This window comes from Streptomyces sp. NPDC001941 (assembly GCF_040296945.1).
Classification (GTDB): domain Bacteria; phylum Actinomycetota; class Actinomycetes; order Streptomycetales; family Streptomycetaceae; genus Streptomyces.
Window position 1 is genome coordinate 1 of record NZ_JBEOYE010000040.1, and the last position, 55,981, is coordinate 55,981.

The following is a 55,981-nucleotide window of genomic DNA, read 5'->3' on the forward strand; positions in this document are numbered from 1 at the left end:
CCGGGGCCCGGGGCCAGCCCCGCCCGGGGTGCAGGGGCGGAGCCCCGCAGGGGGTGCAGGGGCGGAGCCCCGCCCGGGGTTCGGGGGCGGAGCCCCCGGAATACCCGTCCCCCTTTACCGCCGGAGGCTTTCGGGAAGGGGTGGGTAGGGGACTTCCCAGGCCCGCACCCCGGATGCGCTCGGGTTCTCGTGGGCGAGGCCCAAGGGGCGTACCCCACCCCGCCCCTTCCCGAAAGCCTCCGGCGGGTACCGCGACCCCGGTTGGCGCGGGGCCGACGGGCCCGGGTCCCTGGGGCTCCGCCCCAGACCCCGCTCCTCAAACGCCGGAGGGGCTGGATTCTGCTACCGGAGCCGAATGACCGCTCCCAGACCCACCGGGCTCACACGCGTACCCCGCACCTCAACTGCCGGGTGTGGTCGCGCTCCAAGGCGAGCCCGACAGCAAGATGGTCGCCGCGTTCCGCAGGAGCAGGGGATGCACGAACCGCCCCGGGCACTTCGGCGGCACCCGCCACCACAGGGGCCAGGTCGCCCCGCTCAGCGCCGGGATCGGTACGTAGCTGACGTGCCCCGGAGACGTACTGAACCTCACCGCCCCCGCAGGCCACCGCCGGTACGCCGTCGACCCCGGCGGCACCAGGAAGTACGCCCCACGCCTCCCGTTCTCCGCCATCACGATCGGGCCCGGGTCACCCCCCGTCAGCTCCTCCAGGACGTCGGCCAGCTTCCGCCCGTCCTCGTCGTCGATCCGTACCGCGTCGAATTGCACCCCGGCCCTGCGGAGTTGAAATCCGGAAACCGGTACCCATTCCAGGTTTACGTCCTGATTCACCGCATCCACAGGGACAACTCTGGGGCGCGCCGCTAGCGTTTTCCACGGCTGCGCGGAACTGGTCCCACTACGGTTGACCTGCGAAAACGCCGGTTGAGCGCGGTTGAATTGGCCGACATCTGGTTGAGACCGGTTGAGTTCGGTTGAGACCGATCGAGAAGAATCGGTGGTCGAAAATGGCGCGTTCGGAGAACAAGGAGATCGCGGGTCCGGCGACGAGGATGGTGGCCGCGCTGGTGCGCGAGCTGCGGAAGAAGAGGGGCCTGACCCAGGAGCAGTTGGGGGTGGAGCTGGGGTTCAGCGCGGCGGCGGTCAGCGCACTGGAGACGCTGGCGCAACCACCGAGCGACCAGATGCTCGTGAAGCTGGAGCGGGTGCTCGGCAACGAGATGGAGATCTTCGAGACGGCACGGCGGTTCGTACGGGAGGAGAAGTACCCGGTTCAGTTCCAGGGGTACGCCTCGCTGGAGCAGGAGGCGGTTGCGCTGCACCTGTACGAAACCCTGGTGATCCACGGGCTGTTCCAGACCGAGGACTACGCGAGGGCTCTGATCGGCGGGGGATATCCACCGCTCTCCGAAGAGCGCGTGGAGACGCTGGTACAGGCTCGAATGGAGCGGAAGGCGCTCTTTGACAGGGAGCCACCTGTCCTGATTGAGCTAGTCATCGAAGAAGGCGCCCTGCGGCGCCCGATCGGCAGCCGAGAGATCATGCGGGGGCAGTTGCTACATCTGGCGGAGTGCGCTCGAAGGCGCAACGTCACAGCACAAGTGCTGCCCCTAGAGGCCGGGCTGAGCGGAGAGTACGCAGGAGACCGAGGCAGCATGAACCTGCTGGAGACACCGGATCACGTGCACCTGGTGTTCCTCGAAATCCAGGGCGAGAGCCTGCTGATCTCCGACCCTGCAAAGGTGAGTACATACACGCAGCGCTATGCGAAGATCCGAGCACAGGCCCTGGATCCTCGTGAATCGCTGGGCCTCATCGAGAGGTTGGCGGGAGAGAGCAGATGAGCAACACCCTCCGGTGGTTCAAGTCCAGCTACAGCGACAGCGGCGGTGGCAACTGCGTGGAAATCGCCTACGACTGGCGCAAGTCCTCCTACAGCAGTAGCAGCGGCGGCGAATGCATCGAGGTCTCCGCCCCCTGGCGCAAGTCCACCCACAGCGACAGCGGTGGCGGCGAATGCGTAGAAGTCGCCCCCTGCCCCCACTCCATCCACGTCCGCGACTCCAAGCTCCCCCGCAGCCCCGTCTTCTCGGTCACCCCCCGGGCCTGGTCCGCTTTCGTGGCCTGGCAGGGCTGACCGGGGAGACGGGGCGCGCGAGCCGCAGGCTCAGCAGGACAGGTTCGCCCCCGGTGCGACACCCAGGATCTGGGTGAAGCGCTGGTAGCTGTTCACGCGGCTCTGCACCTGCGCCGGGTTGCGGCCGTCGCACTCCAGCGAGCCGTTGATCGAACGGATCGTCTGCCCGAACCCGGCACCGTTGACCATCGCGTTGTGCGGGGTCATGGTGCCGGGGCCGTTCTGCGTGTTCCAGTACCAGAGGCCCGTGCGCCACGCGATGTCCGGCTCGCGCTCCACACGGTAGGGGTTGTTCAGCAGGTCGATGCCGAGCGAGTCGCCCGCCGCCTTGTAGTTGAAGTTCCAGCTGAGCTGGATCGGGCCGCGGCCGTAGTACGCCGCCTGGCCGGCCGGGCAGCCGTAGGGCTGGCTCGTGTCGCAGTAGTGCGGGTAGTTCGCCTGGTTCTGCTCGACCACGTACACCAGGCCGCCGGTCTCGTGGTTCACGTTCGCCAGGAAGGCAGCCGCCTCCTGCTTCTTGACCGTGTCGCTGCCCGTCTTCGCGAAGCCCGGGTACGAGCTGAGCGCCGCCGTCAGGCCGCTGTACGTGTAGAACGAGTTCCGGCTCGGGAACATCTGGTTGAACTGCGCCTCGCTGACCACGAATCCGGACGGGTCCGGGTTGCCCGGGTCCGTGCCGCCGCCGCAGGTGCCCTGGTCGGCCCAGACGTCGGTGTTGCCCGGGCGCTCGTTCTGGGTCCACCACTTGGCGCGCCAGTTGTGGCCGTTGTAGGAGGCGGTCATGCCGCCGGTGTAGACGGACGAGGAGTTCCACGCGGCCACGCAGCTCGCGGCGGTCGCGCTGCTGGCCGGGAGCAGGACGGTGAGTCCGATGGCCGTACAGAGCGCGGCCAGCAGCGTGGCGAGGCGTCTGGTGAGGGGCGGACGGGTCATGGGGGTGCGTCCTTCCGTCGGTGTGGGGTTCCGTCCACCACGGAAGCGGATTGGTCTGGACCTGTCAAGGTCTAGACCAAGTTCCGTACGGGACGGACGACTTGGGTGTACCGTCCGCCCGCCCCGCGAAGGCCCTCCCGGAGCGAGACCGGGCGGTGACCAAGCTCTGGCATGCTCTGTTCAGTGGACCCGCTGACCTCCGAAGACCCCACCCACATCGGCCCCTTCCGCCTCGTCGGACGCCTCGGTTCGGGCGGCATGGGCCGGGTCTACCTCGCCCGGTCCGGGGGCGGGCGCGCGGTCGCCGTGAAGGTCGTCCACCCCCAGCTCGCCCAGCAGCCCGAGTTCCGGCACCGGTTCGGGCGCGAGGTGGCCGCCCTGCGGCGGCTCGGCGGGGTCGCCGGGATCACCGAGCTCCTCGGCGCCGACACCGACTGCGAGGCCCCCTGGGTCGCCATCGCCTACGTCGCCGGGCCGTCCCTCAGCGATGTCGTCGGGCAGGAGGGCGCCCTGCCCGTCGCGTCCGTGAACTCGCTCGGCGCCGGGCTCGCCACCGCGCTCGCCCACATCCACGCCCACGGGCTCGTCCACCGCGACCTCAAGCCCGCCAACGTCCTGCTCACCGTCGACGGCCCCCGCCTGATCGACTTCGGGATCGTGCGCGCCGACGACACCGTCGCCGACCTCACCACCACCGGCTCGGTCATCGGCTCCCCCGCCTTCATGTCCCCCGAGCAGGTGCGCGGGGAGCGGGTCGGCCCGGCCTCGGACGTCTTCAGCCTGGGCGCGGTCCTCGCGTACGCGGCGACCGGCCGGCAGCCGTTCGGCGAGTCCGGCAGCGGCGCGCACTCCATGATGTTCAAGATCGTGGGCGACGAGCCGGACCTCACCGCCCTGCCGGCCGAACTCGACGGTCTCGTACGCGCCTGCCTGCGCAAGGACCCCGGCGCGCGCCCGCCCGCCGACCAGCTCGCCCAGCACCTGGAGACCACCGACCCCTGGCTGCCCGCACCGGTGCTCGCCCGGCTGGGGCGGCAGGCGGAGCAGGTCCTTGAGGTGGATGGGGAGGAGTCCGGGGGCGGGGGCGGGGCCGTTGCGGAAACGGGGTCCGTGGCCGCGTCCGAGTCCGGGGTCACCGCGCCCGCGTCCCGGGCCGGTCGGCGGCGCGGGCGCGTCGCGCTGGCCGTCGTCGTGGCGCTCGCCGTGCTGGGCGGTGGCGGGGCGCTCGCCTCCGCGTACTGGCCCGAGGGCGGTGGCGGCGGGAAGGAGCGCGCCACCGGGGTCGTGCCGGAACGGTTCCTCGGGGCGTGGGAAGGCGTGACGGAGGGCGTCGCCGACCGCCCGTACGCCACCGCCCGGATCGAGATCTCGCAGGGCGCGCTGGGCGAGAAGGCCGGGGTGTACGTCCAGGTCGACGGCGAGAAGCTGTGCATGGGGCGCGCGGCCCTGGTGTCGGCGAGCGCGGAGAAGGTGGCGTTCGGGCCGGGGACCGTGGAGAGCGGGAACCGGGACCGGTGCCGGGGGACCTCGGCGCAGACGCTGACGGTGCGCTCGGAGGACCTGCTGGAGTGGCGGTCCGGGAAGCTGACGGCCACCTTCAAGCGGGCGGCGAAGGGGTCGGCGGCGGTGCCGGCGCAGTTCGTGGGCGACTGGACCCTACCGCCGGTGGGGGCGGTGCCCGAGGGGCAGCGGCAGCTGTGGGACACCCGGCTGCACATCGCCCAGGGGCCGGTGGGGTCGAGCCTGGTGCGGGTCGAGGTGACCCGTCCGCAGTGGGACGAGCTGACCGGCAAGAGCGTGGACGGCGAACTGCTGCACTGCACCGAGACGTCGGTGGTGGGCGCCGTGGGCGGGCTGCTGGTGCTCGGGCCGCCGGACGTGGACCGCAACAGCTCGGACGACGAGTGCCAGGTGCTCGACGGGGCCCGCTACTACCGCTTCTCGCGCGAGGGCGGCAAGGACCGGCTGCTGCTGTACGCGATGGACCTGGACGGGGGGCCCTGGCAGTTTTTCCGCAGCACGTAGGCGTGCGGAGCCGGGCTCACCCGCCCCGCGCGTCCTTGTGCGCGCGCCAGCGGTCCATCAGGCCCAGCAGCTCCGCCTGGAGGAACTCGAAGAACTCCGCCGTCTCCGCCGCCCGCACCCCCGCCCGGCTGTCCTCGCCCAGCGCCCGCGCGCCGTCCTTGAGGACCTTCTCCCAGCGGACCAGGACCTGGTCCCGGCTGGTGAACGTCTCGTACCAGAGCTCGTCGTGCAGGACGTACCGCTCGCGCCGGGTCCCCGGGTCCCGCTCGCGGCTGACCATGCTGACCTGCGTGAGGTAGCGGATCGCGCCGGACACGGCCGCCGGGCTGACCTGGAGCTGCCCGGAGAGTTCGGCCGAGGTCATCGACGCGGTCTCGGAGGCGAAGAGCGCCGCGAAGACGCGCGCGGCCATGCGCTGCATCCCGGCCTCGGTCAGCTCCCCGGCGAAGCGCTCCACGAAGCGGGAGCGGTCCTCCGGGTCCGGTGCCGCCGCACTCGCGGCCCTCGGAATGTCGGCCATGTCGGTCATCGTGTCCCTTTCCCCTCGCGCCCCGCGCCCGTGATCCGACTTTATACGCTTCCTTAACTTCACAAGTTTGTGAAAACACAGTACGTTCGGAACCATGACGAAGGCAATGACGGGTCCGGCCGAAGCCATCTCGGTCTCCGGACTGCACAAGTCGTTCGGCCGCACCCACGCCCTGGACGGGCTCGACCTCACCGTCCGCACCGGCGAGGTGCACGGCTTCCTCGGCCCCAACGGCGCCGGGAAGTCCACCACCATCCGCGTCCTGCTCGGCCTGCTGCGCGCCGACTCCGGCAGCGCCCGGCTGCTCGGCGGCGACCCCTGGCGCGACGCCGTCGCCCTGCACCGGCGGATCGCCTACGTCCCCGGCGACGTCACCCTGTGGCGCAACCTCTCCGGCGGCGAGGTCATCGACCTGTACGGCAGGCTGCGCGGCGGCCTCGACCGCGCCCGCCGCGCCGAGCTCCTCGAACGCTTCGAGCTCGACCCGGCCAAGAAGGGCCGTACGTACTCCAAGGGCAACCGGCAGAAGGTCGCCCTCGTCGCCGCCTTCGCCTCCGACGTCGACCTGCTCGTCCTCGACGAGCCCACCAGCGGCCTGGACCCGCTGATGGAGGAGGTCTTCCAGGAGTGCGTGCGCGAGGAGCGCGGGCGCGGGCGCACCGTCCTGCTGTCCTCACACATCCTCAGCGAGGTGGAGAGCCTCTGCGACCGGGTGTCGATCATCCGCAACGGCCGCACGGTGGAGACCGGTTCACTGGCCGACCTGCGCCACCTCACCCGTACCAGCGTCACCGCCGAACTGGCCGGCGCCCCCGGCGACCTGGCCGCGCTCCCCGGCGTCCACGACCTCGACGTCCAAGGCCACCGGGTGCGGCTCCAGGTCGACTCGGACAAGCTCGACCCGGTCCTGCGCTCGCTCACCGGGTCGGGGGTGCGCTCCCTGACCAGCACCCCGCCCACCCTGGAGGAGCTCTTCCTGCGCCACTACGCGAACGAGGGCGAGGGCGCGGCGGCCCGTGCCACCGACGAGGTGGCCGCGCGATGACCGCCACCCTCGCCGGGCCCGTCCCCCGCACCGCCCGCTCCCGGCAACTCGCCGGTACCGGCGCACTCTTCCGGCTCGCCCTGCGCCGCGACCGCGTGATGCTCCCGCTCTGGGTGCTCTTCGTCGGCGGCACCACCGCGAGCGCCGCCGGCACCCTCGGCAAGCTCTACGCGACCCCCGCCGAACGCGCCGGAGTCGTACGCTCCATGGCCGCCAACAGCTCCCTGCGCTCGCTCTACGGCCCCATCTTCGACGACTCCCTCGGCGCCCTCGTCGCCTGGCGCTACCTCGCCTTCATGGCCGCCTTCGCCGGGGTGATGAGCCTGCTCATCGTCGTACGGCACACCCGCGAGGAGGAGGAGACGGGCCGTCAGGAGATGCTCTCCGCCGCCGTGGTCGGCCGCCGCGCGCCCCTGACGGCGGCGCTCCTGCTCGCCGCCGCCGCCAACGCGGCGATCGCCCTCCTCACCACGGCCGGGCTCGCCGCCCAGGGAGCGGCGGGCGCGCTGGCGCTCGGCCTGGGCATCGGCGCCACCGGCATGCTGTTCGCCTCCGCCGCGGCCCTGGTCGCCCAGCTCACCGAGACCGCACGGCTGGCGCGCGGGCTGACCGCGGCGGTGCTCGGGCTCGCCTGGGTCCTGAAGCAGGCGGGCGACGCGGCGGCCGTCGACGGGTCGCACCCGCTGACCTGGGTCTCCCCCATCGGCTGGGCCGAGAACCTGCGGGCCTTCGCCGCCGAGCGGTGGTGGGTGCTGCTGCTCTTCGCGGCGGCCGTCACCGCGCAGACCACCCTCGCCTACGCGCTGGCCGGGCGCCGCGACATCGGGATGAGCTTCCTGCCCGCCCGCCCCGGACCCGCCACCGGCCGCCTGGGCACGGCCGGGGCGCTGGCCTGGCGGCTCCAGCGCGGCAGCCTGCTCGGCTGGGGCGTCGCCTTCCTGCTCGCCGGGCTGATGTTCGGCGCGATGACGCAGGGGGCGGCGGACCTGGTGGGCGACAGCGCCCGCACCCGGGAGATGCTGGAGCGCCTCGGCGGGCAGCAGGGCCTCACCGACGCGTTCCTGGCGGCGATGACCGGGATGCTCGGGATGGTGGCCGCGCTGTACGTCGTCCAGTCCGTGCTGCGCCTGCACGGCGAGGAGACCTCCGGCCGCGCGGAACCCGTCCTCGCGGGCGCGGTGGGCCGGGTGCGCTGGGCGGCCGGACACCTGGCGGTCGCCTTCGGCGGGGCCGCGCTGGTGATGCTGCTGGGCGGCGCGGGCCTGGCGGTCGGGTACGGCCACCGGGCGGGTGCGGTGCTCGGGGCGGCCCTGGTGCAGGTGGTGGGGGTGTGGGTGATCGGGGCGGTGGCGGTGCTGCTGTACGGGGTGTCGCCGCGGCTCGCGCCGCTGGGGTGGGGGTACGCGGGGGTGTGCCTGGGGGTGGGGTGGCTGGGCGCGGCCTTCGACCTCCCGTCATGGGGATTGGGGGTCTCCCCCTTCGCCCACCTCCCGAAGCTGCCGGGGGGCGAGGTGGGGTGGGGGGCGGTGGGGGTCCTGGTGGCGGTGTCGGTGGGGTTGGTGACCCTGGGCCTGACGGCCCTTCGCCACAGGGACATGGAGTCGACCTGACCGGCCCGGTGGGTCGCCGGTCTCCCCGGAGGCCCGGGCCCTGAGCTCGGGCCCGGCGGGGCGGGGGCCAGGAGGCCCAGCTCACGCCGGGACCAGCAGGCTCCAGGCTTCTCGGCGGACCGTCCAGGTGCGGCGCCTCACCGGCCCCGTCACCATCGTGTCCGCCCGGTAGCGGAAGTCCGGCCCCGACACCGTCACCGTCCCCGCCTCCACCCGCAGGGGGCTCCCCGTCAGGGGGCGGACCAGGACTTCCGCGTAGCCGGTGCCGTCGCCCGCGCGCACCGCCACCGCCGACACCGGCGCGTCCACGTCCGCCAGGACCACCCCGTCCGCCTCCACCCGCAAGCGGTGGGGCGCCGGGGGTGCCGGGCGCACCAGGGTGCGGACCAGCGAGCGGCACTGGTGCCAGACCGAGGGCGCGGGGGCCGCGGCCAGCGGGAGCGCCGGGATGCGCAGGGCCCCGAGCACCACCCCGTCGCTGTCGTCCACCAGCAGGTCGAGGCGCTTCTCCGTGCCCTCGAGGACCGCCCGCGCCGCCGCCACCGCACCCTGCGGGACGCCGAGGGACGCGGAGAGTTCCAGGGACGCGGCGCTGCCGACCGGGACCAGGGCGAGGGCGCTGTCGGACAGGCCGCGGGAGCGGTGCAGCAGGGACACCGCCCGCAGCAGCGCCCGGTCGTCGCCGATGACGACGGGACGGCGCGAACCCCTGCGGGACAGGGCCTTCGCGAACTCCTCCGCGTCGTCGGGGAGGCAGATCTTCGCGGCCGATCCGGCGCACAGGACGTCCTTGGCGATCCTCACGGATTCACCGTCCCCACGCCGTGCGACCGGGTCGATCACCACAAGGAGCTGGTCGGGAGCCGACACCTCGGTCCTTCCTCGGGTAGCATCTTTGTGCAAGAGCCCCTTGCGCTATTGCGCCAGGGGCTTCGTCTATTCCGGGGCAACCGGTTCGACGGATCAGGCTGTGTCGTACACCGTCGTACGACGTTTGTACTGCCCCCTGACCTTGGACATGCCCCGCCCGGAAGGGGTGTACGCCTGTGCCCGCACTTGTGCTGCTCGGTGCTCAGTGGGGTGACGAAGGCAAGGGAAAGGCCACCGACCTGCTCGGTGGGTCCGTTGACTATGTAGTGCGATACCAGGGCGGCAACAACGCCGGCCACACGGTCGTCGTGGGCGACCAGAAGTACGCGCTGCACCTTCTTCCTTCCGGAATCCTGTCGCCGGGGTGTACCCCCGTCATCGGAAACGGCGTCGTCGTCGACCCGGCGGTCCTGCTCTCCGAGCTGAGCGGACTCAACGAGCGCGGCGTCGACACCTCCAAGCTCCTGATCAGCGGCAACGCGCACCTGATCACGCCGTACAACGTCACGCTCGACAAGGTCACCGAGCGCTTCCTCGGCAAGCGCAAGATCGGTACCACCGGCCGCGGCATCGGCCCGACCTACGCGGACAAGATCAACCGCGTCGGCATCCGCGTGCAGGACCTGTACGACGAGTCGATCCTGAGCCAGAAGGTCGAGGCGGCGCTGGAGCAGAAGAACCAGCTCCTGGCCAAGGTCTTCAACCGCCGCGCCATCGAGTCGACGAAGATCGTCGAGGAGATGCTGCAGTACGCGGAGCAGATCAAGCCCTTCGTCGCCGACACGACGCTGATCCTCAACGACGCCATCGACGAGGGCAAGGTCGTCCTCTTCGAGGGCGGCCAGGGCACGCTGCTCGACGTGGACCACGGCACGTACCCCTTCGTCACCTCCTCGAACCCGACCTCCGGCGGTGCCTGCACCGGCGCGGGCGTGGGCCCGACGAAGATCACGCGCGTCATCGGCATCCTCAAGGCCTACACCACCCGGGTGGGCGCGGGTCCGTTCCCGACGGAGCTGTTCGACGAGGACGGCGAGGCGCTGCGCCGCATCGGCGGCGAGCGCGGCGTGACCACCGGTCGCGACCGCCGCTGCGGCTGGTTCGACGCGGTCATCGCCCGGTACGCGACGCGCGTGAACGGCCTCACCGACTTCTTCCTGACCAAGCTCGACGTGCTCACCGGCTGGGAGCAGATCCCGGTCTGCGTCGCGTACGAGATCGACGGCAAGCGGGTCGAGGAGCTGCCCTACTCGCAGACCGACTTCCACCACGCGAAGCCGATCTACGAGTACCTGCCGGGCTGGTCGGAGGACATCACCAAGGCGAAGACCTTCGCCGACCTGCCGAAGAACGCGCAGGCGTACGTGAAGGCGCTGGAGGAGATGTCCGGCGCCCCGATCTCGGCGATCGGCGTCGGCCCCGGCCGCACCGAGACCATCGAGATCAACTCGTTCCTGTCGTAGGGGACGGACCGGGTACGGGAGTGAGGGCCTGTGCCCACCGGGTGACCGGTGAGCACAGGCCCTTCTCACACCGTGACCCGCAGCCCCTCCAGGCCCCTGATCACGAAGCCCTTGCGGACCGGTTCCTCCGCCAGGTCCAGGCCCGGGGCCCGGTCGAGCAGCGCCCCCAGCGAGGCCGCCAGCTCCAGGCGCGCCAGCGGGGCGCCCAAGCAGTAGTGGATGCCGGCCGAGAACGAGATGTGCGGGTTGTCGGCGCGCGCCAGGTCCAGCCGGTCCGGGTCCGCGAAGACCTCGCCGTCCCGGTTGGCCGAGCCGAACAGCAGCGCCACCTCCGCGCCGCGCGGCACCACCACTCCCCCGATCTCGACGTCCTCCAGGACCCAGCGCTCGAAGAGCTGGAGCGGGGTGTCGAAGCGCATCAGCTCCTCCACAGCTGTGGACAACAGTCCCCGGTCCGCCCGCAGCGCCGCCAGTTGCTCAGGGTGGCGGAAGAGCGCCCACCAGCCGTTGACCGTGGCGTTCACGGTCGCCTCGTGGCCCGCGTTCAGCAGCAGCACGCAGGTGGAGACCATCTCCTGCTCGGTCAGCCGCTCCTCGCCGTCGTGCGCCGCGATCAGGCCCGAGACCAGGTCGTCGCCGGGGTCCGCGCGGCGCTCGGCGATCAGCCCCCGCAGGTAGGCCGAGAACTCCAGGGACGCCGTGACCGCGCGGCGCGCCGTCTCCGGCGGCGGGTTCAGCTCGTACATCCCGCAGATGTCCGCCGACCACGGCCGCAGCAGCGGCCGGTCCGCCTCCGGGATGCCCAGCATCTGCGCGATCACCGCCACCGGCAGCGGCTCCGCCACCTCGGTGAGCAGGTCGCCGCCGCCGCGCTCCACCAGGCCGTCCGCCAGCTCGCCCGCCAGCCGCTCCACGTACGGCCGCAGGCCCTCCACCGTGCGCGGCGTGAACGCCTTCGACACCAGGCGGCGGATCCGCGTGTGGTCCGGCGGCTCCAGGTCCAGCATCCCGTGGTCGTTCAGCACGTGGAACGGCTCGTGCTCCGGCGGCGGCGCCACCCGCCCGAAGTCCTCGTGCCGGAAGCGGTGCTGGTAGCTGCGGCCAAGACGGCGGTCCCGCAGCAGCGCCGAGACGTCCGCGTGCCGGGGCACCAGCCACTGGTTCGTCGGCTCGTAGAAGTGCACCGCGCCCCGCGCCCGCAGCTCCGCGTACCCCGGATAGGGGTCGGCCACGAAGTCCGGGTCGCCCGGGGCGAACACCCGGGCCGCCGCGCCGCCCGTCCGCGCATCCACATCGTCCATGTGCGGACGCTACGCCGGGGCCCCGGCGAGTGTGAAGACACCCCCTGACGCCCCCCGAAGCCCCTTGGGACCCGTCCTAGCCCGGCGTCACCAGCCTCGTCTCGTACGCGAACACCGCCGCCTGCGTCCGGTCCCGCAGGCCCAGCTTCACCAGGATCCGGCTCACGTGCGTCTTGATCGTCGACTCCGCGACCACCAGGTGCGAGGCGATCTCCGCGTTCGACAGGCCCTGGGCGATCAGCACCAGCACCTCCGTCTCCCGCTCGGTCAGGTCCCCCACCTGCGCCAGCGGCGCCACCCGGGGCGACTGCGCCGCCTTGGCGAACTCCGTGATCAGCCGCCGGGTGACCGTCGGCGCCAGCAGCGCCTCGCCGGCCGCCACCACCCGCACCCCGTCCGCCAGCTGCCGCGCCGAGGCGTCCTTCAGGAGGAAGCCCGAGGCCCCCGCGCGCAGCGCCTGGTACACGTACTCGTCGAGGTCGAAGGTGGTCAGGACCAGCACCTTGGCGTCCCCGTCCGCCGCGACGATCTCCCGCGTCGCCTCGATGCCGTTCAGTTCGGGCATCCGGATGTCCATCAGGACCACGTCCGGCCGCAACGCCGCGACCTGCGCGACCGCCTCCCGGCCGTTCACCGCCTCGCCCACCACCTCGATGTCCGGCATCGCGCCGAGCAGCACCGAGAAGCCCTCGCGGACCATCATCTGATCGTCGACGATCAGCACCCGGATCGTCACGCCCGCTCCTCCCTCGGCACCGGGACGAACGCCGCGACCTCGTAGCCGCCGTCCTCCGTCGCCCGCGCCGTCAGCTCGCCGTCCAGCATCGACACCCGCTCCCGCATCCCCGTGATCCCGTGCCCGGCACCGGGCGAGGGCTTCACCAGGCCCCGCGCCGGACCGTTCACCACCCGCAGGCCCAGGCCGCCGAGCACATAGCCGACCTCCACCTTCGCCGACGCCCCCGGCGCGTGCCGCAGCACGTTGCTCAGGGCCTCCTGCACGATCCGGTACGCCGAGAGCTCCACGCCCTGCGGCAGCTCCCGCACCGCGCCCGTCACCGTCTTCTCCACGCCCAGGCCGGCCTCCCGCACGTTCGCCAGCAGGCCGTCCAGGTCCGCCAGCGTCGGCTGCGGCGCGTCCGGCGCCTGGTAGTCCTCCGCCCGCACCACCCCGAGCACCCGGCGCAGCTCGGTCAGCGCCGCCACCGCGTTCTCCCGGATCGTGACGAAGGCCTGCTCCAGCTCCGGCGGCGGGTCCTGCACCCGGTAGGGCGCCGCCTCCGCCTGGATCGCGACGACCGACATGTGGTGCGCCACCACGTCGTGCAGCTCGCGGGCGATGGTGGTGCGCTCCTCCAGGAGCGTGCGCATCGAGCGCTCCTGGGCCGTCACCGTCTGCTGCTCGGTGACCTCGCGGGCCGCCGTGCGCCGGATGTGCACCATCGTGACGACCAGCAGCGCGATCCCGGACACGAAGAGCAGCGGCAGGGTGTTGTTGGAGCGCCCCGTCCCGAGCGCCACGCCCATCACGTACCCGAACGCCCCGGTCAGGCCCCACATCCACCAGCCCGTCCTGGGCCGGGTCCGCAGCGCCACCACCGTCAGCACCACCAGGTGCGCCGCGAAGGCGCTCGGCGCCCACGGCCTGCCCTCCCAGCTGTCCGCGACGAAGGCCACGAACGGCACCGACGCCATCGACAGCCAGAACGCGGCCACCGGCCGCACCAGCGTCAGCAGCACCGCCACGCACGACACCCCGGCGGTGAAGAGGAACTCCACGTCCCCGCCCGCGTAGCCGTCGTGGGTGGAGGCGAACGCCGCCATCGCCACCGGCAGGCAGGCCGATATGACGAGCAGGTGCGGCAGCCACACCGCCCACCGCCGCAGCCCGGCCGGCAGCCTGCCGAGGCGGCCCGTCCCCGGCAGCGGCGGCAGCAGTCGGTAGGCCAGCGGGTCGTGCAGCAGGTCCCGGCGCAGGCCGCCGAGGGCGTCCATGGCCAGCCTGAATTCGGGGCTGCGGCTCTCCCGCTGCTCGCCGTGCGGACTGTTATGCGTCTGGTTCACACCATCAAAGGTAGGCACAGCACCGGCCCGGGGCGTCACCACTGATAGGGATCCTCGGACGTCCCCCGCAAGTACTACGCGCCCCGCCCCGCGTCCGAACGGGCCGACCCCGCGTCCCACCAGGCCGACCGGGCCGGCCGGTCTCACCAGGCCAGCTGGGCGATCTCCTCCGCCACCACCGCGCAGGCGTCCGCCGACGGGTCGATCAGCGGGAAGTGCCCCACCTCTTCCAGCAGCGTCCAGCCCACCGTCTCGCCCTCCTTCGCCGCCGCGTCCACGTACGCCTCCGCGACCGCCCTCGGCACCATCACGTCCTCGCGGCCCTGCACCACGGTCGTCGCGATCCCCGTCGGCAGCAGCAGCGACGGGTCCGCCCACGCGGCCACGCCCGCCCCGCCCAGCAGCTCGCCGACCGCGCCGCCGCACACCCCGAGCTCCGTGGCCGAGGCGAAGTCCGCGATCGGGGCCAGCGCCACCACGCCCCGCCAGGAGGGCGGCGACGGCAGGAACCACGGCGAGTCCGGCGGCAGCACGTGCCGCGAGGACGCCCACAGCGCCAGGTGGCCGCCGGCCGAGTGGCCCACCACCACGGTGCGCCGCGGGTCCGCGCCCGGCAGCGCCCGCCGCACCAGCGCGGGCAGCGCGTCCAGCGCCGCCGCCACGTCGTCGAACGTCTCCGGCCAGCGCCCCGCCACCGGGGCCTTCGCCCCCTGGTGCGGCAGCGAACTGCCCCTGCGGTACTCGACGTTGGCCACCGCGAAGCCGCTCCGGGCCAGGAAGTCCGCGAACGGCGTCAGATGACGGCGGTCGTACGGCGCCCGCCAGGCGCCCCCGTGCAGCGCCACCACCAGCGGCGCGGGCCCCTCGACACCCTTGGGCGCGTAGAAGTCCACGACCTGGTCGGGGTGTTCGCCGTACGCGAGCGTGGCGTCCGGGTCGACAGGGGGGTGCGAGAAGGCCGACGCTTCCTCGGCGGCATCGCGAGCGGCGGAGTCCGTCATGCGCGCCAACCTTTCGGTGAACGGGTGGGGGACCAGTCCTGCTGATCAGCGGGGACGGTACCAGCCGCACCGCCCCCGCCGATCACCGCAGTCGCACCGCGGTCGACCGGGCGCCGGAGGCCCTCCAGACGCCCGCGCCGGACGCCCGTCAGGCGGCGGGCGTCCCCGCCGGGATCCGCTCCAGCACGTCCGCCAGCTCGGCCGCCGCCCGCTCCGCGTCCGCGAACGACACGTACAGCGGCGTGAAGCCGAACCGCAGCACGTCCGGGCGCCGCAGGTCGCCCACCACGCCCCGGGCGATCAGCTCCGCCATCACGGCCGGGGCCTCGGCGCACCGCAGCGCCACCTGGCTGCCCCGCTCCGCGTGCGCGGCCGGGGTCAGGGACTCGACGCGGCCCGCCGGGGCGTAGGCGCCCACGCACTCCAGGAAGAAGTCCGTCAGCGCCAGCGACTTCGCCCGCACCGCGGCCACGTCCACCCCGTCCCACACGTCCAGCGCGGCCTCCAGGGCCAGCATGGACAGGATGTCGGGGGTGCCGACCCGGCCGCGCACCGCGCCCTCGCCCGCCGTGTACTCGGGGTCCATGGCGAACGGGTCGGCGTGCGAGTTCCAGCCCGGCAGCGGAGAGTCGAAGCGGTCCGCGTGGCGCCGCGCGACGTACAGGTACGCGGGCGCGCCGGGGCCGCCGTTGAGGTACTTGTACGTGCACCCCACGGCCAGGTCCACCCCGTGCGCGTCCAGGCCCACCGGCAGCGCGCCCGCGCTGTGGCACAGGTCCCACACCGCCAGGGCGCCCGCCGCGCGCACCGCCGCCGTGATCCCCGGCAGGTCGTGCAGCCGGCCGGTGCGGAAGTCCACGTGGTTGACCAGGACGGCCGCGGTGCGCGGCCCGACCGCGTCCACCACCTCCCCGGGCGCGACCGGCACCAGGGTGCGGCCGGTCAGGCGGGCCGCGGAGCGGGCGATGTAGCCGTCCGTGGGGAACGTCGTCGCGTCCACCACGATCTCGTCCCGGCGCTCGTCGTCCACCAGCCGCACGGCCCCGACCAGCGCCTTGAAGACGTTCACGCTGGTGGAGTCGCCGACCACCAGCTGGCCGGGCGCGGCGCCGACGAGCGGCGCGATCCGGGCGCCGATCCGCTCCGGCGCGGTCCACCAGCCGCTCTCGTCCCACGAGCGGATCCGCAGCTGCCCCCACTGGCGGGCGACCACGTCGGCCACCCGGTCCGGCACGTGCCTCGGCAGCGCGCCGAGCGAGTTGCCGTCCAGGTACACGCCCTCGTCGAGCGCGAACAGCCCGCGGTGACCGGCCAGTTCGTCCGCCGCGTCCAGCCGAGCGGCCCGCTCCCGCAGGAGGTCCCGGGTGTCAGACATGGCTGCGGGCCGTCCACAGCTCGGGGAAGACGTTCTTGCGGGCGCGCTTCTCCAGCCAGGCCACCCCGGCGGAGCCGCCGGTGCCGGTCTTGGAGCCCATCGCCCGCCGGGTCGCCACCAGGTGGTCGTTGCGCCATCGCCACACCAGCTCGGCCACGTCGCTCAACGCCTCGCCCAGGCGCACCAGTTCGTCGTCCTGGTCGCCCGCGTACAGCTCCGCCCAGATCCGCTCGACCTCGGGCGACGGCTCGTAGCGCTGCGCCAGGTCGCGCTCCAGGGCCTCCTTCGGCACGGGCAGCCCGCGCCGGGCGAGGAGCCGCAGCACCTCGTCGTACAGGCTCGGCTGGTGCAGCGCCTTCTCCAGCTCGGCGTGCACGCGCGGGGCGCCCCGGTGCGGCACCAGCATCGACGCGGACTTCTCGCCGAGCAGGAACTCCATGCGGCGGTACATCGCCGACTGGAAGCCGGAGCCCTCGCCGAGCGCGGCGCGGTAGGAGTTGAACTGCGCCGGGGTGAGCTGGGCCAGCGGCCGCCAGGAGGCGTTCAGCGCCTCCAGCTCGCGCACCGAGCGCTTGAGCGCCTCCATCGCCACCCGGGGCCGGTCCTCGCGCAGCGCGCGGCCGGCGGTCTCCCACTCGTGGACGATGACGGTGAACCACAGCTCCATGACCTGGGTGGTGACCAGGAAGACCATCTCGCCCGGGTCGTCCGAGCGGGGGTGCTGGAGGTGGGTGAGGACGTCCGCCTGGACGTAGTCCTCGTAGGGGGTGGTGCCGGCGAAGTCCAGGTTCGGGGTGCCCGAACCGGCCTCGTAGGCATCGGGGTGTGCAGACATCGCTGTCTCCTCGATACGTACTACCGGGTAGCGGTCCGCTCCTTCCCTGACGACGTGGAGCCCCGGTCCCCTCGGGCCCCGCTCACGCGTTCGCGTTCCGCGGGCCCCTCCGCATCATCGCACGGGGGGCCCGGGGACGTACCGGCCCCGGTTGTCGTACGGCCAGGCGTTGGAGCGGCACCCGTCCAGGCCCTTGATCTGCTGCATCATCACCGGCGCGAGCCTGCCCGGGCCCGGGCAGCCCAGGTGCTGCCGGACGCCGATCTCGTGCCCGATCTCGTGGTTGATGATCAGGTGGCGGTACTCGGAGGGCGGCCCGTCGTACTGCGGGGAGCCGAGCACCCAGCGCCTGAGGTTCACCACCACGCCGTCGGCGGTCTCGCAGTTCAACTCGCCGTGCGTGTCCAGGCCCTGGGCGAGGCACAGCTTGTCCGCGGTGGCCGGGGTGGCGATCCGGATCACGAAGTCACCACCCTTCGGCACCAGTTGGAAGGAGCCCCGGCCGTGCGCGGCCCAACTCCGGCCGTGCGCGAGGATCTTCTGGATCTCGGTGGCCGCCTGCTCCGCGGAGACGTCCAGGCCGCTCTCGACCTGGACCCGGTAGCGGCGCAGCGGGCCGCTGCCGACGACGCGGCCCGAGGACTGTGCGGTGGTGAACGTCCCGCTGCCCGTCTCCGGGACCGTGCCGGCCGCCTTCGGACCCCGCTCCGGGGGCGGCGGCGAGGACCGGGGCTTCGGCATCACGGGCCGCTCGGCGGCGGTGGTCGCGGACGCCCCGGGCGCCGGTCCTCCGACGTTCCCGGCCTCCACCCGGCCGCCGCCGTCCGCCCCGGTGCCCCGCAGCTGCCCGTACGCACCCCCCGCGACCAGGCAGAGCACCGCCACGCCCAGGACCAGCAGCACGGGCCGCAGCAGCGGTGCCCGGCGGCCCTGGCGACGGCGACGGCGGGCGTCCCCGCCGCGACGGCGGCCCTGCGGTGCGGCGGTGCGCTTGCCCAAGACGGAACTCTCCCCTGCGGACGGCCGGTGCGGGGGGAGAGGGCGTGGGGGGCCTCCGGTTCCGGCTGCGAATCGATGGTGCGTGCGATCGTACCGGCGTACGAGAACAGGCCCGCCCCGGTCCGAGGACCGGGACAGGCCTGTTACGGAAGCGCTCAGCCGAGCACGCGGGAGCCCCGCCCGGCGCAGGTCGCCGAGGAGCCGGCGGCTCGGCCAGGGGGTGTCGGCGGCTCAGCCCAGGGTGTTGGCGGCCATCTCCGAGGAGTCGCGCAGGAAGGTCGCGCAGCGCTCGTACTCCTCCTGCTCGCCGATCGCCTGCGCGGCGCGCGCCAGGGCGTGCAGGGCCCGCAGGAAGCCGCGGTTCGGCTCGTGCTCCCACGGCACCGGGCCGTGGCCCTTCCAGCCGCTGCGGCGCAGCGAGTCCAGGCCGCGGTGGTAGCCGGTACGGGCGTAGGCGTACGACTCGACGACGCGGCCGCCGTCGAAGGCCTCGTCGGCGAGCTGCGCCCAGGCGAGCGAGGAGGTCGGGTACTTCGCGGCGACCTCGGCGGGCGGGGTGCCGCCCGCGAGCAGCTCGCGCGGCTCCGGGTCGTCGGGCAGGCGGGTGGGGGGCGGTCCCCCCAGGAGGTTCTCGTGGATGGCCATGTGCCCCAGTGTCACAGGTCGGAGCGGTCCCCGGGACCGGAGGGCCCGGCGTCGCCGTTCCGGGCGTCGTCCACGGCCGGGGCCCGCGCCGCGTCCGGCTCCAGGGGCGGCGAGCCCACCGCGCAGTTCACCCGGCACTCCGGGTGGCAGGCGTCCTCCGCCGGGGCCCGGCGCACCGCCGCCCACGCGATCAGGGCCCCCACCACCAGGACCCCGGCACACATCGGCATGGCCCGCCGGAAGGTCGCCCCGAACTCCTCCGCCGAGCGGTACGCCTCCGGGCCCATCCCCGCGAGCAGCGGCAGCGCCGCCACCGCGACCAGGCCCGCCGCCCGCGCGGCCGCGTTGTTGATGCCGCTGGCCACCCCGGCGCGGGCGGTGTCGACGGACGACAGCACGGTCGCGGTCAGCGGGGCGACCAGGGTCACCATGCCCAGGCCCAGCACGAGCAGGCCGGGCAGCACGTCCCGTACGTACGAGGCGTGCTCACCGGCCCGCAGCATCAGCAGCATCCCGGCCGCGCACAGCAGCGGGCCCACCGTCAGCGGCACGCGCGGCCCGATCCGGGCGCCCAGCTCGCCGGAGCGCGCGGACAGCAGCAGCATCAGCACGGTGGTCGGCAGCAGCGCGGTCCCGGCGGCCAGCGCCGAGTAGCCGGACACCACCTGGAGTTGGAGCGCGGCCAGGAAGAAGAAGCCGCCGAACGCCGCGTACACGCAGAGCGTCACCAGGTTGACCGCGCTGAACTGGCGCGACGAGAACAGCGACAGCGGCAGCATCGGGTCCGCCACCCGCCGCTCGTACAGCACGAACGCCACCGCGAGCAGCACGCCCAGCACCCCGGCCCACCACAGCTCGCCGATCAGCCCGTACGTGACCAGGGCCAGCGCCCCCGCCCCCAGCAGGGCCCCCAGCGCGTCGAACCGGCCGTGCGCCGAGGGGTCCCGGGACTCGGGCACGTGCCGCAGGGCCACCGGCACGCACAGCGCGGCCAGCGGCACGTTCAGCAGGAACACCCAGCGCCAGCCGGGCCCGTCCACCAGCCAGCCGCCCACGAACGGGCCCACCGCCGCCCCCACGCCCCCGAACCCTGACCACAGGCCGACCGCCCGCGCCCGGTCCTCGGGGTGGAAGCTCGCCTGGATGATGGCCAGGGAGCCGGGGGTGAGCAGGGCGCCGCCGACGCCCTGGAGCGCCCGGGCCGCGATCAGCACGCCCGCGTTCGGCGCCAGCCCGCACAGCAGCGAGGCCAGCGCGAACCAGACGACGCCCAGCACGAACACCTTGCGCCGCCCGTAGCGGTCACCGAGCGCCCCGCCGAGCAGGATCAGCCCGGCGAGGGTCAGCATGTAGGCGTTGACGGTCCACTGGAGGGCGGCCATGTCGGCGCCCAGGTCCTCGCCGATGTGGGGCAGGGCGACGTTGACCACGGTCGAGTCCAGCAGGGCCATGCTGGAGCCGAGCACCGTGGTCAGCACCACCCAGCGCCCGGTCGCCGATCCGAGCCGGATGTCCATGCGCCCATGCTCGCCGCGCGTGCGCCGGGGCGCCATACGGAGAACGGGTCGGGCGTGCCGGGTCCGGCGGCTGACCGATGACAGCTGACCGATGACGGCTGACCGCTGACCGCTGACGGCTGACGGCTGACGGCTGACGGCTGACGGCTGACGGCTGACGGCTGACGGCTGACGGATGACGGATGACAGACGCCGGAGTCTGTCAGCGCACATCCGACCGGCGCCCGTCAGTCCTTCCGCAGCCGCCCCGCCGCCCGCACCAGGGCCTCCACCCCCGCCTCCGTCTTCGTCCGCGGGCAGCCCACGTTCATCCGGACGAAGCCCGGCGCCCCGTACACCGCCCCCGGCATGATCGCGACCTTCTCGCGCTCCACCAGCTCGCGCTGGAGCTCCTGGTCGTCCACGCCCAGCGGGCGCAGGTCGATCCAGGCCAGGTAACCCGCCTGCGGCGGGTGCCAGTCCACGGCGGGGAACGCGGCGGCCAGCCGGTCCTCGACCAGGCGCAGGTTCCCCATGACGTACCCGCGCAGCTGGTCGAGCCAGGGCGCGCCGTGGCGGTAGGCGGCGACGTGGGCGGTGAGCGAGAGCACCGCCGGGGAGGCCAGGCCCTCGCCCGTCTCCATCCGGCGGATGAACGCCGCGTGCTCGTCGGGGTCGCCGATCACCCCGTACGAGCCCGTCAGTGCCGGAAAGTTGAAGGCCTTGGAGGCGGAGGTGACCAGGGCCCAGCGGCCCCGGGCGGGCGCGAACCGGGTCCACGGCAGGTGCCGGTGCCCCTCGTGCGCGAAGTCGGCGTGGATCTCGTCGCTGATGACCGCGACCCCGTGCCGCTCGGCGAGCCCCGCGAACCCGGCGAGCTCGTCCTCCGTCCACACCCGGCCGGTCGGGTTGTGCGGCGAGCACAGCAGCAGCACCCGGGCGTCGTCCCGGGCCAGCTCGCGCTCCAGCGCGGCCGCGTCGCCGATGGGGACGCCGCGCAGCTCCCGGCCGAGCCCGTCGACCGCCTTGCGGAAGCCGTCGTACGTCGGGGTGTGGACGACCACCCCGTCCCCGGGCGCGGTCCACATCCGCAGCAGCTGGGAGACCTGGGAGAGCACCGAGGGGGCGTAGACGAGGCGTTCGGGGTCGGGAGCGGTGCCGTACCGCAGGGCGTGCCAGTCGCGGACCGCCTCGCGGAACTCCCCCAGCCGCCAGTCGGTGTAGCCGAACACCCCGTGGGATATGCGCTCGCGCAGCGCGTCCAGGACCTCCGGCGGCGAGGTGAAGTCCATGTCGGAGATGGTGAAGGGCAGCAGCCCGTCCACGCCGAAGCGGGCGGCGACGCCGTCCCACTGCACGGACCAGGTGCCGGTGCGGTCGACGGCGGTGTCGAAGTCGTACGCGTACGTCATGGGACCTCCAGGCATGCCGAGGGCCCGGCACCCCAGGGGGATACCGGGCCCACGTGGGCGGTTGGTGCTCGTACGAGCGCGTGACCGTGCTTACTTGAGCTTGGTGCCCGTCGAACGCAGCGCGGCGCACGCCTCGGTGACGCGCTTGGCCATGCCGGCCTCGGCGGACTTGCCCCAGGTGCGCGGGTCGTACTTCGACTTCGTGCCGACCTCGCCGTCGACCTTCAGCACCGCGTCGTAGTTGCGGAACATGTGGTCCACGACCGGACGCGTGAAGGCGTACTGGGTGTCGGTGTCGAGGTTCATCTTCACGACGCCGTTCTCCAGCGCGGTGGCGATCTCCTCGGCGGTGGAGCCGGAGCCGCCGTGGAAGACGAAGTCGAACGGGCTGGCCTTGCCGTACTTGGCGGCGACGCCCTCCTGGAGGTCCTTGAGGAGCTCGGGGCGCAGGACGACGTTGCCCGGCTTGTAGACGCCGTGGACGTTGCCGAAGGAGGCGGCGAGCAGGTAGCGGCCCTTGTCGCCCAGGCCCAGGGCCTCGGCGGTGCGCAGCGCGTCGTCGATGGTGGTGTACAGCTCGTCGTTGATCTCGTGGCTGACGCCGTCCTCCTCGCCACCGGTCGGGGTGATCTCGACCTCAAGGATGATCTTGGCGGCGGCGGCCTTGGCGAGCAGCTCCTGGCCGATGGCCAGGTTGTCGGAGAGGGTCTCGGCGGAGCCGTCCCACATGTGCGACTGGAAGAGCGGGTTGAGGCCCTTGGCCACGCGCTCGGCCGACACGTCCAGGAGCGGGCGGACGTAGCCGTCCAGCTTGTCCTTGGGGCAGTGGTCGGTGTGCAGCGCGACGGTGATGTCGTACTTCGCGGCGACGATGTGCGCGAACTCGGCCAGGGCGACCGCGCCGGTGACCATGTCCTTGTTGTACTGGCCGCCCAGGAACTCGGCGCCACCGGTCGAGATCTGGATGATGCCGTCGCTCTCGGCCTCCGCGAAGCCGCGCAGCGCAGCGTGCAGGGTCTGGGACGAGGTCACGTTGATGGCCGGGTAGGCGAACTTGCCTGCCTTCGCCCGGTCGAGCATCTCGTTGTAGACCTCGGGGGTTGCGATGGGCATCTGTCCGCTCCTTGTGATGTGCGGTATGTGCGTTTTTTTGCCCTGACCTGGGGGCGACGTCATCGTCGCCCCCCATCTTTCCAGACTCTCGCGTCGGCGCCTTCCGGTGTCCATGCCGCGAACGCACGAGGGGCGGGGTGTTTCACGTGAAACAACCCGCCCCTTGATATATCCCCAGGTCACGGCCGTATCTTCGCGGCGTCGGGACCTAGGTCACGACTTTGGCTCAGCCGAGGTCGAGCTCCGCGAGGGAGTACGCGTAGAGGTACGGGACGCCCGCCTCGTTGCTGATCTTCTCGCCGGCCCCGGTCGCGCGGTCCACGATCGTGGCCACGGCGACGACCTCGGCGCCCGCCTCGCGCACCGCCTCGACGGCCGTCAGCGGGGAGCCGCCGGTGGTGGAGGTGTCCTCGACGACCAGGACGCGGCGGCCCTTGATGTCCGGGCCCTCCACACGGCGCTGCATGCCGTGCGCCTTGGCGGCCTTGCGGACCACGAAGGCGTCCAGGCGCTTGCCGCCGCGCGCGGCGGAGGCGTGCAGCATCGACGTGGCCACCGGGTCGGCGCCCAGGGTCAGGCCGCCCACGGCGTCGAAGTCCAGCTCCTCGGTCAGGTCGAGCATGACCTGACCGACGAGCGGCGCGGCGGCACCGTCCAGCGTGATCCGGCGCAGGTCCACGTAGTAGTCGGCTTCCAGACCCGAGGAGAGGGTCACCTTGCCGTGCACCACGGCCTTGTCCTTGATCTGCTGGAGCAGGTCAGCGCGTACGTCAGTCATGGCACAGAGCTTAAGCGCCCCGTTCGGGACCCCGCGCGGCGCGCTCAGGGGCGGCGCCAGCTCCAGGTGGTGGACAGCTCCAGCGGGTCGATCGGCGTCACCAGGCGCGGCAGGGTGTTGAGCCCGTTCGGCGGCCCGGACTGCGGCTCCACGCAGACCGCGGCCTCCTGCTCGTCGTACACCACGACCCACTCGGTGCGGCTGGTCACCTTCAGCTCCAGCACCCCCGGCCAGGTCAGGGTGGCGTCGACGCCACCGGTCATGCCGAAGCAGTCGTCCCACGGGCCGGGCCGCGGCTCGATGCGGCGGCCGGTGGGCAGGTGGTCGTCGCCGCGCTCCTCCTGCCACTCGGGGCGGAAGTCCAGCGTCACCGGGATGCCGTCGATCTCCCGGTTGAACCAGGGATGCCAGCCGACCTGCGCGGGGAAGGAGTCGCCGTACGTCTCCACGCCCATCGCGATCGTCAGGGCGTCCTCGGTCAGCTCGAAGGTCTGGGTGACCTTCCCCTCGTACGGCCAGGGCGCGGCCAGGTCGTAGGTGAACGCGGCCTCGCTCTTGCCACTGGTCACGGTCGTCCAGGCGGTGTCGCGCCCGGTGCCGTGGATGGCGTGCGGGCCGGAGTTGAGCGGCAGCTGGTGGCGGTTGCCGCCGTCGCGGAACAGGCCGTGCTCGACCCGGCCGCACCACGGCACCATCGGGAAGCTGCCGTACTTCTCGCCCTGGCGCAGCAGCTCGTGGCCGCCGACACGCAGGCTCTCGATCCGGCATCCGTTGTCCGGACGCACCGTCAACTCGACGTCTCCGGCGGCGAGCCGGACCCTCTCTTCGCTACTGGTCACACCTCGACACTACTTGCGGCGCCGCAGGACGCGCCCCACCACCACCGCGGAGGCCACCGCGAAGGCGGCCGCGGGAGCCACCCAGCGCAGGGTGCTGCCGGTGGTGGCGGCGCTGGGCGCGGGCGCGGGGGCGTACCGGCCGCGCGGCGGGGCGTGGTCGACCTCCTCGGCGCTGCGGCCGATCATGGTGCGGCGGGCGTGCGCGGCCTCGGCGGGCAGCTCGTCGGGGAGGTCCACGTCGAACTCCTGGTCCGCGTACCGGTCGAGGGAGGGCGGCGGCACGGGCGCGTCGAAGACGGACGCGGCGGACCGCCCGGACTCCTCCCCCGGGGCCTCGGGCTCCTCCCGTGGGGCCTCGGACTCAGGCGCTTCGGCCCCAGCTGCCTGCGCGTCATCGGTCCCGGGCGCTTCCCCGGTGCCGGGCTCGTCCTCGCCCCCGGGCCGCTCCGCGGAGGCCTCCTCGCCCAGCGCCACCGCGACCCGCTCGAGGAGGCGGCGGCCGGCGGACCGGGCCGTGTCCGGGTCCAGCTCCGCGAGCCGCCCGTCGGCCCGGGCGGTGCCGGTCAGGGTGAGCGTGGTCCCGCCGTCGGCCGGGGCGGTGCGCAGGGTCAGGTCGAGCTTGACCGCGCCGGAGCCCCGGGCCTCCGCGCCCTCGCCCGCCACCAGGAAGGCGCCGTCCCGCTCGGTCAGGGTCAGCGCGCCCCGGTACGTGATGGTCTGGCCCCCGGCACGCAGCCGCAGGCGGCCGGCCAGCGGGCCCGCGGACCCGTCGGCGTCCCGCTGGAGCCCGGGGACGCAGCGGGCCGCGCGGGCGGGGTCCCGCAGCACCCGTCGCAGGCTTTCCTCCGGTACCGGAACGAACACCTCATGCTCCATGGGAGCCGAGCCTACTCAGCCCCGGCGTCCGCGTCCCCCGTTTCACTCGCCGTAGCGCGGGTGCACCAGTGTCGACGGGGGCAGTCCGGGCATCCGCTCGTGCTCGGCGTCGCGGGCCCCGGCGGCCAGCACCTCGGGCCGCAGCGAGCGCAGCGGCGGCGCTCCGGCGGGCAGGGCGAGCGGCGGCGGGACGGCTCCGGGGCGGGCCAGGACGAAGCCCCAGTCCTGGGGCGCGCCGGGGGTGTCGGGGCCGCGTCCGGGGCCCGCCGCGTAGCCGGCGAGGCTGCCGGTGGCGGTGTAGGGGCGGGTGGCGAAGCCTGCGGCGCGCAGGGTGGCCTCGACGGTCCAGAAGGTGCGGGGTCGGGTGAGCAGGGGGCCCGCGTGGACGACGAGGCGGCCGCGGTCGGCGAGGACGCGCGCGGCCAGTCCGTAGAACTCCTCGGAGTAGAGCTTGGTGCTCGGGGTGATGCCGGGGTCGGGCAGGTCGCAGACGACGACGTCGTAGCGTCCGGTGGCGCCGCGCAGCCAGCCGAAGGCGTCGGCGGTGACGACGCGGAGCCTGGGGTCGCGGTAGGCGCCGTGGTTGAGGGCGGCGAGGGCCGGGTCGGTGCGGGCGAGGCGGACGACGGCGGGGTCGGTCTCGACGACGGTGACGGAGGTGACGTCGCGGTAGCGCAGGGCCTCGCGGGCGGCCAGGCCGTCGCCGCCGCCGAGGACCAGGACGCGGGCGTGCGGGCCGCGCATCGCGGGGTGGACGAGGGCCTCGTGGTAGCGGTACTCGTCGCGGCCGCTGACCCGGAGGCGGCCGTCCAGGTAGAGGTCGAGGTCGGCGGTGTGCTCGCCGGTGAGGACGACCTCCTGCACGTCGCTCTGGAGGGCGACGCGCACCCGGTCGCCGTAGACGGCGCGGCGGGCGGCCCGCTCGAAGTCGTCGACCAGGAAGGTGGTGGTGGCCAGGACCGCGAGGACGACGGCGTTGGTGACGACGAGCCAGAAGCGGGCGCGGCGGGTGAGGTCGTGCCGGAAGAGCCACAGGACCAGGCAGCCGCCGGCGATCGCGTTGACCGCGCCGGTGGCCAGGGCGCCGGTGAGGTGGCCGAGCCGGGGCAGCAGCAGGAACGGGAAGGCGAGCCCGCCGACGAGGGCGCCCACGTAGTCGGCGGCGAACAGGTCGGCGACGGCGCGGCCCGCGTCGTGCATGTCGCGCCGGGAGATCCGCTGGATCAGGGTCATCAGCAGCGGGATCTCGGCGCCGATGAGGACGCCGATGGCGAGGGAGAAGCCGACGAGGGCGAAGCGCGCCTCGCCGATCCAGACGAACGTCGCGTAGAGCACCAGGGCCGAGGTGCCGCCGACCAGGGCGAGGGCGGCTTCGAGCAGGCCGAAGCCGACGGCGGCCCGGCAGCGCAGCCGCTTGGCGAGCAGCGAGCCGATGCCCATGGCGAAGACCATGACGGACAGCACGACGGAGGCCTGGGTGACGGAGTCGCCGATGAGGTACGAGGCGAGGGCGACCAGCTCCAGCTCGTACACCAGCCCGCAGGCGGCGCAGACGAAGACCACGCCGAGGAGTACGAACCGTCCGGCTCCCGGCCGCACGGGCAGCTGCGTCACACCGGGGTGCGACATGGAGACGGGCGGGTCGATCATGTCGGTAACGCTACGTCACGCCACGGGTGCGGCCGGTCACCCACACGGGTGCAACTGGAGCGCTCCGCGCATGAACCGCGGGACGGCGGCCGGGCCGGTCGCCGGAGCCCCGACCTAGAGCGCGGCGGGCGTGCGGACGCCGATGCGGGTGCGGGTGACCACGAGCTGGCCCTCCTGGGGGTACGCGTGCCAGGTGCGCCAGCGCACCTGGCCCTCGCACCGCTGGGCGAGCATCGCGGTGAAGGCGTGCGGCGATCCGGGGAAGGTGCCCGCGATGCCGTTGGGGTGGTCGGCGACGAGCGCGAGGAGCTCCTGCGCGCGCCCGGCGAACGAGCCGCGCGAGAGCGTCTCCACCCGCGCGGCGAACTCGTACTCCCAGTCACCGACCCGTTTGGCCACGCCGAGCGGGAGGGGGGTGCTGCTGCCCGGCATGCAGGCCACGGTCTCCGAACAGCTGCCCTCTTCCTCCTCCATGAGCACCTGGTGGGAGGCGCCGAGGAGGCGCAGCTGGAGCGTGGCGCCGGACAGTTCGAGGTCGAGCACCGCGAGGGCGGGCAGCGGCTCGCGGCCGAGGGCCCAGGCCAGGTCGGCGGCGCGCGTGTCGGTGTAGGCGGTCTTCAGGGTCGTGAGCATGGGGGCTCCGCAAACACGGGGTGACGAGTGGACCGGGGGCGTCCCGGAGGCAACTCAGGGAGTGAGGGGGGATCGCCGGCTCGGGTCCAGCACGTAGGTCCGAGGGCTGGATGTTCTCAACAGCGAGGGAATCATGAAGTGCGCGAGGCTCACAGCGTTTTTACCCAACTTGCTGGGGTTTCCATCCCCTCGGGGGCCCCACGGTTCAACTGTTCAACAGAAACCGGTCCCAGAAGAACGACAAGGGTCGGCAACGAGAAGGCGCCCGACGGGAGTTCACCCGTCCGGGCGCCTTCTGCGAGCGCGGACCAGCTGCCCCGTGTCAGCTGCCTCCGCAGCCGCCCCCGCCGCCGCACGACGAACCGCCGCCGCAGGAGTGGCCGCCACCGCAGGAGTGGTGGCCCCCGCCACCGTGGCCCCCGCCGGACGAGGAGCCGCAGGAAGAGCCGCCCCCGTCCGCTCCCCCGGCCCACCAGCCGCCGGAGGAGGAAGAGGAGCGGCGCCCGCCCCTGAGCGCGCCGCGGCGCCGTCCGGCCGCGCGCCGCGCGTTGGCCGCGAGCACGCCCATCCCGATGACCACCACCACCGCTACGACCACTCCTACCGCCATGTCCCTCACCGGTCCTCTCGTCCCCCGGGGTGAGGCCCCCGTCGCCGTTCCGTGTCGCGTGCCAGGGGGATGCCCCGCCGCCCTCGGGGGCCAACCGCGAATTGAGCAACTCCAGAGCTTCCGCGCTCCCTTGGGCGCGACGCCTCCCGGTGCACTTGAGCCGGGCGCGGGTTCCGCACAGGATGGCGGCCATGACACGCCCGCTGCTCAACCGCCGCCTCGCCGAGTTCGGAACGACCATCTTCGCCGAGATGTCCGCACTGGCCGTCCGTACCGGGTCGATCAACCTGGGCCAGGGGTTCCCCGACGCCGACGGCCCCGAGGAGGTCAGGGAGGCCGCCGTCCGGGCGCTGCGCGACGGCCGCGGCAACCAGTACCCGCCGGGCCCCGGGGTCCCCGAGCTGCGCACCGCGATCGTCGAGCACCAGCTGCGCCGGTACGGACTGGAGTACGACCCCGACACCGAGGTCCTGGTCACGGCGGGCGCCACCGAGGCGATCGCGGCGGCGCTGCTCGCGCTGGTGGAGCCGGGCGACGAGGTGATCGCCCTGGAGCCGTACTACGACTCCTACGCCGCCTGCGTGGCGATGGCGGGCGGCACCCGGGTGCCGGTGACGCTGCGCCCGCACGAGGGCGCCTACCGGCTGGACCTGGACGAACTGCGGGCCGCGGTGACCGACCGGACCCGGCTGATCCTGCTGAACACCCCGCACAACCCGACCGGCACGGTCCTCACCCGCGAGGAGCTCACCGCGATCGCGGAACTGGCCGTGGAGCGGGACCTGCTGGTGGTGACCGACGAGGTGTACGAGCACCTGGTCTTCGACGACGGCACGCACCTGCCGATCGCGTCCCTGCCCGGGATGCGCGGGCGCACGGTCACCATCTCCTCCGCCGGCAAGACCTTCTCCTTCACCGGCTGGAAGGTCGGCTGGATCACCGCGTCCCCGGAGCTGACGGCGGCCGTGCGGTCGGCCAAGCAGTTCCTGACGTACGTCTCCTCGGGCCCGTTCCAGTACGCGGTGGCCGAGGCGCTGCGGCTGCCGGACAGCTACTTCGACGGCCTGCGGGCGGACCTCCAGGCCAAGCGCGACGTGCTGGCCGACGGGCTCGCGGAGGCGGGCTTCGCGGTGTACCGCCCGGCGGGCACGTACTTCGTGACCACCGACATCCGCCCGCTGGGCGAGTCGGACGGCTTCGCGTTCTGCCGGGCGCTGCCGGAGCGCTGCGGCGTGGTGGCGATCCCGAACGCGGTCTTCTACGACCACCGCGACCAGGGCGCCCCGTTCGTGCGCTTCGCGTTCTGCAAGCGAACGGTGGTGATAGAAGAAGCAATCGAAAGGTTGTCTAAGCTGCGGAAGTGAGCCCCACCCCACCCCAGAACGGCGGACGGGGCCCAGGCACTACAAGTGAGTGTCCAGCTCTCCCAGGGTCGGCCCCGGGGAAACCTGGGTCACGTGATCGGGGCAGGCGTACAGGGTCGTTCCCGGCCCGCTGGTGCGGGGGATGTGGCGAACGGCCACCGGAGCCTTCGTGACCGTCTTGCAGACCACGCACAGCGCCACGTGCCCGAAGGTGGGGCGGAGGGTCAGCTCCTCGTGAGTCATGCCCGGACCCCCGTTCCGGCCGGGGCAGTGGGGGCGCCGGGGTAGGTGTAGGGGTAGTCACAGCCGAGTGACGCGGCTACGGCGGCAACGGCGCGCTCGCGTCGCTGGGTGGCTTCCCACTGATCTGCCTTGAACCGCTCCGCCAGTTCCACGAATCGGGGACGGAAGGCGGGGATCTCCGGAAGGTCCGGGTCTTCGCCCGGGAAGCGATCGAAGGCCCCCCTCAGCCCCAGCAAGGACACCTTGACCGGCTCCGGTGCGGGAGGGCTCCAGACGAGCGGTACGGCGTGCTTGCCGGCTGGACGCCGGGATTCGGTGGGGTGGAACACAGCGAGAAGGAACAGGGCCCAGGGCAGGAAGAAGCCCCAGAAGGTATTGTCACGCACTGTCGTCAGCTCCCTTAGAACTGTCGGCCACGCCCCGGGACGGTTGGCGCCGTCGCCGGGGTTCTTTGTGTCCGCACCTTACCTAGACTTGTCTACCTTCGTCTATTGACGTACAGGGTCGTACGCGCAGATGCCCGAACATGGCTGGTTGTCTACCCTTGCCCCATGTCGGAGATTGACCACGAGTCGCCCACGCCGGTCTACCGGCAAATTGCGGCGCTGATCATGGCGGAGATCCAGAGCGGCGCCATTCCGGTGAACCGCAAGATCCCTTCGGAGTCCGCCCTCACCCAGCGCTTCGGCGTGGCCCGTGAGACTGCCCGGAACGCGGTGAAGTACCTCCGTGACGAAGGCTGGGTGTTCACCGTGCCCCAGCGCGGGACGTACGTGGCCAATCGCTCTGCGGGAGGAGCCGACAAGGACGGGTGACCCACCCAGGAGCCGGAGGGGTGGCTACCGGGTGGGTCGAGTGGGCTCAGACCGTTTGGCGGTACGTTGCCCAGCTCTTCGAAGCGGTCACCAGCCGGGCGGTCCACGCGTCGGGAGCGTCGCCTCCGATCTGTTCCCAGACGTTGGCGTTGGCCACGGCGAAGGCGGTCACACCGGCAGCCGGAGCACCCTGCCACGCCGGGACCTTGCTGGCCCAGCTCTCTGCGGACTCAGGAGAGTGGTCTCCGGCAGCCATGAGCCAGATCACCCAGTAGCCGGCGTCCAGCCAGGCAGCGCCCTTCGTGGCCCATGCCCAGTCCACAAGGTGGGCCGTCTTGTCCACGAGCACGTTGGCGTTGTTCAAGTCCGTGTGAAGTAGGGAGTCCCCGGCGAAGAAGTCGAGATCTCCCGGCTTCGCGGCGTAGTGCTCAAGGCGCTGTTCCGCCCGACGAAGGTCGATCTCTGGACACGGGACTTGGCCCAGGCGGGCAAGAAGGCTCGCCACCTTTGGCACGTCGGGCGACTCAGGCGAGTAGTCGGCATGGTGTCCTTCGAGCGCTTCGAAGCCCAGAAGATCCCACTCCGCCGACTCGATCCGCCACCGAAGAGCCGGGGCAATCCCGTGAAGGAACGGATTCACCTCCGCTTCCCGGCGCTGGGTCCAGACGCGCGGGTGATCCGCCCGGAGACCCTTCACGTACACGCTGCCGTGTTCCGTGAACACACGTGCGGCGATTTCGCTGTTGAAGCCCTCCTTGGCCGGCTCCACCTTCAAGAGGGGGCCCGCGTGCGCTTCGATCTCCGCGAGCACTCCCGCCGGAAGATCTTCAAGGGCGATACGAGTTGTAGCCACGAGTCCACACTTCCACACCACGAGCCGCGTGGGCCCCACGACAGAGAACACCGTGAGACCCACGCGGGTGACGTTGCCCGGGTTGGCTACCGGTAGGGGTTGTCGTCGTTGCAGCCGGGGACGGACTTGCGGGTCACCGTGTCCACGTTCTCGATGACGAACCCGTCCGGCTCGTCCACGGGCGCCGGTACGGCAGCGGCCTTGAGGGGCGGCAGGGTGGCGATTCGGGCCCGCGGGGTGATCTCTACGGCTACGGCGGTCATGCCGTGACCTCCTTCATTCCGTGTTGGCAGTAACTTGCGAGTGGTGCCTTCGCTTCCTGGTGAGCCTTTGCGAGCGGCCGGCAGACCCGACAGGTCTTCGACAGCTTGCAGCCGGCACATCCACCGGTGCGAAGCATTTGAGCGTCCGCAATTCCGGGCAGACGCAGGAGCCCATCAAGTCCTTCGACGATCAGGTTGATGGGATTCTCCCGACCGACCTTGCACATGGTCACAAGGCCGTGCGGGTCCACGTGGAAAAACGTGTGACCGGCAGGGCATCCGGCGAATATCTCAGACCGGTCAACCCATCCATCGGCCTGTTGGGCCAAGGGGTCTCCGCCGCCTTCGTACGTGGGCGAAATGGTGCCGCAGACCGTGACGGTTTCGGCATAGTCACTTGCGAGTAGGCGCATGGCTTCCGCCTCGTGCGCGTTGTCTTTGGTGACAAGTACGGTGATTTCGAGAGGGATTCCCGCGGCCTTCGCCCCTTCGAGCCCCTGCATGAATCCTTTGAACGCGCCCCGCGTACGGGTGAGAGCTTCGAAGGCGTCTTCCGTTGCCCCGTACATGGAGACCGTGACCTTATTCGGCGGGCACTCCCTGAGAAGATCTAGGTGAGAGTGGAGACGCGTGCCGTTGGTCAGGATATCCAGCATCATTCCAGCTTCGTAAGCCATGCGGTAGAACGCGGGGAAGTCCCGGTCAACCGTCGGCTCACCACCGGTGATTTGGAGCCAGACGACACCTGCATCCCGCAGCATCGCGAGGAGCGTGGCTTTCCCCTCAAGGTCAACGCCCGAAAGGGGACGCATCGGCAGGTAGCACATCTTGCAGTTCAGGTTGCAGAACTTGTTGATCTCATAAGTGGCGCGACTGTAGTTCAGCTCCGTTTTCGGCCGCACCATGACCGCTTCACGGCTGGGAACGCCGGAGACATCGAGATCCCACGCCTGACGGCAGGCGCTGATGAACCACGCCGGAACCGGGCGATCGGCCGCAACCACGTCCGCCAACTCCGAGTAGAAGGCGCGGGAAAGCTGCACTGCGCGCGGGCTGCCCGGCCGATAGATCGCAAACTTTTCATCCTGCGGAGTTGCAATTACCTGATGCACGGTATCTCCCTCGGGAAGGCGGTAGTGCCCGCCCCTGCCGGGATGTCGAATAGAAGGGGGGAGCCTCTGATTCGGCTACGTCGGCAGGGGCGGAATCTAGGTGACTGCGCGTACGTTTCGGCTCCGTGCGTCGTGAAGAATAAAGACTTCCTTCTTGCGCCACACAAGAATCACAACTCCTCCCCCATGCTCCGGCGGAACACACCGGATACGAGCAAGGTGGTACCGATCTCCCGCGTGCGATGGCTCCAAGCACACAGCCGGGCTCGCAACCCACCCAGAGAGCCGAGCGACACCCGAAATGCAGCGCCGGGCATATTCAACCTGTTCCACCTTGAGCCACACCATGGAGCCGCAGGTTCGGCTTTTCCCGTTGCGTGTGGTCACCGCGACATCCCCAGAACCGCGCCGAAGAAGAATCCCAGGGCGCCGCTGATCATCGCAAGCGTGAGGGGGCCCGTGTACCGCGCGGCGAAGTTGTATCCGCGTCGTAATCGGCCCACTAGGAAGCCTCCTTGAGGCGGTCAACCACTTCGGCAGCTCCCACGACCAACCCGGGAAAGGCTGCCCTTATCGCGGATTCCCACTGGTCGCATTCCTTCTCAATGAGAAATTGATCAAGGGCGGTCCGTAGGATGGCGTGCTCATCCAAGCCCCAACCAGGCAAACCGAACTGCGCACTCACGCTCCCACCTCTTCCCGCTTCGCCAGTTCAACCCAGACCGTCTTGCCAATCACACGGTCCGAAACACCCCAGGCGGTGGCCGTTGCTTCAACAAGACACATCCCGTAGCCGCCTTCTCCGATGTGGGCCGGCTGGACACTCGGGCGCCTGTCCGCCCGCGCATCGGAGACTTCGAGACGGAGGACGTACTCCAGCTCCGTGACGCGGAGTTCAAAGTCGCGCCCCTCCACCCGCCCGTGATTGACGGCGTTGGAGACGAGTTCGGCAATGATCAAGGCCGCTCGATCGGAAGCGTCCCCACCAATCGGATAGCCCCAGTCAGCCAACTGGATCACCGCGAGGTGTCGAGCCAGACGCGCGCCCCTGTACGTGGAACTGAACCGCTGGGCCCAGGTGGCTGCCGTCGCACTCATGCGATCAACCCCCCGGTAGGGTCCGGCTCCGTTGCGAGCCCGAAGCCCGGCGTGGGGTCGTCCCTCTCCGGCAGCAACCGCCAGTAGCCACGCGTGTTGATCAACTTCTTCGGATCGTCGGAAGCGTCCGTTGACCCTTCGGCGTGCGGTACCTCTCGCGTGCACACGGTGCCCCAGCTCCGTTCGCGTCGTGATCTCGCTTGCGACAACGCAACCGCGTAACGGGCTGTGGCGGTACCGTTGCAGCGGCACCACGGTTTTAAATCGTTTAAAGCGCCCCAGGGCGAGCGGAGTTGATCCCGTGACGAAGATCCCGAACGAAGCCCTTCAGCGCCTGTACCACGAAACGAACTGGACGTTGAGCCAGTTCGCTCGTGCTGTGAACCTTGTGGCCAGCGAAAACGGCACGCCGCTCAAGAGCAACCCCTCCACGGTCCACCACTGGTTAGGCGGCACACTCCCCCAGAAGGAAGCCGTCCGCCGGTGCATCATCGAAGCCGTCTGCCGGCGACTTCAAAGACCCGTGACGCACGCCGAAGCCGGCTTCCCTCCGCCAGCAGATCACTCCCCGGCCGCCACGGATACCGTGGAAGGGATGATCGAGTTGGGGAGGCAAGACATGGACCCGTCACGAAGGGCCGTACTCGGCGCGGGCCTCTTCTCCGTGGCGCTCACCATCCCGGGTTGGCAAGACGTGATCGGCCGCGCGGAGGCGGTGCAGTCCGGTCGAATCTCCCGCATAGGGATGAACGAAGTTGAAATGGTCATTGCCATGACCGAACGGATCTCTGACCTTGATGATCAGTTCGGGGGTCGCCACGCCCGTCCCATGGCAGCCAGTTTCATGGTCAACACCGTGGCCCCATACCTTCGCGCCGATGCTGCGAATGACGTACGCAAGGCCATGCTCTCCGCTGCCTCCGATCTGGCATATCTGACCGGTTACATGGCCGTGGACGAAGGTGTTCACGGTCTCGCTCAGCGGTACTACGTGAAGGCACTTGAGCTTGCCGGCGCCGCGGATGATCATCTGACGTACTGCACCACGCTCCGGGGCATGAGCGTTCAGGCTGTAGATCTTCGACACGGCGCGAAGGCCATGGAACTGGCAGACGCTGCCGCTGCCGCTTCACCGAAGGCCGGACCCAGGATGTTCGCCTTCCTTGCAGGGCAGCAAGCCCATGCGGCTGCCCAGACAGGTGACCGGGTGACCGCCCTCCGGAAGATCCGGGAGGCGGAGTCATCAATGGAGCGGGCAGAGTCCCGGAGCCGGGCCTTCGGGTCGTACGACCCGTCATCGCTCAACTACCACGTCAGCCAGGTGCGGTACGAGCTGGGCGATGTGGCCGGGTCCATCGAAGCGATGCGGCAATCCGATCAACTGCGCTACGGCGTGTACCGGCGTGCGCGCGTCCGCCACCGGGCGACTCTCGCGGAACGGCAACTTGAGCTTGGCCACCTTGAGGCGGCGTGCGCCACATGGCACACGGCCCTTGACGACTTTCCCATGGTCCAGTCAGGCAGGGCCGATGATCGGATCAAGGCCATGTTTGGACTCATTCGCCCCCACATCAAGAACGCGACTGCCCGCGACTTGTACGAGCGTGCCCGGACTGTAGCCCCGCCTTCACTGGTCGCGTGAACGCACGAGAGCCCCGCCACCCGGGAAGGGGTGACGGGGCTCTTGGCCTGTCTCAAGGCAGGATGCCGCGGGCTAGGAGCTGTACCTCCTCCGCTGGTACAGCAGCCGTTACGCGACCGCCCGACCTTCGCCTTCAGCCCAGGTAACCCAGGGCTCTTCGGCCGGCCGGAGCCTGCCGGTCTCCGGCGAGATAACCCACTCATGGATGCCTACCACCCCTCCCGTGGTCAGCCGGTAGGCCACGAGCCGAAACCGGCGGGCCCCCCGTGCTTCGTGCATGACGCGGGCCACTGTGGACCCGTAGACCGCGAGCGCGCGCCCCAGCTCGTTCGCGTTGCGGATGTCGTCCGGCATGGGCGGAAAATCCTCACCGATGGGCAACCACTTCCATCGGTCAGGACCCACACACATGGGACCTTCGGTGATGAACTGTACGGACGGGACTCCTTCTACGTAGGACATGCGAAAACCAACCCCCTGATGGTTCGCTATGCGACCACTCGCACAACCATTCGACCCTACCGCGAGCCACTGACATATGCCCCTGTGTTATGTCACAAGATCATCTTGGTTCCGTACCGGGGTGAACCAGGGCAAAAAGAAAGCCCCGCCGAAGCGGGGCAATCTCAGGGGGTCCTACTCAGGCAAGTAGGGCAACGTTCGGAAGTCGGGCCGGTGTTCCCGGCCTCCGGGAGTCCCGAAAAGTGAGACTCACCAGCGTGACGGAGGGTTGTACGCCGCGCGGGTACGGGCTGTGGCTGCCGTGCGAAAGGCACCCAGCTCAGGGGCGGTGACGCGCTCGCTCGCCTCCACGAGCCAGAGGCCCAACTCCCGGGCCTGGGCCGGGGTGAGCTTGGCCCGGTCGCCGGGTATCGCCACAGAGACGAAGCGGGCTTCCTTGTCGTTGTGCCAGACGAGCACACGGCCGGCTTCGGCGGTCATGGTGGCCTTCGTCTCGCGAACGGTCTGCATGGTCATGCGGTCCTCTTCCTGGGGTAGGTGGTACTGGGTGAAGGGGGTGCGTCCGGTCAGGCCGGGCACAGGGCGCCCTTGCGGGTGAGCCGGGCAGCCATGGCGGCAGTCAGCTCGTCCGCCTGTTCCGGGGTCTGGGCGGTGGCCTTGATCCAGCGCTTCCCGAAGGACTTCAGGCCCTTGGAGCGGGCCTCCCGCACGGCCTTCGCGGTGGTGTCCATGTCCGCGGCAAGCTCTTCGTCCGCGCCGTTGCCGTAGAACGGGGCCGGGTCGATGCCGAAAGTGGCGCGCAGTACGTACGCCTGCCCTTCGCCCATCACGTCCAGCACGCCATGCACGAGCGCCTTCTTGACGCGGGCTTCTTCACGGGCCACGTCGTCCGGGGTGATCAGGTCTTCCGGCACGCCGTAGGTGGACGTGCCCGGCTCCCAGCGCTCGTCATCCGTGGTGCCGGGCGCCGGGGCGTCCAGCGAGTCAGCGCCCTGATAGGCGAGACGGGCAGCGTGCGCCCGGTCCGCGCTCAGCCGGCGACCGGCGGGCGGAACGGTCTGGGCCAACTTCTCTGCAAGGAAGGGGTCACCGCCCGCGCGGTCCAGCATGGACAGGAACGTTTTTGCAGCGTCCCCGTCCACTCCCTGGTTCCGCTCCGTGCGGGTGGCGCCCAGGAGCGTGGTCTCCACGGTGGTGTAGGCGAAGCCCAGGAAGTCCGGGTTCACGTTCTCGTCAAAACGGGCGAGCGCTTCCCAGACGGCAATGCGTCCTTGCTGGGTGAACTCGTCAAAGTAGTCATCGTGGCGGGGACCACTGTCCGCCATCCGCCGGGCCGCCTTCCGGGCGAGCACGGCTATGCGGGACTCCGTTGCTGCGATGACCGCCGTGGTCGCCTCAAGGTCTGCATTCTGGGCGGCGCGGACGGTCGAAAGTGCAAGTGCGCTGGACACAGGTGGGCTCTCCTTGGCTTGGCTCACCCGTGGTCTGGTGAGCCGATTGCCCGGAGAGGGCCGAACCGTCGTGCAGCGCGTCTGACCTGCGCTTACGCCTGTTTATGGGTGCACGAAGCCCATGGCTGTCGGTAAAAGGGCACGGCGAATCAAGCCCCCTGCCGGGGGTGCTTGACGCGGGGCTTGATCAAGGCCGTACGTCTGTGGTCGGGTCCGGCGAGCGGTGCGAGCCCGCCGGCGGTTTCAAGGAGTTAGAGCCACCGGAAGAACGCAGAGTTGTGGAGTCCGCACGGGCCGTGACCCGGGTTCATCCCGGAGGATGAGCGCGAGTCCGGACCGTGATCGGTTCTTAAATGGGTTGCGGGAACACGGCCCTACTCGCGCGAGTAGGGCGGGCATGACGAAGCCCCGCCTGCCGCCGGATGGGGTCCGGGGAGACGGGGCTTCGGGTCGGTCAGTAGTCCGCGCCGTACAGGCTGCCCCAGGACCGCCCGCCGATTTCGGCAGTGGCGACGATGGGCACGCCGAACAGGTCGAAGGTCATTGCCTTCTCTACTGCGCGGGCCACGTCCTGGGCATCTTCGCGCGGGGCGGAAAGGAGCGCTTCGTCATGGATTGGGAGCTTGAGCGCGTCCAGAAGCCCGGCCTCTTCGATGTTCAACAGGGCCTGACCCAGGCAGTCCCGCGCGGCACTCTGGCACTGGTAATTCACCACGGCGTACGTGCGGTCACGGTCCAGCGGGAGCCGGCGACCGGTGGCGGACACGGTGACCATGCCGGACTCGAAGGCTTCGCGCTGCCACCGGGCGGACGCTCGCTTGATCTCCGGGTACAGCCGGTCATACTCCGCGAAGGCCCGGCGCATGGCCTCTTCGCTCGCGCCGGTCTGCCGGGCTGCCGTGGCCACGCCTCCGCCGTAGACCTTCGAGAAGCCCGCGCCCTTGAAGACCTTGCGGTCCTTCTCCGTGGCGTCTTCGCCCTTGACGAGCCGGGCCGTGAACCAGTGGATGTCTTCCCCGCGGAGGAAACCTTCCTTCATGCGGGTTACCCCGGCGAGACCGGCAAGGACTCGCATCTCAATGGCGCTGAAGTCCACGCTGATCATGACGTGACCGGGGTCCGCGAGTAGTGCCCGGCGGATCATCTGGTCTGAGCTGGGCAGGGTCTGAAGCGCCGGCCGGGTCACGGACATGCGGCCGGTCCGGGCCTGCATGGAGTTGATGAACGGGTGTACGCGCCCATGGGCGTCCATCACCTCAAGGAAGGTGTCCGCGTAGGCGCTCCTCCACTTCCCCGCCCTCTTCGACCGGATGACCGCTTCCGCGAGCGGGTTGGGTCTGCGGACGTGAAGGCGCTCGCCCTGAAGGGACAGGTCCGCGAGCGCGGACAAGACCGCCTTGTCCACCTTCACGGCGCCGGAGGCGGTGCGCTCGCCCAGGTGCTCCCCCATGCCCGTGAGGGCTTCGGCCACCTGTCGCGGGGCGTTGATGTTCTCGACTCCGTACCGGCGGGCCACGTCCGCGAAGTGGTGCTCTTCGTCGGTCAGGGACGCGCTCAACTCCCGCACGTAGTCCTGATCCAGGACCATGCCGGCGCGCTGCATGGTCGTGGTGATCCGGGCTAGCTCGTGCTCGTAGCGGATGAGCGTGGGGCGCACGCCCAGGCGGTCCAGCTCCCGAGTGAGCACCGGGTCCAGCCGGGCCGTGTAGATCACGTCCAGTCCGGCGTACAGCGCGAACGTGGGGTTGCTGAGCGGGATGGCTGCCCACCCGGTGGCTTTCGTCAGGCCCAGGCTCCGGAAGATCTGGGTCAAGTCGCCCTGGGTGTCCGGGGCGGCAGGGTCCACCCAGTACGCGGACAGGGGCTTGAGTCCGGTTCCGATGCCGCCTTCCTGGGGCTGCCGCGGGTCCAGAAGCCCGGCCTTGAGCCGGGTGTCCGTGGTGCGCGGGGCGAGCGATTCGAGCGGTACCCCGGCGTGGCGGTCCAGTACGGCCCAGTCGAAGGGCGCGTTGTGGATCAGGAAGCGGGGCACCCGGCGGAGGGCAGCGCGAGCGGCGGACTGGAATGCGGGTCCGCGCTCCCAGGGGATCACCCAGGCCGTGAAGGCGTCCCCGAACTGGACGGTGCGGAGTCGGTAGCCGGGGCTGTAGATGTCCAGCCCGCTCGTCTCCGTGTCAAGGGCGATCGGGCCGCGCCGTTCGGCTTCGGTGAGCCACGCCCGGAAGGCGTCAAGGTCTGCGCGGGTCTGCGGTACGTGAACGGTCACCGGGTCACCGGCGACTTCGTGGCGGTAGGTCTCCACGGTCGGTTTCCCCCCAGATACGACGAAGAGCCCGCCCAGACATGCCGGGCAGGCTCTTCGGGGTGTGCGGTTATCAGTGCTGAAGTAGGTGCTGGAACGCTGCAAGCGCCTGGGCGGGGAGGACCCCGTTGCCGATGGCGCGGAGCTGGGCCTTGCGGTTCAGGCCGGGCACGTCGGTGACCCAGCCGGCCGGAAGGCCCATCAGCCACTCAGTCCATGCCGGGGTGAGGCGGATACCTCCGCGCGGTCCGCGCTCCGTGGGAGCTGGGGCCGCTCGTCCGGTCAGGTCTTCCCATCGGCGGACGGCAGGGAGGTAGTCCCCCCACCATGTGGCAGGCGAGTGACGAGCGTCCGCAGGTTCGGACCGCCCTGGGTGCTCTTCGAGCCTCCCGGTCCCCCGGCCCCATCCGACGCTGTGGGAGTAGGGAAGAAGACGAGCACCGCCGGCAGGACCGGCGTCCCGGTGTTCACCTCCTCCGCGGGCTTCGAAGGGCACTTCTTCGCGTCCGCCGGCCCCTTCAGGTGTGGCGACGCAGAACCACCGGTCACGGTGGTGCGGGGCTCCAATTTCTGAAGCGCGGAAGCTGCACCATTTAGCGTTGTACCCGCTCGCGGCCAATCCCCCGAGAACTTCCGGGAGTCCGCGCCTCCGGATTGCCGCGACGTTTTCCAGGTAGACGACCCGGGGTCGAAGTGCGCGAATGGATTTGAGGACGTCGAACCAGATTCCTGACCGTTCGTCGGCTAGCCCCCTCCTTTTACCGGCGTTGGATATCCCCTGACAGGGGAACCCGGCCGTGATGATGTCTACTTCTCCTTGCAGTGCCTCCCAGTTGATTTCCGTGATGTCCCCGAGGTTCGGGGCGTCCGGGTAGCGGGCGGCAAGAATGAGTGAGGCGTGCGGGTCGCTCTCCGCCACGTAGCGGATGCGGTCTCCGGTCAGCGCTTCCACGGCTAGGCCCAGGCCCCCGTACCCGGCGCACAGCTCCAAAATGGGCATGACGAGCCCGCCCCCTGTCGGTCGTGAGGTCAGCCCGCGAAGATGCCGGGGCCGGTCGGTGTCGGAGCGTTGCCGGCGGGACGGACGCCTACGAGCGCGACACCCTTGTTGGTCTTCTTGCGGATCACTCCGCGCTCTTCCATGGCCCCGAAGAAGGCCCGCCTTGTCCAGCGCTCCTTGAGCGGTAGGTTTTCCGCTTCGCACCAGTCGAGATAGGACGTGAAGGCGTCAGCGCCGGGCATCTGGGCCGCGTCGTCCCGGTCAAGGACGCCGGGGAAGAACCCGGCCAACGCGTCGCTGGTCTCGCGGTACTCCCGGGTGGCGTCCGCGATGACGGGCGGGTCCTGAAGCCCGGAGGCGTACCACTCCATGGCGCCCCTGACTGCCCAGGCGGCAATGCCCTCCGCCTCCGCGGTGAGCTTCTGGTCTAGGTAGGGGTCTCGCTCGTGCGGAGCGAAGTACCGCGTGAAGGGGATCATGCGGACACGTCGCCAGAGACCTTCATCCTGTCCGCGGAAGCGCGGCTTGTGATTTGTGGAAAGCACGATAAGGAAGCTGGGCTTGAATTCAAAAAACTCTTGCCTCATAAACCGGGCGGTCATCACGTCCTTGCCGGACGCTCGCTTGAGAATCGCCTCCGACATCGGCTTGCCGCTCTCACCTTCGCTCGCCATGACGAGCCGGCTCCCGCGAAGCTGGGCAATGTCGTTGGGGATTCCGCCGCTGGGCTTCTCCTCAAACGTGCTGAAGGCCGTGGTCCGCGTGATGCTGCGGAACACCGTAGTCAACGTGTCCGTGGCCACGCTCTTTCCGTTGGCGCCCTTGCCCCACAGAACAACGAAGCACTGCTCTTGAACCGATCCGGTGATCCCGTAGCCCACGAGCCGACGGAAGTAGTCCGCCAACTCCGGGCTCCCCGGGAAGACTTCGAGAAGGAAAGACAGCCACCGCGGACACTCGGCTTCGGGCCGGTAGTCGATGTCCAGCCCGTACGTCAGCAAGTCCCCCTTGCTGTGGGGCTTCAGGTCCCCGGACCGTAGGTCCACGGTGCCGTTGGCGAAGGTCAGAAGGTGCGGGTGCGCGTCGAAGTCGGAGGCGTCCACGTGGACGGACGGCACGGCCCGAAGCTCCCGTATCAGGGAGTCGATGTGCCGTGTCTGGGTGAAGCCCAGGGCCACCTTCTTGAGGGCGGCACCGGGGTCTTCCTTCGGGTCTCCGCCCGCCTCCGCGTGCTCCGCGCTGATCTCCGCGGCTGCCACGGTGAGGGCGGCCCCCATGTAGTGGATGGCCTGACGAACGCGGGTGTCGCTCCGCTCCCAGACCTTCCCGTTCCACATGTAGAAGCCCAGGCCCGGCGCGTGCTTGATGGTGCCCCGCAGGAAGGCAACCAGAGCATGGGCGTTGAGTACGTCGGACGAGCCGTAGCGCTCCGCGAAGTCCCGCATGAGCTGGACAGCACGGGCGCCTTCGTCGGAGTCGGGAACGAGCGCGCCGGTCTCCCCGTCCACGAGCGTGCTGCCGGCGGGGCGTACCGGCCGGGCCGCCTTGACCGCGCGGTGAAGGGCAGTCGGGAAGGCGGACGGGTCATCCTCACGCCACCGGGTCAGGTCATGCCCGGCCGTGGGGATGTCGAGTGCGAACACGTCCACGCCGTGGGCGGCAAGCCCCTCCGCCAGACGCTGGGTGAAGCCCAGTCCGGCCGGGTCGTGGTCACCGGCAACGATGACCTGAGAGCCCCGCAGACCTTCGGCAAGCTCCCGGATCAGGTCTGGGTTCCCGGCCAGACTTGCGCCCCGTACGGCCACCGCGTCATAGCCCACGGCCACAGCGGTGAGCGCGTCGCCGGGGCCTTCGGTGACGATGGTGACCCCGTACCCGCCTCCGCCGCGAAACGTGCCGTACTGAGCCCAGCGGGCCCCTTCGGGATTCATCAGGGACAGCCACCGCCCGGGGCACTGCCCGGTGAGGTCCCGGCCCTGAAGTCCGCGGGCCACGCCGTTGAAGTCGCGGAGCGGGACGGTCAGCCTGGGGAAGGCCAGGAAGGAGCGGGAGCGGAACGGGAAGCCGGTGATGAACTCCCCGTTGTCCACTCCAAGGCCGTACTCCTGGGCGCCTGCAAGGTCGATGCCGAAGCGTCCCGCGGCGTACTGGGCGGCACGAGCGGCGGCTTCGTCGTCCCGCTTCTGGAGTAGGAAAGACGACTCGTCCACGTACCGGGCGAGCGCTGCCGTGTGCGCCGGCCCCACGAGCTGGGGGCGCGCGGAAGAGACGGTCAGCCCGTCGCCTGCCGCGTCGAACAGGTCCACCCAGCGGAGCCCGGCAGCCGTGATCACCTCTTCTGTGCGGCAGCCGGCCCGGCACGTGATCCGAACCTTGTGGTCATCGCCCCGCCAGATCCGAAGGGACGGGCGGGAGTCGCCGTGCGCGGGGCACAGGGCGAGATAGCCCGCGTCCGCCTCTTCGGTCACCTGGGAGAAGCGCGAGAGAACGTCAGAGAAAAGCATGAGGGAACCTCCTTCTTCTCTCGGCTTCTAGTGAGTGGATTGCCTGCCCTACGGGGCCGCGCGGAGGTCTGCCACGAGCCGGGTGAAGCGCTCAAGATCCGTGGTCAGGTACCACCGGGCGGAGGCGATTCCGCGCACCGCCGGAACGAAGGCGTACCGCTCGCGCATGTCCGCGGCGCCCAGGCCCAGGGCGAGACGCACCCGGGTCCATGTCCGCACGCTGAAGTGGACGCGGCCCCGGGCGACGGCAGCCCGGCGAACCTTGTGCACCACGACTCCGTACGGGTATCCGGCGTGGTCGGCTTCGACGTGGGCTTGCCCCAGCCACGCCGGGACCGCCGGGCGGAGTACGTCCTTGCACTCCAGCACGAAGGGCACGGCGTGCACGTCGCCCACGTCCTTCGCGCCTTCCTGAGCTGCCCGCTTCACGTTGAGCGCGGAGAAGATGTCAACGAACTTCCCTCGCTCGTCCACGAGCCCCAGGGTCTTGTTCATGTAGTCGCGAACCGCGGACTCCCAGGCGGTCCCCTTGGCCTTCGACGGGTTAGCCACGGCGCCCCCCGAAGCAAGCCCCTACGAAGAAGCCCGCGTTGAACACCAGCCATCCGACTAGTACGGCCGTTGCCGTATCCATAGATCCCCCCGTTGCCCTACTCGCGCGAGTAGGGAAATGACGAAGGGCCGGACAGCATCCCCGCGGATACCGTCCGGCCCTTCTCGTGTTCTGTTACTGGTCTCGCTCGCCCGTCACGTCCGGCAGGCAAAGCCGCGCGTGCTCCGTGGAGATCCACTCCTTCCGGAGACGCTTCCGCGGGACGAACCCTGATTCAGTCCCGGTCGGCTGGACGCGGAGCATCGGGCGAAGGATGCCGTCCACCTTCCGGACCGTGACCCGGTCAATGATGGCGTCGGCCATCCTGACGCGGTTCCCCTGCCGGGCGCCGTAGGTGATCAGGTCCCCGCGGTACAGCGGGTTTCCCGCATAGTCGGAGACCGTCCCGCGCTTACCCATAGACGAACTCTCCTTCGTCGTCCACGCCGAACCGTCGCCGGCGCTCACTGATCACGTGCGGAATCTCGCGCGGCTTCCACTCCCACAGCGGCGCCTTCAGGGCCGGGTCCGGCAGGGAGCGAAGGAGCGTGAAGAACTCCCCGGTCCCTGCCGGTGCTGCAAGAAATGAGCCGGGCAGGAAGCCCGTCAACGCTCGTCCGCCACGGCGTCGTTGTACGAGCCGATCACCTCAATGACCGGCTTCCTGAAGTCCACCTTGACCCCGGACTTGTTGACGTAGCTGACGTGCTCCAGCGTGAAGCGGCACAGGGCCTCCCCGTCCACGTCGTCAAGGGCGTCCTTCACTTCGTGGATCACCTCCGCCAGGGTCCACGCGGACGCGATGAACCGGCCCTTGCCCAGCTCGTAGTCATGGGCCAGACGGAAGGTGACGTTGATGGCCGGGGCCGGGCCGATGCCCTGACGCGCGAGCTCCTTCCGCTCCGTCATGAGCTTCGGGCAGCCGCACGGCTCCCCCTTGCGCTCCGGCGGGGACAGGAAGTTCACCCCGTCGCACTCGTGGATGGGACCGGTACGGCCCCAGAGAATGAGCTTGTCCTCAATGGCCCGGCTGCCGTCGATGACGACTTCCACGGACGGGGTGTCCGTGAGGACGTGGAGGTTCTGCTCCTTCGTCGGGTCGTACTCCTCCGCGCTGCCGCCCAGGAGCTGGGCCACCGCGTCGGCAACGGTCGGGTCGCCGGTGGTCACTCGCCAGTTCGCGAGGCTGACCGGCTTCTTGTTCACGACCATGCCGGACCGGAAGGAGAAGGTGAAGTCATTGCTGAAGTCCGTCTCCGGCTTCGGCTTCGGCTTCGCCTCCGGGTCGGTCGCAAAAATCTGAAGTCCCATGTGTTGTCCCCCTGGGGTTGGTTGATCAGGGGGAAGGGCGGGGCTCGTGGCCGGCCGCTCCGTCCCCCTTCACCCGGGGTCTGGGGCGTGGATTGCCCACAGCCTGGGGACAAGAAAAAGCCCCCGGCAGCCGAAGCCACCGGGGGCGGTACTGCAAGGGCCTGGGCTACTTCGCCCGGCGCTGGGTGCCCGTCACGAGCTGCCCGGCCGCCTTCGCGATGGCCCGGCCCAGCACGGTCTTCGAGATCTCCCGGTCCCAGGTGAAGACCTCCCGGAGGCGGAGGAAGGTGGCGAACACGTCGGCGGAGTCGATGCGGACGGGCTTGAACTCCCACGCTTCGTCCGTGATGTGCAGGACACAGGCCCCGTCGAAGTCAGGCATGGGCTCACTCGTGCCGTCCGCGCTGATGATGCGGTCCGCGTGCGCGTACGCGGCCATCTGAAGGGCCACGTCCGGGTAGGTGGCCTTGCTGGTCTTCCAGTCCGCAATGACCGTGTGGCGCTCGCCGGAGCGGTCCGGGGTCGGCTTCCCGTCTTCGTCCAGCCACACGTTCAAGATGGCGTCGAAGCTGCCGGCGTAGGCGTGCTTGTCCGACCACGCGATGTCTTCGGCGCGGACGAGTTCGGGGTTGACCGCCTCAAGGAACTCAAGGAAGTGCTTGCGGTAGGGCTCAAGGTCCGGGTGGACCCGGCCCACGTGCTCACCGCGGATCAGCCGCTCAAAGAGGTCATGGGCGTCACTGCCCAGATCGGCGCGCGCCTTCGTGTACCGGCGGGCCGCTCCCTTGAGGTAGTCCACGGCGCCGGCGCGGTCTCGCTCCGCCATCTGCTGGACGAAGGGGAGGCTGTCAACGGCAAGCTCCGCCACCATCCGCGCATTCCAGAACGCCAGGAAGGGCTTCGGCAACATGCTGATGACGGAGGTGACGCCGGGGACCTTCAGGTCAGGCTTGTCCGGGTCGAAGTAGAAGCGGGTACCGCTTCGGGTGATGGTGCGAATCTGGGCCATGGGCCGGGCCCCCCTGGGCTCGTGGTGGATGGTTCACCACGGGTCTGGGGAGTGGATTGCCCCGGCAGTGACGAAGTGGCGAAGTGGCGCCCGGTGCCGGTTGAAGCCCTATGTACTGGTGTTGGTTGGTCCATGGGCGGAACAGAGAAAGACCTTCGTTCCGTCACTTCGTCACCACCGCCGGCCACGACGAAGCCCCGCCGGTCCGCTGGGGTCCGACGGGGCTTCGCGTGCTGGGTGGCGTGGAGCGTCAGAGGCTGTCCGCGAGCCTCCGCGCCTCCGCGGCAATCTCCTCAAGCCGGGCCTTCGCCTTGCGCCTCTGGGCAGTGGTGAGGGCTGCCACGTTCTTCTCTGTCTTCGTCAGGTCATGAGTCATGGCGTCGAAGTAGCTCGTCACCCGGGCCAACGGCGTGAGCCGGGCTTCCTGGTCATCGCTCAGCTTGCCGCCTGCCGCCTGAACGGCCTTGCGCTCCCGGTACTCCCGGTCAAGCTCTGTCTTGCCCTTGCGCGGCAGGGTGACCCCGGCCTTCGTGTACTCCTTGTAGATCTCCTCCGTCAGGCTGGGAACCTGACCGTCCTTCGCCTTCGCCTTCGCCTTCTCGTGACGGGTGGCCACGCCGGGGAACAGGTCACGGGCCAGTTCAAGGGCTTCGTCCCCCTCCGTCGTGTCGAAGGCCCGCAGCCACTCCACGAGCACGTCAGAGTTGCGGTTGTAAGTTGCCTTCTTCAGGCTGTCCAGCGACGCGAAGCGCTCTTCATCATCTGGGGAGATCTTCTTCTCCACCCGGTCGTAGATCTCCCGTGCCTGCCGCTGAGCCGGGCCGCCGGACGCAAGGAGATCCGGGAGTCCGGTCTTCGGGTGCGGGGTGCGAATGCGCATCTTGAGCTGAGCGTGCGACACCTCCCGTCCCAGGTTCCGGAGTTCGATGCCCAGGGCCAAGCCCTCTTCAACCTGGGCGGCGCTCTGGGAGATCAGCGCTTCGGTCTCGTCGTCCCACAGCGCCGGGGTCTGGTCGGGGTCGGTGGTCTTCTCAGGGGTGTTTGCCACGGGGTCCTTCTTCCTTCAGCTCGTGCCGACGCTGGGCGTCAGGTGCTCCCTTGCTCGGCTTTTCGAGAAGGAAGGTACACCCAACCGGCCCAGCGAAAAGGCCAGTTCTCCCTACTCGCGCGAGTAGGGTCCGAAAATGACTGAAGCCCCCCACCCGGTGAAGGGTGAGGGGCTGAAAATCAGCGGTACTGAACGAGTTGATCCGCGGAACAGTGCAGATCAGAGAGCGTGCCCGTGTTCGACACGGTGAGGTCTGCCGGGTAGTCGTCTAGCGCGGTCTCGCTCACGTGGGCCGCGTTGGAACCCAGCGCGGGAGCCTGGGGCCTGATCACCCGGACGAGTGTGAAGCCCCGGTTCTTGAGGGCTTCGGCTTCGTTGACGTGGCGCAGATCGGTGACCACGACGGGCAGGTTCCACACGTCGGCAACGGCCACCTTGTCCACGGCGAGCGACACCCAGAAGCCGGGGTCATGCTTGCGGACCGCCTGTCCCATGCGCTGAAGCGTTCGCCGGATCTCCGGGCTTCGACGCTTCGACTCCTCCCAGCCCCAGCGGTTGACCACATTGCTCAGCCGGACGGGGACCGGGCCGAACCCGGCGGGCTCGTACTTGACCACCGGGTCCACGCGGAGCGCCATCTCCCGAAGCGGGTCAGCGAAGGCCACCCGCGTGTACGCCCAGGAGCGGACGAGCCGGCGGCCCACTTCGTCCTTGCCCGACCCGGCCCGGCCCATGAGTGCGATGTGTCGGTACGTCATCCCAGTCCCCTTCGGTGAAGTGTTCTCGCCGGGGGTCTGGGGTGCCGATTGCCTACGGCCGGTACTGGCCCGCGTAGGCGCTGACCGTCTTGCCGTTCTCCACGCGCTGGACCGCCTCACCGGTACCGAGCACGGCCGCGACCACTCCCAGGATGAGAGCGGACGGCAGCGACGGCACGAAGTGCGCCGTGAGTGCGAGCGCGGCGACCACTACCGCGTAGATGCGGGCCGGGTGCGTCTTGATGAACTCCATGGTGTTCCCCCTGTTGATTGCTGTGTGTGATGGTGCGCGCTTCGTCGTGGGCCAGCTGGTCCACGCGCGAGCGCTGAGCGGTACCGGCGGTGACGGTCAGCCCTTCGGGACGCGGAGCCGGTCCCAGCTCGTCCGGCCCGGCCACCCGTCCGCGTCGGAGCCGGAGTAGCCAAGCTTGCGCTGCCACTTCGCGTAGGACCGGCGGTCCGCATCCGTCCAGCGCGGGCCCGGCCCCTCCGTGTAGGCGGAGCATCCCTCCGCTACTAGCCGGCGGCCCATGGCGGTCACGAGCGCGCTGTTCGGGTTGTTCCTGAACCACGTGGCTCCCGGGAACGGGGCGAAGCCCGCGGGCTCCGGGTCTGGCTTCGAGCCTCCGGGCTCAAGGGCTCCGGACTTCACGAGCGCGTACAGGGCCGGGCCGGGACAGTCGGTGGCGTACCCGTCGCGGTGACCGCGGATCTCGTCCCCGGCGCCGTGGGCCCGCAGGTAGGCAATCGCGTCCTTGATGCCCTGAACCTGTGCGTCGGTCGGCTTCGTGTGGCCGGAGCTGCCGACGAAGGCGACAACCGCGAAGTGGTCCCTGTTCAGGGTCGTGTTGCCGTTGGCCGCGTTCTGGGCGTTCAGGCCCCGGCCTTCGAACACAACGCCGTGCTCGCAGACCGCGAAGTTGTAGGCGAAGTCCGCCCAGCCGTTGCCGTCCATGTGATCCCGCTGAATCTTGCGCATGTACGGCGCACAGGTGTCATGGTCGCCGGCCGTGTACGGGCTGCCCAGGTAGTGGACCTTGACGCCCCGGTTCCGGGCTACCGCCGTGTGCCCGTTGTCGGGAGTGCGTGCGCCCCACTGGGCGCGCGTCACGAGCTGCATTCATCCCCCTCAGATGCGAAGCCCCCGCCCGAAGCCGGACGGGGGCTGTGTTCTCACCTGGGGTCTGGGGGGTGGATTGCCTGGGCCTAGCCCAGCCCCGCCCAAAAGCGGTTGGCCCCGTTGTCGATGCTCGCCGGGTCGATGTTGGCCGGGGCCGTGGTGGCGACCGTGCCGTTCCACACGCCGAAGCGCTTGATCCCGTTGAGCCCGAAGACGTTCGGCGGTGCGCCGAAGCCGTTCTCAAGCTGAAGGAGCATCGGCCCATCTGAAGCGGCGTAGCGGAAGACGTACGCGATGTAGTACACGCCGGGGGCAAGGCTGACGCTCGCGGTGAGGTTCGCCCCGACCGTTGCCCCGCCCGCGTTGTGGACTCCCGGAACCACGGCCGTACCCACCATGTCCGCCGTGGTCGCTCGCCTGACTCCGGCAGTGGTGTAGATCGCTGCCCAGGACCCTGCCGTCAACTTCTCCGAGTAGCCCCCGAAGTGGAAGGCAATCTTGCTGACGCTCGTGGTCTCGCGGATCACCACGGCCGTGAAACGTAGGCTGCCGTTGCCCGTGTAGGCCGGGGTGGACAGGGCCGTTCCCGGGTCGAAGGCCCACGCCTTCAGGCCCAGGTCTGCGGGCTGCCACACGTCCGGTACGGCGAGATCCGGAAGGTTGGCCGTGGGGACCTTCGACGTTCCGTCCAGCGGGGCAACCCCGTTGACCGCTCCGCGGGTTGTGGTGGCGAGCGCGGACACGTCGGCAGCCGTGATGGTGACCGCTCCGGTCCGGCCTTGCACGCTGGTCACCGCTCCGCCTCCGGTGGCGGACAGGTCGATGACCGTGCCGTCCCCCTGCATGACGTAGGGCTTGCCTGCCTTCGCGTAGAGCTGGACGCCTCCGGTTCCGGCTGCCGGGTCGGCAGTCAGGTCCCGGGCTCCGATGGCGCCGGCGGAGGTGATCCACGAGTCTCCGAGCAAGGAGAGCGTGCCTACTCCCACCCGGCGGTTGGCCCGGTTCAGGAAGAGCGAGATCCCCAGGTCTGCCCCCGCGTCGTCGCGGGCCGAAATGCGGACGTTGGAACCGGCGTTGCCGCCGCTCTCCGCGGTCCCGTCCAACTGGATCTGCCACCGGTCCACTCCGGCGGACTGAAGGCCCACGTGCCGGTAGGTGCCCGCGGCCCCGGTGAGCTTCAGCGTGCCGTTCAGGGAGGCAGTTCCGGAGGCGGGCAGCGCTCCCACATCCCCGGCGGTCAGCACCACGTCCGGTCCCAGCTTCGTGTTCACGGAGTTGACGGAGCCGTTGCCGGGGTCGCCCTTCGGGCCCTGGGTTCCGGTGGCTCCCGTGTCGCCCTTCGGGCCCTTGATGCTGCCCTTGCTCGTCCAGCCGGTACCGGCCACGTACTGGTACAGGGTGCCCGTGTCCGTGCGAATGGCGAAGTCGTCCGGCACGCCAACGCCGGAGGCTTCGCTCCCGTTGGCGAAGGCGTAGACCTTGCTGCCCGGTGCGCCCGGCGTGCCCGCGTCGCCCTTCGGTCCTTTCAGGTTGCCGATGGACGAGCCCCACCCGGAGGCCCCCCGCTGCCAGATGTCGCCCGTGTCGGAGCGAAGGAGGATGTCTCCGGGCTTCGCATCCGTGCTGGGTGTGGTCGCCGTGTTCACGAACCACTGAGATCCGCGGATGTCTCCGCCCACCTTGGCCCAGGTGCCCGCGGTCTTCTTCCACATGGTCACGGTGGTGTGCGTGACGCCCAGCAAGGTCCGTACGTCGTACTGGGTGTAGAAGTCCCCGCTGAGTCCCAGGGATGCCGCCGGGACTGTGCTGCCGGTCAGGATCTGGGAGCCCGGCACGGGGACGTAGTTGGGCGTAGTCGGGTCTGCCGGCGCCACGTCGGCAAGGTCGATGTCCGGCACGGCCTTCGGCAGGAGTAGCGCGAAGGACCGGCTCCCGATGATCCCGGCAAGGTTCTCCTTGACCGCCCAGGCCCAGCCGGACGGGTTCATCTGGGGTGCGTCGGTGGCGGGCAGGGTGACGGAGAAGGCGCCGGTCTCGTCCAGTGTCGCCACGACGGGCCCGCCGATGAACAGATCACTGGCCGGGAAGGTCAGGAGTCCCGGCGCTGTGAAGGTGATGGTTCCCGCGAGCGCTCGCCCGTCCGGGCCCCGGTACTGGCCGTGGACGCGTACGGTCGGGATCTCTGTGGGCAGTGGTGTGGTCATGCGTTTCCCCCCGGAAATGCAAAGGGGGCGCCTCCCCACTCACACGAGTAGGGGGCGCCCTCCGGTCGGTTCTACGGGCGTGCCAGGAGTTCAGCCACCTGGGCGCGAAGCTCCTGGTTCTCCCGCCTCAGCTCCTTCACCTCACGGCGAAGTTCAACGATCTCGTCCGCCTGCCGCTGGGCCTTGCTCGCGAAGGCTTCCGCCTCCGTCCGCCACGCTTCGCGCATACCGGTCTTCCACCGGCTGAGCGAGAACGCGATGAACACAAGGAGCGGGGCGACGATCTCAGCGGACCCGTAGAGTCGGGCCAGATCCATGCAGCCCCCTTAGACGAAGAAGTACGGCTCCGTGATGTCGGAAGCACGGAGCCACTTTGATCCGGAGTTCCTGACCCAGGCCCAGCCGTTGGCCGATGCCTCCGGAATGCGTTCGGCCGGCAGCCCCACGCAGTAGTGCATGTTCGAAATGCTGTAGGACCCCTCATCCCAGTTCGGGACGGTCACAAAGTCCGGGGACCACGGGCTTCCCTGCCGGTAGGTGGGAACCCACCACCACTTGCCCCCGGCATCCTGTTCGTAGCCCCAGTTCAGAATGTTGTCATTCGTCGGGCTGCCCTCCGGCGCCGCAATCGCATAGATCGTCTGGCCCTTCGGATGCTCCGGGCCGACCTTGTACCGGTGCTGAAGTTCGATCGTGTAAATCGTGGTATCGGCTGCATAGTCCCAGCCGTACGGAATGCCGTGGACCCAGCGCATGACCACGGAGCCGATCAGCCGTTCCGTGTCCCCGGTGAGGTTCAGAACCCCGGAGGCACTGACAATCTCCCGCTCGCCCTTGCCGGTGTGCCGGAAGGCCGCAAGACGAACTTCGGCTTCTCGCTTCCCGGTCGAAAGGAAGTCGGTGATGAATTTGACTTCCACCCGGTCGAAGGTCAGGCCGGTGACGTTGGCGATACTGACCGATGACCAGATGTTCCCGCCTACCGCCGGGCGCCCCTGGGCCGCCCATTCAACCTGCGGGTACCGGTCGAACTTGTTCACCGGCGCGGGGGCCCGCTCCACGGCGGAGAGCCGGCGCTTGACCTCCGCAATCTCGTTCACCAAAGAGGGCGGCAGGGCGTTAGCTTGCGTTGGCATTGATGAACAACTCCTTGTTCGCAAGGGCGAGACGAATAGATTCGGTGCCGTTCGCGTCCACGGTCGTGGCGCATTCGGTCACGGCGAACTCGTCCAAAAAGGCGACGTAGCCCGCGTCCGCGTCCACGGCCACGTAGTCGCCGGGCACGAAGTCCAGCGGACCGTACTGGCCCGGGTAGAGGGTGAGTTCTGGAATGGCTGCCGGAGCGGACCCGGCGTTGATGAGCGCCTGGGCCTTGCCCACGAGCGTGGCTGTCTCTTTCACGTCCTGAAACGAGCCGATGGCGATGCGCTCTGGCATCCGGGCGGCAAGCTCGTGGTTCTCGAAGATGCCAACGAGCCGTTCGCCGTTGCCCTTGTCGGCCCCGGTCGCGTAGGCCACCGTGCTCAGGGCCGTGGAGTCGTAGCCCACCCGGGTCACGTCCGCGTTGACCCGGTGCGTCAGGGTGCGCGTGGACGAGCCGGCCCGGCTGGACATCACGAACCGGTGCCCCACCTTCTTGCCCGCGGTGACCCAGTACGGCACGTAGCGGAAGTTGAAGCCGTTCACGTTGTCGGCAAGTTCTTCGATCGCCTCCCCCGCGTTCTTCAGCTCGTAGCGGGTCCACACGGCCGTGCGCTTCGCGCCGGTCGCGGTGAGGGTGTCGGTCACGGTGCCGATGCCGTTGTCCGCGTTGAAGTACGTGAACCACGACTTCAGAAGGTCCACCTGTTCCACGGTGCGGGCGGTCCAGCCGGTGACGAAGGCCCGGCCCTTGTAGTGCGAGTGGTAGCCGGAGGCCCCCAGGGTCAGCGTCCCGGCCGCTATGTCTGCGGAGGCGGTCCAGATGATCCCGCCCCAGACCGGTACCCCGTCCCGGGTGATGACGAGCCCGCTGATACCCGGGCTCAGGACTGCCGGGTCAGCCTCCGGCGCGAAGAGCGGGATGCCGACCGATGCGGTCCCGGCCGCGTTGAGGGTGTGCGTGAAGGTCAGGCCGGTGATGGGCAGGCGGGTCACCACGTTGCCGGTCTTCGCGTTGGTCTGAAGGACCGCGTACTTCGCGCCCATCACACCCACCTGTTCCGCCACGTGAGGACTGCCTCCGTGGCTCGTGATGCCGCACCGCTGGACAGGCTGAGCCGGTGCTCCCCGAAGGCGTACTCAGGCCACACTGAGCCCGGGGTGATCCGGTCGTTGAACTCCGTGCCGGTCGCCGTGCCGGTCACGAGCTGGGCCGGGCTGTTGATCGTGATGCCGCCGGCGAGCGGGACCATGCCGAAGAACAGGCCGGTGATCTCGTCCTTGAGAACACAGTCCTTCGCGTTGTCCAGCGTGATCACCGGGAGCGCGGGCACGGAGCCCGGGTAGACGAAGCGGAGCTTCGGGTTGCTGCCTGCCCACGGGGAGGAGAGCTTCAGGCTTACGATCTCGTCCCCGTAGATGTGCGGGTCCGTGGCGTACAGCTCCACGACGATGTTGCAGACCCGGTTGGCGAAGTTCAGATCCATGGGCCCGGAGCGCCTTCGGGGTCGCGCATTGACGAAGGCCGTCCGGCCCGCGGCAAGGCCGGGGAACCTGAAGCGGAGTGGTCTCTCCGGCCCGGCCGGCGCGAACGCGGCGTAGACCTTCCCCAGGGCCTGGGCGAACTCGTCGGCGGTGGCGCCGTAGACCTCAAGGGTCAGCGTCACCGCCCGGCCCCCCATGTAGTCATCCCCGGGATACTGGCCGTGCTGTTGCACAAGGGTCAGGTCCGATGACCTCACGTCCGGTAGGGACACGAGCCCGTCAACCGCAACGATGGATATGGCGGAGTCGGGCTCCCCCATGACGAGACCGGCGTATTCGGCCGTCCAGTCTCCCAACTCCGCCATGTCCATCCCCCCTTGGCCCTACTCGCGCGAGTAGGGCGGTCATGCAGTGCGAAGGGCCCAGGCGACTTCCCGCCCGATGGCCCACGGGTCCGCGCTCGTGCGGACGTTGACCACGACTCCGCCCCCCGACGGAGCCGCGTGGTTGGGGATCACCGTTGATCCGCTGGGCAGGGACACCCATTCCGGTCCGCGCTCGCCCACGCGGGTCAGGCCCTGGGCCGGTCCGCCCATGGCGCGCACGTGAGGAATCGGGTTGTCCGGGATGTCGATGGACAGGGCGCCCCAGCCCAACTTGTTGGGGATGGCCCAGTTGAGGAGATCCACCACGCCGTTGATGGCGCCCTTGGCAGCGCCGGTCACGGAGGACGCCAGACTTGAGGCGAAGCCACCCAGTCGGCTGAGCCCGTCCTTCAGTCCGTCAACGATCGAACCGCCGATGCCCAGCGCGGAGCGGGCCACGCTGCCGGCCGTGTCGCGGATGCGGCCCGGGAGTCCGGTGAAGAACTCGATCACGGCGTTGAGCCCGTCGCGCGCCTTGTTGTAGACCCAGGCGAACGCGTCCGCGGTGGCTTGCTTGATCGTGTCCCAGTGCTTGATCAACAGGCCGGGCCCGGTGAAGTTCAGGAAGAGCTGAACCAGGGTGTCCCAGATGCCCTTGATCTTCTGCCAGACCCAATCGAAGGCGGCCCCGGTGGCTGCCTTGATGGCGTCCCAGTGCTGGACGATGAACCCCACGAGTGTGGCGTTCATGAACAGGGTGACCAGGAAGTCCCAGACTTGCTTGATCTTGCCCCACACCCAGTCCCACGCCTGGGTTGTCCACCCGACGATCTTGTCCCAGTTGGCCCAGATCAGGGCCGCGAGAGCGACCACGGCAGCGATGATCAGGCCCACCGGACCCATGGCGATCAACCACGCACCCGCCATGCGGGCCGCCTGTATGACTGCCTGGGCGCCCATGGCGATCCACGAGCCGACGACCACGGCAGCGGAGATCACTGCCTGTCCGGCCGCCTTGAGCCAGCCCCCGACCACGGCCCAGTGCGAGAGCACCTGTGATGCTGCGCTTGTGGTCGCGGTGGCTGTGCTCGTGACCCAGGCGGTCACGTTGGCAATGCCCGCTTGTACGGAGGTGACGCCCCACGCGACGATTGCCGGGAGGAGGATGGCCGTGATCACCCCGGCCACCACCGTGAAGATCCCCTTGTTGTTCTCAACGAAGCGGAACGTTTCTTCTGTCCCGTCCTTGAGGGCTCCCAGGGCGGGCAGGATGACGCCCGTGATCACGGTCTCCGCCGCCTGGGCGACGGGGGCGAACTTCGTTGCGAGCGCTTCGAGTCGGGGGATGACCTCCCCGCCGATCACGTCAACGGCGCCCTGTTGGAGACCGCGCCAGAAGGCGGACAGCTTCGTTGCCGCGTTGTCGTGCATGGTCTCGCCGGCCCGCGCTGCCGCCCCTTCAACCTTGTCAAGGCCGTTGGACGCTGCCGCTGTTGCCGGGTCCAGCGCGAAGAGCGACTTGCCCATGACGTTGGCCGGGTCACCGAACAAGGCTGCCGCTGCATTGAGCTGAACGGTCTCGTCCTTCGTGCCCCGAAGT

The 55,981-nt window shown here is 70.2% G+C and carries 55 protein-coding genes and 1 pseudogene (1 of these 56 cut by a window edge); 9 read left to right on the forward strand and 47 right to left on the reverse strand.

Annotation, left to right across the window (positions count from 1 at the left end; translation table 11 throughout):
* Positions 1-1,008 precede the first annotated feature (1,008 nt).
* Both ABT160_RS24935 and ABT160_RS24940 read left to right on the forward strand, forming a co-directional pair.
* Positions 1,009-1,845: a helix-turn-helix domain-containing protein gene (locus ABT160_RS24935; RefSeq protein ID WP_351650088.1), complete on the forward strand. Its 837-nt coding sequence runs from the start codon at positions 1,009-1,011 to the stop codon at positions 1,843-1,845.
* Positions 1,842-2,138, forward strand: a complete 297-nt coding sequence (locus ABT160_RS24940) for a DUF397 domain-containing protein (RefSeq protein ID WP_351650009.1) — start codon at positions 1,842-1,844, stop codon at positions 2,136-2,138. The genes ABT160_RS24935 and ABT160_RS24940 overlap by 4 nt, the downstream gene beginning before the upstream one ends.
* Positions 2,139-2,168: 30 nt before the next feature.
* Here the strand turns inward: ABT160_RS24940 and ABT160_RS24945 are convergent, their stop codons facing one another.
* Positions 2,169-3,071 carry a glycoside hydrolase family 19 protein gene (locus tag ABT160_RS24945; protein WP_351650010.1) on the reverse strand — a complete coding sequence of 301 codons (903 nt, stop codon included), beginning with the start codon at positions 3,069-3,071 and terminating at the stop codon, positions 2,169-2,171.
* Positions 3,072-3,254: 183 nt separating this feature from the next.
* On the opposite strand from ABT160_RS24945, the gene ABT160_RS24950 reads away from it, so the two are divergent.
* Complete coding sequence (locus ABT160_RS24950) at positions 3,255-5,096, forward strand: serine/threonine-protein kinase (protein WP_351650011.1); 1,842 nt, start codon at positions 3,255-3,257, stop codon at positions 5,094-5,096.
* A gap of 16 nt (positions 5,097-5,112) precedes the next feature.
* Here ABT160_RS24950 and ABT160_RS24955 read toward each other — a convergent pair whose 3' ends face one another.
* The gene (locus ABT160_RS24955) at positions 5,113-5,616 is read right to left on the reverse strand and encodes a GbsR/MarR family transcriptional regulator (RefSeq protein ID WP_351650012.1); all 504 of its coding nucleotides are present in this window, start codon (positions 5,614-5,616) and stop codon (positions 5,113-5,115) included.
* Positions 5,617-5,719: 103 nt separating this feature from the next.
* Here ABT160_RS24955 and ABT160_RS24960 point away from each other — a divergent pair, with 103 nt between their 5' ends.
* Both ABT160_RS24960 and ABT160_RS24965 read left to right on the forward strand, forming a co-directional pair.
* Positions 5,720-6,670 (forward strand): ABC transporter ATP-binding protein, encoded by a 951-nt coding sequence (locus ABT160_RS24960; protein ID WP_351650013.1) that lies wholly within the window; start codon positions 5,720-5,722, stop codon positions 6,668-6,670.
* Positions 6,667-8,280, forward strand: coding sequence for an ABC transporter permease (locus ABT160_RS24965; RefSeq protein WP_351650014.1), 1,614 nt, complete (start codon positions 6,667-6,669; stop codon positions 8,278-8,280). The genes ABT160_RS24960 and ABT160_RS24965 overlap by 4 nt, the downstream gene beginning before the upstream one ends.
* An 81-nt stretch (positions 8,281-8,361) precedes the next feature.
* On the opposite strand, the gene ABT160_RS24970 is transcribed toward ABT160_RS24965, so the two are convergent.
* Positions 8,362-9,150, reverse strand: coding sequence for a diacylglycerol kinase family protein (locus ABT160_RS24970; protein WP_351650015.1), 789 nt, complete (start codon positions 9,148-9,150; stop codon positions 8,362-8,364).
* A gap of 176 nt (positions 9,151-9,326) precedes the next feature.
* On the opposite strand from ABT160_RS24970, the gene ABT160_RS24975 reads away from it, so the two are divergent.
* Entirely contained in the window at positions 9,327-10,613 is a 1,287-nt protein-coding gene (locus ABT160_RS24975; protein ID WP_351650016.1) for an adenylosuccinate synthase, read from the forward strand.
* A 65-nt stretch (positions 10,614-10,678) separates the two neighbouring features.
* Here the strand turns inward: ABT160_RS24975 and ABT160_RS24980 are convergent, their stop codons facing one another.
* The 17 genes from ABT160_RS24980 to ABT160_RS25060 all read right to left on the reverse strand — a co-directional run bounded on the left by ABT160_RS24980 (position 10,679) and on the right by ABT160_RS25060 (position 28,240).
* Positions 10,679-11,914, reverse strand: coding sequence for a cytochrome P450 (locus ABT160_RS24980; protein WP_351650017.1), 1,236 nt, complete (start codon positions 11,912-11,914; stop codon positions 10,679-10,681).
* Positions 11,915-11,990: 76 nt separating this feature from the next.
* Positions 11,991-12,650, reverse strand: coding sequence for a response regulator (locus ABT160_RS24985; RefSeq protein ID WP_351650018.1), 660 nt, complete (start codon positions 12,648-12,650; stop codon positions 11,991-11,993).
* On the reverse strand, positions 12,647-13,909 hold the full coding sequence (locus ABT160_RS24990; protein ID WP_351650089.1) for a sensor histidine kinase: 1,263 nt from the start codon (positions 13,907-13,909) through the stop codon (positions 12,647-12,649). Before ABT160_RS24990 ends, ABT160_RS24985 begins: the two co-directional genes overlap by 4 nt.
* A 212-nt stretch (positions 13,910-14,121) precedes the next feature.
* The gene (locus ABT160_RS24995; protein WP_351650019.1) at positions 14,122-14,979 is read right to left on the reverse strand and encodes an alpha/beta hydrolase; all 858 of its coding nucleotides are present in this window, start codon (positions 14,977-14,979) and stop codon (positions 14,122-14,124) included.
* A gap of 148 nt (positions 14,980-15,127) precedes the next feature.
* A complete protein-coding gene (gene kynU / locus ABT160_RS25000) occupies positions 15,128-16,354 on the reverse strand; it encodes a kynureninase (RefSeq protein WP_351650020.1) in 1,227 nt (408 codons plus the stop codon).
* Entirely contained in the window at positions 16,347-17,189 is an 843-nt protein-coding gene (locus tag ABT160_RS25005; RefSeq protein ID WP_351650021.1) for a tryptophan 2,3-dioxygenase family protein, read from the reverse strand. Before ABT160_RS25005 ends, kynU begins: the two co-directional genes overlap by 8 nt.
* 114 nt (positions 17,190-17,303) lie before the next feature.
* Positions 17,304-18,188 carry a DUF3152 domain-containing protein gene (locus tag ABT160_RS25010; RefSeq protein ID WP_351650022.1) on the reverse strand — a complete coding sequence of 295 codons (885 nt, stop codon included), beginning with the start codon at positions 18,186-18,188 and terminating at the stop codon, positions 17,304-17,306.
* 231 nt (positions 18,189-18,419) lie between these two features.
* Entirely contained in the window at positions 18,420-18,833 is a 414-nt protein-coding gene (locus ABT160_RS25015) for a DUF3151 domain-containing protein (RefSeq protein ID WP_351650023.1), read from the reverse strand.
* An 11-nt stretch (positions 18,834-18,844) separates the two neighbouring features.
* Complete coding sequence (locus ABT160_RS25020) at positions 18,845-20,350, reverse strand: MFS transporter (protein WP_351650024.1); 1,506 nt, start codon at positions 20,348-20,350, stop codon at positions 18,845-18,847.
* 227 nt (positions 20,351-20,577) lie between these two features.
* A complete protein-coding gene (locus ABT160_RS25025; RefSeq protein WP_351650025.1) occupies positions 20,578-21,741 on the reverse strand; it encodes a MalY/PatB family protein in 1,164 nt (387 codons plus the stop codon).
* Positions 21,742-21,831: 90 nt separating this feature from the next.
* Positions 21,832-22,854, reverse strand: a complete 1,023-nt coding sequence (gene fbaA, locus ABT160_RS25030) for a class II fructose-bisphosphate aldolase (RefSeq protein ID WP_351650026.1) — start codon at positions 22,852-22,854, stop codon at positions 21,832-21,834.
* A 226-nt stretch (positions 22,855-23,080) separates the two neighbouring features.
* Positions 23,081-23,632 carry an orotate phosphoribosyltransferase gene (pyrE, locus tag ABT160_RS25035; protein WP_351650027.1) on the reverse strand — a complete coding sequence of 184 codons (552 nt, stop codon included), beginning with the start codon at positions 23,630-23,632 and terminating at the stop codon, positions 23,081-23,083.
* A gap of 44 nt (positions 23,633-23,676) precedes the next feature.
* Complete coding sequence (locus tag ABT160_RS25040) at positions 23,677-24,471, reverse strand: aldose epimerase family protein (RefSeq protein ID WP_351650028.1); 795 nt, start codon at positions 24,469-24,471, stop codon at positions 23,677-23,679.
* 9 nt (positions 24,472-24,480) lie between these two features.
* Positions 24,481-25,347, reverse strand: a complete 867-nt coding sequence (locus tag ABT160_RS25045; protein WP_351650029.1) for an SRPBCC family protein — start codon at positions 25,345-25,347, stop codon at positions 24,481-24,483.
* Between the two features lie 42 nt (positions 25,348-25,389).
* Positions 25,390-26,997, reverse strand: coding sequence for a polyamine aminopropyltransferase (locus tag ABT160_RS25050; protein WP_351650030.1), 1,608 nt, complete (start codon positions 26,995-26,997; stop codon positions 25,390-25,392).
* Positions 26,998-27,111: 114 nt separating this feature from the next.
* Positions 27,112-27,630 (reverse strand): DUF2617 family protein, encoded by a 519-nt coding sequence (locus tag ABT160_RS25055; RefSeq protein ID WP_351650031.1) that lies wholly within the window; start codon positions 27,628-27,630, stop codon positions 27,112-27,114.
* Positions 27,631-27,952: 322 nt separating this feature from the next.
* Positions 27,953-28,240 (reverse strand): hypothetical protein, encoded by a 288-nt coding sequence (locus tag ABT160_RS25060; RefSeq protein ID WP_351650032.1) that lies wholly within the window; start codon positions 28,238-28,240, stop codon positions 27,953-27,955.
* Between the two features lie 182 nt (positions 28,241-28,422).
* On the opposite strand from ABT160_RS25060, the gene ABT160_RS25065 reads away from it, so the two are divergent.
* Entirely contained in the window at positions 28,423-29,604 is a 1,182-nt protein-coding gene (locus ABT160_RS25065) for a pyridoxal phosphate-dependent aminotransferase (RefSeq protein WP_351650033.1), read from the forward strand.
* A gap of 239 nt (positions 29,605-29,843) precedes the next feature.
* Here ABT160_RS25065 and ABT160_RS25070 read toward each other — a convergent pair whose 3' ends face one another.
* The gene (locus tag ABT160_RS25070) at positions 29,844-30,233 is read right to left on the reverse strand and encodes a hypothetical protein (protein ID WP_351650034.1); all 390 of its coding nucleotides are present in this window, start codon (positions 30,231-30,233) and stop codon (positions 29,844-29,846) included.
* A gap of 165 nt (positions 30,234-30,398) precedes the next feature.
* Between ABT160_RS25070 and ABT160_RS25075 the strand changes: the two genes are divergently transcribed.
* Complete coding sequence (locus ABT160_RS25075) at positions 30,399-30,662, forward strand: GntR family transcriptional regulator (RefSeq protein WP_351650035.1); 264 nt, start codon at positions 30,399-30,401, stop codon at positions 30,660-30,662.
* A gap of 46 nt (positions 30,663-30,708) precedes the next feature.
* On the opposite strand, the gene ABT160_RS25080 is transcribed toward ABT160_RS25075, so the two are convergent.
* The 4 genes from ABT160_RS25080 to ABT160_RS25095 all read right to left on the reverse strand — a co-directional run bounded on the left by ABT160_RS25080 (position 30,709) and on the right by ABT160_RS25095 (position 33,988).
* Positions 30,709-31,515 carry a phosphotransferase family protein gene (locus ABT160_RS25080; protein ID WP_351650090.1) on the reverse strand — a complete coding sequence of 269 codons (807 nt, stop codon included), beginning with the start codon at positions 31,513-31,515 and terminating at the stop codon, positions 30,709-30,711.
* A gap of 86 nt (positions 31,516-31,601) precedes the next feature.
* Complete coding sequence (locus ABT160_RS25085) at positions 31,602-31,778, reverse strand: hypothetical protein (protein ID WP_351650036.1); 177 nt, start codon at positions 31,776-31,778, stop codon at positions 31,602-31,604.
* Positions 31,775-32,890 (reverse strand): radical SAM protein, encoded by a 1,116-nt coding sequence (locus tag ABT160_RS25090; RefSeq protein WP_351650037.1) that lies wholly within the window; start codon positions 32,888-32,890, stop codon positions 31,775-31,777. The genes ABT160_RS25085 and ABT160_RS25090 overlap by 4 nt, the downstream gene beginning before the upstream one ends.
* Positions 32,891-33,571: 681 nt before the next feature.
* Positions 33,572-33,988 (reverse strand): ATP-binding protein, encoded by a 417-nt coding sequence (locus ABT160_RS25095; protein ID WP_351650038.1) that lies wholly within the window; start codon positions 33,986-33,988, stop codon positions 33,572-33,574.
* Between the two features lie 301 nt (positions 33,989-34,289).
* Here ABT160_RS25095 and ABT160_RS25100 point away from each other — a divergent pair, with 301 nt between their 5' ends.
* The gene (locus tag ABT160_RS25100) at positions 34,290-35,630 is read left to right on the forward strand and encodes an NsdA family TPR-like regulatory protein (RefSeq protein ID WP_351650039.1); all 1,341 of its coding nucleotides are present in this window, start codon (positions 34,290-34,292) and stop codon (positions 35,628-35,630) included.
* 108 nt (positions 35,631-35,738) lie between these two features.
* Here ABT160_RS25100 and ABT160_RS25105 read toward each other — a convergent pair whose 3' ends face one another.
* The 22 genes and pseudogenes from ABT160_RS25105 to ABT160_RS25210 all read right to left on the reverse strand — a co-directional run.
* A complete protein-coding gene (locus tag ABT160_RS25105; RefSeq protein WP_351650040.1) occupies positions 35,739-35,984 on the reverse strand; it encodes a hypothetical protein in 246 nt (81 codons plus the stop codon).
* Between the two features lie 357 nt (positions 35,985-36,341).
* A complete protein-coding gene (locus tag ABT160_RS25110; RefSeq protein WP_351650041.1) occupies positions 36,342-36,608 on the reverse strand; it encodes a hypothetical protein in 267 nt (88 codons plus the stop codon).
* Between the two features lie 50 nt (positions 36,609-36,658).
* Positions 36,659-37,570, reverse strand: coding sequence for a sigma-70 family RNA polymerase sigma factor (locus ABT160_RS25115; RefSeq protein WP_351650042.1), 912 nt, complete (start codon positions 37,568-37,570; stop codon positions 36,659-36,661).
* A gap of 427 nt (positions 37,571-37,997) precedes the next feature.
* Positions 37,998-39,845: a DNA polymerase gene (locus ABT160_RS25120; protein WP_351650043.1), complete on the reverse strand. Its 1,848-nt coding sequence runs from the start codon at positions 39,843-39,845 to the stop codon at positions 37,998-38,000.
* A 73-nt stretch (positions 39,846-39,918) separates the two neighbouring features.
* Positions 39,919-40,047: a hypothetical protein gene (locus tag ABT160_RS25125; RefSeq protein ID WP_351650091.1), complete on the reverse strand. Its 129-nt coding sequence runs from the start codon at positions 40,045-40,047 to the stop codon at positions 39,919-39,921.
* Positions 40,048-40,422: 375 nt separating this feature from the next.
* A pseudogene (locus ABT160_RS25130) lies at positions 40,423-40,845 on the reverse strand (DNA cytosine methyltransferase); the annotation flags it as partial.
* 29 nt (positions 40,846-40,874) lie between these two features.
* A complete protein-coding gene (locus tag ABT160_RS25135; RefSeq protein WP_351650044.1) occupies positions 40,875-43,349 on the reverse strand; it encodes a phage/plasmid primase, P4 family in 2,475 nt (824 codons plus the stop codon).
* Between the two features lie 48 nt (positions 43,350-43,397).
* Positions 43,398-43,901, reverse strand: coding sequence for a hypothetical protein (locus ABT160_RS25140; protein ID WP_351650045.1), 504 nt, complete (start codon positions 43,899-43,901; stop codon positions 43,398-43,400).
* Between the two features lie 175 nt (positions 43,902-44,076).
* Complete coding sequence (locus tag ABT160_RS25145; RefSeq protein ID WP_327254098.1) at positions 44,077-44,361, reverse strand: hypothetical protein; 285 nt, start codon at positions 44,359-44,361, stop codon at positions 44,077-44,079.
* On the reverse strand, positions 44,354-44,551 hold the full coding sequence (locus tag ABT160_RS25150) for a hypothetical protein (RefSeq protein ID WP_351650046.1): 198 nt from the start codon (positions 44,549-44,551) through the stop codon (positions 44,354-44,356). Before ABT160_RS25150 ends, ABT160_RS25145 begins: the two co-directional genes overlap by 8 nt.
* Positions 44,548-45,252: a hypothetical protein gene (locus ABT160_RS25155; protein WP_351650047.1), complete on the reverse strand. Its 705-nt coding sequence runs from the start codon at positions 45,250-45,252 to the stop codon at positions 44,548-44,550. Before ABT160_RS25155 ends, ABT160_RS25150 begins: the two co-directional genes overlap by 4 nt.
* A 166-nt stretch (positions 45,253-45,418) precedes the next feature.
* Positions 45,419-46,261: a PD-(D/E)XK nuclease family protein gene (locus ABT160_RS25160; RefSeq protein WP_351650048.1), complete on the reverse strand. Its 843-nt coding sequence runs from the start codon at positions 46,259-46,261 to the stop codon at positions 45,419-45,421.
* A 250-nt stretch (positions 46,262-46,511) separates the two neighbouring features.
* Positions 46,512-47,309: a hypothetical protein gene (locus ABT160_RS25165; RefSeq protein ID WP_351650050.1), complete on the reverse strand. Its 798-nt coding sequence runs from the start codon at positions 47,307-47,309 to the stop codon at positions 46,512-46,514.
* A gap of 179 nt (positions 47,310-47,488) precedes the next feature.
* The gene (locus ABT160_RS25170) at positions 47,489-48,067 is read right to left on the reverse strand and encodes a deoxynucleotide monophosphate kinase family protein (protein WP_351650052.1); all 579 of its coding nucleotides are present in this window, start codon (positions 48,065-48,067) and stop codon (positions 47,489-47,491) included.
* Positions 48,068-48,119: 52 nt separating this feature from the next.
* On the reverse strand, positions 48,120-48,320 hold the full coding sequence (locus tag ABT160_RS25175) for a hypothetical protein (protein ID WP_351650053.1): 201 nt from the start codon (positions 48,318-48,320) through the stop codon (positions 48,120-48,122).
* Between the two features lie 96 nt (positions 48,321-48,416).
* A complete protein-coding gene (locus tag ABT160_RS25180) occupies positions 48,417-49,187 on the reverse strand; it encodes a peptidoglycan-binding protein (protein ID WP_351650054.1) in 771 nt (256 codons plus the stop codon).
* 86 nt (positions 49,188-49,273) lie between these two features.
* On the reverse strand, positions 49,274-51,391 hold the full coding sequence (locus ABT160_RS25185; RefSeq protein ID WP_351650055.1) for a hypothetical protein: 2,118 nt from the start codon (positions 51,389-51,391) through the stop codon (positions 49,274-49,276).
* Between the two features lie 71 nt (positions 51,392-51,462).
* Positions 51,463-51,708 (reverse strand): MreC domain-containing protein, encoded by a 246-nt coding sequence (locus ABT160_RS25190; RefSeq protein WP_327254090.1) that lies wholly within the window; start codon positions 51,706-51,708, stop codon positions 51,463-51,465.
* A 9-nt stretch (positions 51,709-51,717) separates the two neighbouring features.
* Positions 51,718-52,527: a hypothetical protein gene (locus ABT160_RS25195; RefSeq protein ID WP_351650056.1), complete on the reverse strand. Its 810-nt coding sequence runs from the start codon at positions 52,525-52,527 to the stop codon at positions 51,718-51,720.
* A complete protein-coding gene (locus ABT160_RS25200) occupies positions 52,511-53,599 on the reverse strand; it encodes a hypothetical protein (protein ID WP_351650057.1) in 1,089 nt (362 codons plus the stop codon). Before ABT160_RS25200 ends, ABT160_RS25195 begins: the two co-directional genes overlap by 17 nt.
* Positions 53,578-54,381, reverse strand: a complete 804-nt coding sequence (locus tag ABT160_RS25205) for a phage tail family protein (RefSeq protein WP_351650058.1) — start codon at positions 54,379-54,381, stop codon at positions 53,578-53,580. The genes ABT160_RS25200 and ABT160_RS25205 overlap by 22 nt, the downstream gene beginning before the upstream one ends.
* A 39-nt stretch (positions 54,382-54,420) precedes the next feature.
* Positions 54,421-55,981 carry the 3' portion of a phage tail tape measure protein gene (locus ABT160_RS25210; RefSeq protein WP_351650059.1) on the reverse strand. The gene runs 920 nt beyond the window's last position, so 1,561 of the gene's 2,481 nt are visible here — the last part of the coding sequence; the start codon falls outside the window, past its right edge; the stop codon is at positions 54,421-54,423.

What these genes read in the sequence shown, in the direction of transcription:
- ABT160_RS24935 (WP_351650088.1), top strand. Translation starts at nt 1,009, where the DNA reads ATGGCGCGTTCGGAGAACAAGGAGATCGCGGGTCCGGCGACGAGGATG.
- ABT160_RS24940 (WP_351650009.1), top strand. Translation starts at nt 1,842, where the DNA reads ATGAGCAACACCCTCCGGTGGTTCAAGTCCAGCTACAGCGACAGCGGC.
- ABT160_RS24945 (WP_351650010.1), bottom strand. Translation starts at nt 3,071, where the DNA reads ATGACCCGTCCGCCCCTCACCAGACGCCTCGCCACGCTGCTGGCCGCG.
- ABT160_RS24955 (WP_351650012.1), bottom strand. Translation starts at nt 5,616, where the DNA reads ATGGCCGACATTCCGAGGGCCGCGAGTGCGGCGGCACCGGACCCGGAG.
- ABT160_RS24960 (WP_351650013.1), top strand. Translation starts at nt 5,720, where the DNA reads ATGACGAAGGCAATGACGGGTCCGGCCGAAGCCATCTCGGTCTCCGGA.
- ABT160_RS24965 (WP_351650014.1), top strand. Translation starts at nt 6,667, where the DNA reads ATGACCGCCACCCTCGCCGGGCCCGTCCCCCGCACCGCCCGCTCCCGG.
- ABT160_RS24980 (WP_351650017.1), bottom strand. Translation starts at nt 11,914, where the DNA reads ATGGACGATGTGGATGCGCGGACGGGCGGCGCGGCGGCCCGGGTGTTC.
- ABT160_RS24990 (WP_351650089.1), bottom strand. Translation starts at nt 13,909, where the DNA reads ATGGACGCCCTCGGCGGCCTGCGCCGGGACCTGCTGCACGACCCGCTG.
- ABT160_RS24995 (WP_351650019.1), bottom strand. Translation starts at nt 14,979, where the DNA reads ATGACGGACTCCGCCGCTCGCGATGCCGCCGAGGAAGCGTCGGCCTTC.
- kynU (WP_351650020.1), bottom strand. Translation starts at nt 16,354, where the DNA reads ATGTCTGACACCCGGGACCTCCTGCGGGAGCGGGCCGCTCGGCTGGAC.
- ABT160_RS25005 (WP_351650021.1), bottom strand. Translation starts at nt 17,189, where the DNA reads ATGTCTGCACACCCCGATGCCTACGAGGCCGGTTCGGGCACCCCGAAC.
- ABT160_RS25015 (WP_351650023.1), bottom strand. Translation starts at nt 18,833, where the DNA reads ATGGCCATCCACGAGAACCTCCTGGGGGGACCGCCCCCCACCCGCCTG.
- ABT160_RS25020 (WP_351650024.1), bottom strand. Translation starts at nt 20,350, where the DNA reads ATGGACATCCGGCTCGGATCGGCGACCGGGCGCTGGGTGGTGCTGACC.
- ABT160_RS25025 (WP_351650025.1), bottom strand. Translation starts at nt 21,741, where the DNA reads ATGACGTACGCGTACGACTTCGACACCGCCGTCGACCGCACCGGCACC.
- fbaA (WP_351650026.1), bottom strand. Translation starts at nt 22,854, where the DNA reads ATGCCCATCGCAACCCCCGAGGTCTACAACGAGATGCTCGACCGGGCG.
- pyrE (WP_351650027.1), bottom strand. Translation starts at nt 23,632, where the DNA reads ATGACTGACGTACGCGCTGACCTGCTCCAGCAGATCAAGGACAAGGCC.
- ABT160_RS25045 (WP_351650029.1), bottom strand. Translation starts at nt 25,347, where the DNA reads ATGGAGCATGAGGTGTTCGTTCCGGTACCGGAGGAAAGCCTGCGACGG.
- ABT160_RS25050 (WP_351650030.1), bottom strand. Translation starts at nt 26,997, where the DNA reads ATGATCGACCCGCCCGTCTCCATGTCGCACCCCGGTGTGACGCAGCTG.
- ABT160_RS25055 (WP_351650031.1), bottom strand. Translation starts at nt 27,630, where the DNA reads ATGCTCACGACCCTGAAGACCGCCTACACCGACACGCGCGCCGCCGAC.
- ABT160_RS25060 (WP_351650032.1), bottom strand. Translation starts at nt 28,240, where the DNA reads ATGGCGGTAGGAGTGGTCGTAGCGGTGGTGGTGGTCATCGGGATGGGC.
- ABT160_RS25065 (WP_351650033.1), top strand. Translation starts at nt 28,423, where the DNA reads ATGGCGGCCATGACACGCCCGCTGCTCAACCGCCGCCTCGCCGAGTTC.
- ABT160_RS25075 (WP_351650035.1), top strand. Translation starts at nt 30,399, where the DNA reads ATGTCGGAGATTGACCACGAGTCGCCCACGCCGGTCTACCGGCAAATT.
- ABT160_RS25085 (WP_351650036.1), bottom strand. Translation starts at nt 31,778, where the DNA reads ATGACCGCCGTAGCCGTAGAGATCACCCCGCGGGCCCGAATCGCCACC.
- ABT160_RS25095 (WP_351650038.1), bottom strand. Translation starts at nt 33,988, where the DNA reads ATGAGTGCGACGGCAGCCACCTGGGCCCAGCGGTTCAGTTCCACGTAC.
- ABT160_RS25105 (WP_351650040.1), bottom strand. Translation starts at nt 35,984, where the DNA reads ATGCCGGACGACATCCGCAACGCGAACGAGCTGGGGCGCGCGCTCGCG.
- ABT160_RS25110 (WP_351650041.1), bottom strand. Translation starts at nt 36,608, where the DNA reads ATGACCATGCAGACCGTTCGCGAGACGAAGGCCACCATGACCGCCGAA.
- ABT160_RS25125 (WP_351650091.1), bottom strand. Translation starts at nt 40,047, where the DNA reads ATGGGCCTTCCGGCCGGCTGGGTCACCGACGTGCCCGGCCTGAACCGC.
- ABT160_RS25135 (WP_351650044.1), bottom strand. Translation starts at nt 43,349, where the DNA reads ATGCTTTTCTCTGACGTTCTCTCGCGCTTCTCCCAGGTGACCGAAGAG.
- ABT160_RS25145 (WP_327254098.1), bottom strand. Translation starts at nt 44,361, where the DNA reads ATGGGTAAGCGCGGGACGGTCTCCGACTATGCGGGAAACCCGCTGTAC.
- ABT160_RS25155 (WP_351650047.1), bottom strand. Translation starts at nt 45,252, where the DNA reads ATGGGACTTCAGATTTTTGCGACCGACCCGGAGGCGAAGCCGAAGCCG.
- ABT160_RS25160 (WP_351650048.1), bottom strand. Translation starts at nt 46,261, where the DNA reads ATGGCCCAGATTCGCACCATCACCCGAAGCGGTACCCGCTTCTACTTC.
- ABT160_RS25170 (WP_351650052.1), bottom strand. Translation starts at nt 48,067, where the DNA reads ATGACGTACCGACACATCGCACTCATGGGCCGGGCCGGGTCGGGCAAG.
- ABT160_RS25175 (WP_351650053.1), bottom strand. Translation starts at nt 48,320, where the DNA reads ATGGAGTTCATCAAGACGCACCCGGCCCGCATCTACGCGGTAGTGGTC.
- ABT160_RS25180 (WP_351650054.1), bottom strand. Translation starts at nt 49,187, where the DNA reads ATGCAGCTCGTGACGCGCGCCCAGTGGGGCGCACGCACTCCCGACAAC.
- ABT160_RS25185 (WP_351650055.1), bottom strand. Translation starts at nt 51,391, where the DNA reads ATGACCACACCACTGCCCACAGAGATCCCGACCGTACGCGTCCACGGC.
- ABT160_RS25190 (WP_327254090.1), bottom strand. Translation starts at nt 51,708, where the DNA reads ATGGATCTGGCCCGACTCTACGGGTCCGCTGAGATCGTCGCCCCGCTC.
- ABT160_RS25195 (WP_351650056.1), bottom strand. Translation starts at nt 52,527, where the DNA reads ATGCCAACGCAAGCTAACGCCCTGCCGCCCTCTTTGGTGAACGAGATT.
- ABT160_RS25205 (WP_351650058.1), bottom strand. Translation starts at nt 54,381, where the DNA reads ATGGCGGAGTTGGGAGACTGGACGGCCGAATACGCCGGTCTCGTCATG.